The organism is Streptomyces sp. NPDC058796, from assembly GCF_042745235.1.
Classification (GTDB): domain Bacteria; phylum Actinomycetota; class Actinomycetes; order Streptomycetales; family Streptomycetaceae; genus Streptomyces.
Map to the genome: position 1 here is coordinate 307,689 of NZ_JBHYOP010000009.1, position 57,671 is coordinate 365,359.

General features: G+C 71.5%; 42 protein-coding genes and 2 pseudogenes (1 of these 44 only partly in view). 18 read left to right on the forward strand and 26 right to left on the reverse strand.

Going from position 1 to position 57,671, the window contains the following annotated elements; translation table 11 throughout:
- On the forward strand, window positions 1–103 hold the 3' portion of the coding sequence (locus ACFW47_RS24025) for a MarR family winged helix-turn-helix transcriptional regulator (RefSeq protein ID WP_386277804.1). It extends 371 nt beyond the left edge of the window; the window shows 103 of its 474 coding nt (coding positions 372–474); the start codon falls outside the window, past its left edge; the stop codon is at window positions 101–103.
- 8 nt (window positions 104–111) lie between these two features.
- Here ACFW47_RS24025 and ACFW47_RS24030 read toward each other — a convergent pair whose 3' ends face one another.
- A complete protein-coding gene (locus ACFW47_RS24030) occupies window positions 112–1,266 on the reverse strand; it encodes a CapA family protein (protein ID WP_386306986.1) in 1,155 nt (384 codons plus the stop codon).
- Between the two features lie 232 nt (window positions 1,267–1,498).
- On the opposite strand from ACFW47_RS24030, the gene ACFW47_RS24035 reads away from it, so the two are divergent.
- The 3 genes from ACFW47_RS24035 to ACFW47_RS24045 all read left to right on the forward strand — a co-directional run bounded on the left by ACFW47_RS24035 (window position 1,499) and on the right by ACFW47_RS24045 (window position 3,533).
- Window positions 1,499–2,053 (forward strand): sigma-70 family RNA polymerase sigma factor, encoded by a 555-nt coding sequence (locus ACFW47_RS24035; RefSeq protein WP_073729034.1) that lies wholly within the window; start codon window positions 1,499–1,501, stop codon window positions 2,051–2,053.
- Window positions 2,054–2,194: 141 nt separating this feature from the next.
- Complete coding sequence (locus ACFW47_RS24040) at window positions 2,195–2,707, forward strand: hypothetical protein (protein ID WP_386306988.1); 513 nt, start codon at window positions 2,195–2,197, stop codon at window positions 2,705–2,707.
- A gap of 172 nt (window positions 2,708–2,879) precedes the next feature.
- Complete coding sequence (locus ACFW47_RS24045; protein ID WP_386306990.1) at window positions 2,880–3,533, forward strand: anti-sigma factor family protein; 654 nt, start codon at window positions 2,880–2,882, stop codon at window positions 3,531–3,533.
- An 18-nt stretch (window positions 3,534–3,551) separates the two neighbouring features.
- Here ACFW47_RS24045 and ACFW47_RS24050 read toward each other — a convergent pair whose 3' ends face one another.
- The gene (locus tag ACFW47_RS24050) at window positions 3,552–4,415 is read right to left on the reverse strand and encodes an Fpg/Nei family DNA glycosylase (RefSeq protein ID WP_386277813.1); all 864 of its coding nucleotides are present in this window, start codon (window positions 4,413–4,415) and stop codon (window positions 3,552–3,554) included.
- 53 nt (window positions 4,416–4,468) lie between these two features.
- Window positions 4,469–6,559: a SpoIIE family protein phosphatase gene (locus ACFW47_RS24055; RefSeq protein WP_386277815.1), complete on the reverse strand. Its 2,091-nt coding sequence runs from the start codon at window positions 6,557–6,559 to the stop codon at window positions 4,469–4,471.
- 123 nt (window positions 6,560–6,682) lie between these two features.
- On the opposite strand from ACFW47_RS24055, the gene ACFW47_RS24060 reads away from it, so the two are divergent.
- Window positions 6,683–8,104 (forward strand): lipase maturation factor family protein, encoded by a 1,422-nt coding sequence (locus tag ACFW47_RS24060; RefSeq protein WP_386306992.1) that lies wholly within the window; start codon window positions 6,683–6,685, stop codon window positions 8,102–8,104.
- A gap of 49 nt (window positions 8,105–8,153) precedes the next feature.
- On the opposite strand, the gene ACFW47_RS24065 is transcribed toward ACFW47_RS24060, so the two are convergent.
- The 6 genes from ACFW47_RS24065 to ACFW47_RS24090 are packed head-to-tail and all read right to left on the reverse strand — an operon-like array spanning window position 8,154 to window position 15,749.
- Window positions 8,154–11,177 (reverse strand): alpha-mannosidase, encoded by a 3,024-nt coding sequence (locus tag ACFW47_RS24065; RefSeq protein ID WP_386306994.1) that lies wholly within the window; start codon window positions 11,175–11,177, stop codon window positions 8,154–8,156.
- Window positions 11,170–11,307, reverse strand: a complete 138-nt coding sequence (locus tag ACFW47_RS24070; RefSeq protein WP_386306996.1) for a hypothetical protein — start codon at window positions 11,305–11,307, stop codon at window positions 11,170–11,172. The genes ACFW47_RS24065 and ACFW47_RS24070 overlap by 8 nt, the downstream gene beginning before the upstream one ends.
- Window positions 11,304–12,590 (reverse strand): glycosyl hydrolase, encoded by a 1,287-nt coding sequence (locus ACFW47_RS24075; RefSeq protein WP_386306998.1) that lies wholly within the window; start codon window positions 12,588–12,590, stop codon window positions 11,304–11,306. The genes ACFW47_RS24070 and ACFW47_RS24075 overlap by 4 nt, the downstream gene beginning before the upstream one ends.
- A 41-nt stretch (window positions 12,591–12,631) precedes the next feature.
- Window positions 12,632–13,552 carry a carbohydrate ABC transporter permease gene (locus ACFW47_RS24080; protein WP_386277825.1) on the reverse strand — a complete coding sequence of 307 codons (921 nt, stop codon included), beginning with the start codon at window positions 13,550–13,552 and terminating at the stop codon, window positions 12,632–12,634.
- Complete coding sequence (locus ACFW47_RS24085; protein ID WP_386277827.1) at window positions 13,549–14,454, reverse strand: carbohydrate ABC transporter permease; 906 nt, start codon at window positions 14,452–14,454, stop codon at window positions 13,549–13,551. The genes ACFW47_RS24080 and ACFW47_RS24085 overlap by 4 nt, the downstream gene beginning before the upstream one ends.
- Before the next feature lie 5 nt (window positions 14,455–14,459).
- Window positions 14,460–15,749 (reverse strand): ABC transporter substrate-binding protein, encoded by a 1,290-nt coding sequence (locus ACFW47_RS24090; RefSeq protein ID WP_386277829.1) that lies wholly within the window; start codon window positions 15,747–15,749, stop codon window positions 14,460–14,462.
- Between the two features lie 217 nt (window positions 15,750–15,966).
- Between ACFW47_RS24090 and ACFW47_RS24095 the strand changes: the two genes are divergently transcribed.
- On the forward strand, window positions 15,967–17,013 hold the full coding sequence (locus ACFW47_RS24095; protein WP_386277831.1) for a LacI family DNA-binding transcriptional regulator: 1,047 nt from the start codon (window positions 15,967–15,969) through the stop codon (window positions 17,011–17,013).
- Window positions 17,014–17,137: 124 nt separating this feature from the next.
- Window positions 17,138–18,271 (forward strand): annotated as a pseudogene (locus ACFW47_RS24100) (amidase family protein); the annotation flags it as partial.
- A gap of 11 nt (window positions 18,272–18,282) precedes the next feature.
- Here the strand turns inward: ACFW47_RS24100 and ACFW47_RS24105 are convergent.
- Window positions 18,283–18,765, reverse strand: coding sequence for a GNAT family N-acetyltransferase (locus ACFW47_RS24105; RefSeq protein ID WP_386277833.1), 483 nt, complete (start codon window positions 18,763–18,765; stop codon window positions 18,283–18,285).
- A gap of 41 nt (window positions 18,766–18,806) precedes the next feature.
- Window positions 18,807–18,983, reverse strand: a complete 177-nt coding sequence (locus ACFW47_RS24110; RefSeq protein WP_386277835.1) for a hypothetical protein — start codon at window positions 18,981–18,983, stop codon at window positions 18,807–18,809.
- Between the two features lie 488 nt (window positions 18,984–19,471).
- On the opposite strand from ACFW47_RS24110, the gene ACFW47_RS24115 reads away from it, so the two are divergent.
- Window positions 19,472–19,915 (forward strand): hypothetical protein, encoded by a 444-nt coding sequence (locus ACFW47_RS24115; protein WP_386277837.1) that lies wholly within the window; start codon window positions 19,472–19,474, stop codon window positions 19,913–19,915.
- Window positions 19,916–20,121: 206 nt separating this feature from the next.
- Here the strand turns inward: ACFW47_RS24115 and ACFW47_RS24120 are convergent, their stop codons facing one another.
- The 6 genes from ACFW47_RS24120 to ACFW47_RS24145 form a co-directional block, all read right to left on the reverse strand.
- Window positions 20,122–21,624, reverse strand: a complete 1,503-nt coding sequence (locus ACFW47_RS24120; RefSeq protein WP_386277839.1) for an SDR family NAD(P)-dependent oxidoreductase — start codon at window positions 21,622–21,624, stop codon at window positions 20,122–20,124.
- A 103-nt stretch (window positions 21,625–21,727) separates the two neighbouring features.
- Window positions 21,728–23,068 (reverse strand): wax ester/triacylglycerol synthase family O-acyltransferase, encoded by a 1,341-nt coding sequence (locus tag ACFW47_RS24125; RefSeq protein ID WP_386307000.1) that lies wholly within the window; start codon window positions 23,066–23,068, stop codon window positions 21,728–21,730.
- Window positions 23,069–23,327: 259 nt separating this feature from the next.
- Complete coding sequence (locus ACFW47_RS24130) at window positions 23,328–25,946, reverse strand: PA14 domain-containing protein (RefSeq protein ID WP_386307002.1); 2,619 nt, start codon at window positions 25,944–25,946, stop codon at window positions 23,328–23,330.
- Between the two features lie 179 nt (window positions 25,947–26,125).
- The gene (gene glgC / locus ACFW47_RS24135) at window positions 26,126–27,346 is read right to left on the reverse strand and encodes a glucose-1-phosphate adenylyltransferase (RefSeq protein WP_386307004.1); all 1,221 of its coding nucleotides are present in this window, start codon (window positions 27,344–27,346) and stop codon (window positions 26,126–26,128) included.
- Between the two features lie 53 nt (window positions 27,347–27,399).
- Window positions 27,400–28,575: a glycogen synthase gene (glgA, locus tag ACFW47_RS24140; RefSeq protein ID WP_386307081.1), complete on the reverse strand. Its 1,176-nt coding sequence runs from the start codon at window positions 28,573–28,575 to the stop codon at window positions 27,400–27,402.
- Window positions 28,576–28,613: 38 nt separating this feature from the next.
- Window positions 28,614–29,435 (reverse strand): (2Fe-2S)-binding protein, encoded by an 822-nt coding sequence (locus tag ACFW47_RS24145; RefSeq protein ID WP_386307083.1) that lies wholly within the window; start codon window positions 29,433–29,435, stop codon window positions 28,614–28,616.
- A gap of 210 nt (window positions 29,436–29,645) precedes the next feature.
- On the opposite strand from ACFW47_RS24145, the gene ACFW47_RS24150 reads away from it, so the two are divergent.
- Window positions 29,646–30,779, forward strand: a complete 1,134-nt coding sequence (locus ACFW47_RS24150) for a DMT family transporter (RefSeq protein WP_386307006.1) — start codon at window positions 29,646–29,648, stop codon at window positions 30,777–30,779.
- Here ACFW47_RS24150 and ACFW47_RS24155 read toward each other — a convergent pair.
- A complete protein-coding gene (locus ACFW47_RS24155; RefSeq protein ID WP_386307008.1) occupies window positions 30,769–32,031 on the reverse strand; it encodes a transglycosylase family protein in 1,263 nt (420 codons plus the stop codon). The two genes, ACFW47_RS24150 and ACFW47_RS24155, sit on opposite strands and share 11 nt — an antisense overlap.
- A 278-nt stretch (window positions 32,032–32,309) precedes the next feature.
- On the opposite strand from ACFW47_RS24155, the gene ACFW47_RS24160 reads away from it, so the two are divergent.
- Window positions 32,310–34,430 (forward strand): PQQ-dependent sugar dehydrogenase, encoded by a 2,121-nt coding sequence (locus ACFW47_RS24160; RefSeq protein ID WP_386307010.1) that lies wholly within the window; start codon window positions 32,310–32,312, stop codon window positions 34,428–34,430.
- 184 nt (window positions 34,431–34,614) lie between these two features.
- Window positions 34,615–36,069: an NADP-dependent phosphogluconate dehydrogenase gene (gndA, locus tag ACFW47_RS24165; protein WP_386307012.1), complete on the forward strand. Its 1,455-nt coding sequence runs from the start codon at window positions 34,615–34,617 to the stop codon at window positions 36,067–36,069.
- 440 nt (window positions 36,070–36,509) lie between these two features.
- Here gndA and ACFW47_RS24170 read toward each other — a convergent pair whose 3' ends face one another.
- The 4 genes from ACFW47_RS24170 to ACFW47_RS24185 all read right to left on the reverse strand — a co-directional run bounded on the left by ACFW47_RS24170 (window position 36,510) and on the right by ACFW47_RS24185 (window position 38,969).
- Complete coding sequence (locus tag ACFW47_RS24170; protein WP_386277857.1) at window positions 36,510–37,214, reverse strand: aspartate/glutamate racemase family protein; 705 nt, start codon at window positions 37,212–37,214, stop codon at window positions 36,510–36,512.
- 46 nt (window positions 37,215–37,260) lie between these two features.
- Window positions 37,261–37,605, reverse strand: coding sequence for a GNAT family N-acetyltransferase (locus ACFW47_RS24175; protein ID WP_386277859.1), 345 nt, complete (start codon window positions 37,603–37,605; stop codon window positions 37,261–37,263).
- Between the two features lie 33 nt (window positions 37,606–37,638).
- Complete coding sequence (gene panD, locus ACFW47_RS24180) at window positions 37,639–38,058, reverse strand: aspartate 1-decarboxylase (protein WP_386307014.1); 420 nt, start codon at window positions 38,056–38,058, stop codon at window positions 37,639–37,641.
- A gap of 548 nt (window positions 38,059–38,606) precedes the next feature.
- Complete coding sequence (locus ACFW47_RS24185) at window positions 38,607–38,969, reverse strand: hypothetical protein (protein ID WP_386307016.1); 363 nt, start codon at window positions 38,967–38,969, stop codon at window positions 38,607–38,609.
- Window positions 38,970–39,526: 557 nt separating this feature from the next.
- On the opposite strand from ACFW47_RS24185, the gene ACFW47_RS24190 reads away from it, so the two are divergent.
- From ACFW47_RS24190 to ACFW47_RS24205, 4 genes are all read left to right on the forward strand, one after another.
- Entirely contained in the window at window positions 39,527–45,946 is a 6,420-nt protein-coding gene (locus tag ACFW47_RS24190; protein ID WP_386307018.1) for a protein kinase, read from the forward strand.
- 58 nt (window positions 45,947–46,004) lie between these two features.
- Window positions 46,005–48,950 (forward strand): DEAD/DEAH box helicase, encoded by a 2,946-nt coding sequence (locus ACFW47_RS24195; protein WP_386307021.1) that lies wholly within the window; start codon window positions 46,005–46,007, stop codon window positions 48,948–48,950.
- A complete protein-coding gene (locus ACFW47_RS24200; protein ID WP_386307023.1) occupies window positions 48,950–53,068 on the forward strand; it encodes an Eco57I restriction-modification methylase domain-containing protein in 4,119 nt (1,372 codons plus the stop codon). The genes ACFW47_RS24195 and ACFW47_RS24200 overlap by 1 nt, the downstream gene beginning before the upstream one ends.
- 219 nt (window positions 53,069–53,287) lie before the next feature.
- Window positions 53,288–53,653, forward strand: coding sequence for a hypothetical protein (locus tag ACFW47_RS24205; RefSeq protein ID WP_386307025.1), 366 nt, complete (start codon window positions 53,288–53,290; stop codon window positions 53,651–53,653).
- A gap of 46 nt (window positions 53,654–53,699) precedes the next feature.
- On the opposite strand, the gene ACFW47_RS24210 is transcribed toward ACFW47_RS24205, so the two are convergent.
- Both ACFW47_RS24210 and ACFW47_RS24215 read right to left on the reverse strand, forming a co-directional pair.
- The gene (locus ACFW47_RS24210; RefSeq protein ID WP_386307027.1) at window positions 53,700–53,891 is read right to left on the reverse strand and encodes a DUF397 domain-containing protein; all 192 of its coding nucleotides are present in this window, start codon (window positions 53,889–53,891) and stop codon (window positions 53,700–53,702) included.
- Window positions 53,888–54,765, reverse strand: a pseudogene (locus ACFW47_RS24215) (Scr1 family TA system antitoxin-like transcriptional regulator). The gene ACFW47_RS24210 and the pseudogene ACFW47_RS24215 overlap by 4 nt, the downstream one beginning before the upstream one ends.
- Before the next feature lie 321 nt (window positions 54,766–55,086).
- Between ACFW47_RS24215 and ACFW47_RS24220 the strand changes: the two are divergent.
- From ACFW47_RS24220 to ACFW47_RS24230, 3 genes are all read left to right on the forward strand, one after another.
- Window positions 55,087–55,311, forward strand: a complete 225-nt coding sequence (locus ACFW47_RS24220) for a DUF397 domain-containing protein (RefSeq protein ID WP_386307029.1) — start codon at window positions 55,087–55,089, stop codon at window positions 55,309–55,311.
- 82 nt (window positions 55,312–55,393) lie between these two features.
- Window positions 55,394–55,861, forward strand: coding sequence for a hypothetical protein (locus ACFW47_RS24225; RefSeq protein ID WP_386307031.1), 468 nt, complete (start codon window positions 55,394–55,396; stop codon window positions 55,859–55,861).
- Between the two features lie 88 nt (window positions 55,862–55,949).
- Entirely contained in the window at window positions 55,950–56,390 is a 441-nt protein-coding gene (locus tag ACFW47_RS24230) for an ATP-binding protein (RefSeq protein ID WP_386307033.1), read from the forward strand.
- Between the two features lie 83 nt (window positions 56,391–56,473).
- On the opposite strand, the gene ACFW47_RS24235 is transcribed toward ACFW47_RS24230, so the two are convergent.
- Together ACFW47_RS24235 and ACFW47_RS24240 are read right to left on the reverse strand one after the other, a co-directional pair.
- Window positions 56,474–56,701 (reverse strand): hypothetical protein, encoded by a 228-nt coding sequence (locus ACFW47_RS24235; RefSeq protein ID WP_386307035.1) that lies wholly within the window; start codon window positions 56,699–56,701, stop codon window positions 56,474–56,476.
- On the reverse strand, window positions 56,698–57,570 hold the full coding sequence (locus tag ACFW47_RS24240; RefSeq protein WP_386307037.1) for a hypothetical protein: 873 nt from the start codon (window positions 57,568–57,570) through the stop codon (window positions 56,698–56,700). Before ACFW47_RS24240 ends, ACFW47_RS24235 begins: the two co-directional genes overlap by 4 nt.
- Window positions 57,571–57,671 lie beyond the last annotated feature (101 nt).

Genomic DNA, 57,671 nt, shown 5'->3' on the forward strand with positions numbered 1-57,671 from the left:
GTTGCGCGACGTCGGCGGCGGGCTCACCGACACCGACGTCATCGCCTGCCTGCGGGTACTCGGGGCGATGCTGACGGCCCTCGACCAGGTGGACGACGCCTGACCTCCGCGCTACTCCCCCATCACCAGCCCGTCCTCGGCCGCGCCCCGGCTGAGCACGACGTCGCGAATGCGGTCGCGCACGGCCTTCACCTCGGCGCCCTTGTCCAGCGCGCGGTTGAGGTTCACCACCCGGCCGGCGTCGACGTCGAACAACTGCGGGACGAACTCGGCCTTCGTCACCCTCCAGCGCTCGCCGGGCCGGGCGGGCGGGGCGAAGGTGAAGCGGCCGATGGACGACTGGTTGCCGCGCGGGTCGCGTTCGCCGTCACCGTTGATCATCTCGCCCGCGATCTGGTCGCCCATTCCGTAGACCACCCAGGTGCCGTTGACCTTCTCGTACGCCTGGGGCACATGGGCGTGGGTGCCGAGGATCAGGTCGATGGCGGGACGGTCGCCGGTACGGGCGGCGGTCAGGCTCCGGGCCAGCGCCAGCTGGTCCCGGTCGGGCTCGTCCTGCCATTCGGTCCCCCAGTGCAGGGACACGACGACGACGTCCGCGCCGGCCTCCCGGGCGGCCCGGGAGTCCGCGACGATCTGCTCCTCGTCGATCATGTCCACCGCCCAGGGCTGCCCGTCGGGCAGCGGGTGGCCGTTGGTGTGGAGGGTGTAGGCGAGGTGGGCGACCTCGGCCCGGCCCGCGCGCAGGACCGTCGTAGTGCGCGCCTCGGCCTCGGAGCGCGCCGTGCCGGCGTGCCGCACGCCGGCACGGTCGAGGGCGTCCAGGGTGCGGCGGATGCCGTCGGCGCCGTCGTCGACGCTGTGGTTGGAGGCGGTGGAGCAGCCGTCGTAGCCGGTGGCGGCCAGCGCCTTGGCCACCTCCGGCGGGGACTTGAACAGGGGATAACCGCTGTAGTCGCCGTTCGCGCCGTACACGGTCTCCATGTGGCACATGGCCAGGTCGGCGCCGGAGACCACGGGGCGGGCCCCGGCCAGCATGGGGCGGAAGTCGTAGCCCGTGCCGCCCGCGTCGAAGCGCGCTCGGTCGATGATCGAGTCGTGCGGCAGCACGTCGCCGGAGGCGACCAGGGTGAAGGCTCCGTTGTCCGCGGCGGACGGGGCCGGGGCCGGTGGCTTCGGCGGTTCGTGGTCGCGGGCCTGGCAGGCCGCGCCCGCGGTGAGGAGGGCGGTCAGGGCCAGGGCCACCTGCCGACTGCGTGTGATCATCCGTTCACTCCGCTGGGGTCGCACACACCGAGGAAAAGTCACATTTACCTACAAACAGGTAATGGGTCCTCTGTGGCCCCGGACGGCTCCGACACGCTCATTAGCCCGTCCGGCGTGCGCGAACGGGGTGCGCCGACCGTTCGTCGAACCGTTCGTCGACGCGATCGACCGTCCGTCGCACATCCGTGCGCGCGCCCTGTCCCCCGACGGTCCCCTGCGGTGGCATACGGCCATGACGGCCGGAATCACCCTGATGGACAGGACCAGCGAGACGACCGCCGAGCACGAGCTCGCCGCACTGCAGCGCGAGCACGGCCGGCCGCTCTTCGCGCTGCTGCTGCGGCTCAGCGACGGGGACCGGCAACGCGCCGAGGACCTCGTGCAGGAGACCCTGGTGCGCGCCTGGCAGCACCCCGAGGCGCTGCGCGCCGATGACTTCGACTCCGTGCGGCCCTGGCTGCTCACCGTGGCCAGGCGCCTGGCGATCGACGCGCGCCGGGCCCGGCAGGCGCGCCCCGCCGAGGTCGGCGACGCCGTGCTGGAGAACGCGCGGGTCTGCGCCGATCACGCCGAACGGGCCGCCGCCGCCCTGGACGTGCGCGAGGCTGTGAAGACTCTCACCCCAGAGCACCGCGAAGTCCTGGTGCTGGTGTACTTCCAGGGGGCGAGTGTGGCGGAAGCCGCGGCAGCCCTGGGCATCCCGCCCGGTACCGTGAAGTCCCGCGCGTACTACGCGCTGCGCGCCCTGCGCAGGGTGCTACCGGGATACGCCGCCGACCTGCGGTGAAACCGACCGTATGGTCAAACCTCCGTAAAGCGCCTTGCCGTGGGCCCCGGTTGAGTAATCGGCTGTCCTCATCCGTGTTCCGGACGGGGGCCAACGACCCGGGTCGGGCGACGCGCACGCACCGGAGGAAGGCAGGAAAGGATGCTGCACAGAGGTCAAGAGAGCACGGACGGCACCGGTGGGGGCGAACTGACCGTCCCCATGGCGTGGTTGTACGCCGAGTACATCGCCGACGAGCTGCTGCGGACCGGCGACCTGATGCCGCCGACGTCCTTCGAGTTCCGCGCCGGACGCGACGCGCTGGCGCTGACCGTCTTCCTGTCGGACACCGAGGACGAGCTGAGCGGCATCCGGGTCATCACCCGGCTGGAGACCTGGCTGTCGCTGACCGCCTACGACCAGCCGTGGCAGGAGTGGGTGCGCCTGCGCCTCGCCGAGGTCACGGCCGACGCCGTCGCCGCCAGCCGGCACTCGCCCGACCTTGACATGGCCCGGGCCGCCTGGCGCTGGCTCGAGGAGACCGAACTGCTCGCCCCGGACCTCAACGCGGTGCCCGGCGGGGCGGTGACCGGCGAGGACGAGGGGCCCAAGGTGTGGACGCCGGCCTGGCAATTGGGGCTGCCGCTCGGCCACCTCGCCATCCACCTGTTCTAGGACGGTACGGCGCCCCCGCGTCATTCTTCACGGAGCGACCAATCCGCCGGCTCCGCCGCTCCGAACCCCTTGGTTGCGATTCCGTACGTGGCTTGAGTGATTCGGCTGTCCGGTGCGTACGGGTGGGAGCACGGAGTAACCCCACCCGCACCCAACGGCACGAGGATTCGGCATGAGGTCCCTGGAAAGCCATCGTGACGTCGGCGCCTACGCGCTCGGCGTGCTGGACGAGGCGGACGCGTTCCGCTTCGAGGACCACCTCATGGAATGCCCTCGGTGCGCGACGCAGGTGACCGAATTCGGTCCCGCCACCCGCCAGTTGATGCTGTACCGGCAGGCGACGCCCCGCTCCGTCCACCCCGTGCCCCGGCCCGGCCCGCGCCTGCTGGACCGGCTGCTGGCCGAGGTCGCCGCGCTCCGCCGGTCGGGCCGCAGGCGCGTGCTGTACGCCGTGGCCGCCGCGGTCGTGTGCGCCGTGGCCGGTCCCGGCGCCGTCCTCCACGCGGGCCAGGCGGACGCACCCGCGGTGCGGCTCACCGCGACCGACGAGCGGTCCGGGGTGTGGGCGCGGGTCTCGGCCGAGGACCGGGCGTGGGGCACCGGAGTGGAACTCACGGTCAAGGACGCGGCGGGCCCGCGGCCCTGCAGGCTGGTCGCCGTCGGCCGCGACGGCACCGAGCAGACGGTCACCAGCTGGATGGTCCCCGGGCACGACGCCCGGCCGAACACCATGCGCGGCGGAGCCGCCCTGCACCCCGACCAGATCGCCCGCTACGAGGTGCGGACCGCGGACGGGGAGCGCCTGGTGACGCTGCCCGCCGAGTGACACCGCGCCGGGTGGCCGTCACTTCAGCAGCCGGGACAGCCTCCGGTCGGCCAGCGGCTTGCCGCCGGTCTGGCAGGTCGGGCAGTACTGCAACGAGGAGTCGCTGAAGGAGACCTCGCGGACGGTGTCGCCGCACACCGGGCAGGGCTCGCCGGTGCGGCCGTGGACGCGCAGCCCGCTCTTCTTCTCCGACTTCAGGCGGCCCGCCGCGACGCCCCGGGAGCGCTCGACGGCCTCGGTGAGCGTGCCGCGCAGGGCCGCGTACAGCCGTGCGGTCTCCTCGTCGGTGAGCGAGGCGGCCAGTTTGAACGGGGACATCCTCGCCACGTGCAGGATCTCGTCGCTGTACGCGTTGCCCACGCCGGCGATCAGGCTCTGGTCGCGCAGGGCGCCCTTGAGCTGCCGCCGCTCCCCCTGGAGCAGGGCAGCGAAGCGCGCCTCGTCGAAGCCGTCGGCGAGCGGGTCGGGGCCGAGCCGGGCCACGCCCGGCACCTCCCGCGGGTCGGCCACGACGTACACCGCGAGCCGCTTCTGCGTGCCCGCCTCCGTCAGGTCGAAGCCGGCCCCCGTCTCCAGGGCGACGCGCAGGGCGAGCGGGCCCTTGCCGGGGCGGGGCAGGCCGCTGGGCAGACTGTCCTTCCAGTGCAGCCAGCCCGCGCGGGCCAGGTGGGTCACCAGGTGCGGGCCGTCGGCGGTCTCGACGTCGAGGAACTTGCCGTGGCGGTGCACGGCGGCCACCTGGTGGCCCTCCAGGGCGGTGAGCGGCGGGTCGTACGTCTTCAGGACGCTGATCGCCACCGGCAGCACCCGGACGATCTCGCGGCCGGTCAGCTGTTCGGTCAGGAAGTCCCTGAGCGCCTCGACCTCGGGCAGTTCTGGCATACGTCCAGAGTGCCACCGGGGACCGACAGTGCCAGTGGGACGACGTCCGGGACTCAGCCCGTGCGGTGGGAGACCAGGAACTCGGACCACACGCACTTGCCGCCGCCGCGCGCCTCCACGCCCCACACGTCGGCCAGCGTCTCGACCAGGAGCAGCCCGCGTCCGGAGACGCCGTCGTCCCCGGCCTCACGGCGGCGCGGCAGCGCGCTGGAGGTGTCCTCGACCTCGACCCGCAACCTGCGGTCGGTGCCGGTGAGCAGCCGCAGGGTGACGATCGCCGAGCCCTCGGTGTGCATGAGGGCGTTGGTGACCAGCTCGTCGGCGACCAGTTCGATCTCGTCGCTCTGCCCCGTGGCGCCCCAGGCACGGACGGCGGCGCGGATCATGTGCCGGGCCTCCGTCAGCGCCTCCGGGTCGCCCGGCGGCACGTGCTGCTGGAGCCGGCCGAAGGTCCTCGGGGCGCCCGAGCCGTGGCGGCGCAGCAGGAGCAGCGCCACGTCGTCGTCACCGCGGCGCTCCTCGGCCACGTCGATGAGCCGGTCCGCCAGGTCCCGCACGTCCTGCGGGCCGGAGGCGACCAGCGCGGTCAGCACCTGGACGCCCTCGTCGAGGTCGGCGCCGGGCTGCTCTACCAGGCCGTCGGTGCACAGCAGCAGCGTGTTGCCCGGGTCCAGCTCCAGGGTGGAGACCGGGTAGGCGAGGCGACCGAACTCGGCGGACAGGCCGAGCGGCAGCCCGCCCTCGACCGGGACGCGGCGGCAGCTTCCGTCGCCGGACCGCAGCAGCGGGTCGATGTGCCCGGCGCGGACCACCTGCACCACTCCGGTGGCCAGGTCGGCCTCCGCGTACAGGCAGGTCGCGAAGCGGTCGGTGTCGAGTTCGTGGAGGAAGACGGAGGCCCTGGCCATCACCGTGGCCGGGGGGTGGCCCTCGGCGGCGTAGGCGCGCAGCACGATGCGGAGCTGGCCCATGACGGCGGCGGCGTGCGTGTCGTGCCCCTGGACGTCGCCGATGACGGCGCCGACGCGGCCGCCGGGCAGCGGGATCAGGTCGTACCAGTCGCCGCCGATGTCACGGCCGAGGGAGCCGCCGATGGAGGCCGCGCGGTAGCGGACGGCGACGTCGCAGCCGGGCACGCTGGGGATGGTGCGCGGCAGCATCGCCTGCTGCAGGCCCTCGGCCAGGTCCATCTCCTGCTCGTAGAGCATGGCCCGCTGGAGGCTCTGCGCGATGCCGCTGCCGAGCGCGACGAGGACGTTGCGGTCCTCCGGGGAGAAGCCGTGCCGGTCGCTGTAGAGCAGTCCGATGGCGCCGATCGGGCGGGCCTGGGCGATCAGGGGCAGGTAGGCGGCCGCCGTGATGTTCAGGTGGGTGATGTTCTGCCAGAGCAGGGGGTAGCGCTCGGCGAACTCCTGAGGCGACTCGATGAAGCGGGGGCTGAGCGTCCGTACCGCCTCGCTCATCGGGTAGGGCTCGTCGATCCGGGTGACGCGGGTGCCGGGGACGAAGCTGTTGTCGGGGCCGTCGGCGACCAGCCGGATGCGGCCGGCCTCGACCAGGCCCATGACGAGGCTGGTGGCGCCCAGCCGGGTGAGGCCGTGGGTGTCACGCAGGACCTCGATGACCTCGTCCACGGTGCGGGCGTGCGCGAGGGCGGCCGTGGCGAGCTGGACCACGTTGGTGAGCCTGCGGCGGGCCTCGTCCTGGGCGGCCTGCTCGCGGCGGGACTCGATGTCGGCGACCTCCTGGGTGGCGTCCCGGACGATGCCGATGATCCGGCGGGGACGGCCGGTCTCGTCCCGGCGGATGTATCCCTGGGTGCGGGTCCAGCGCAGGGTGCCGTCGCGGCGACGCAGGCGGAAGTAGGTGCCGTAGTTCTCGCTGCCGTCCTTCATGGCCCGGGCCACGATGGCGTCCAGGCGGCTGCCCTCGGCCGCGGGAACGCGCACCGACAGCGACTCGGGACGCCCGTCGTACTCCTCGGGGCGCAGGTCGAACACCTCGTGGGCCTGGGCGTCCATGTGGAACAGTCCCGTGTCCAGGTCCCAGTCGAAGCTGCCCATGCGGTTGAGCGCCAGGATCGGGTCCGGGTGGGCGGGCCAGTCCTCCGGGAGTGACGGGGCACTCGCTCCCCGATCAGCCATGGGCCCTACCTTGCCAGGATTCGCCCGATTCTTCGACTCCTGCTCCGCCGCCCGGGGCGTCGGGCGGGGGCCGACGGCCGACCGGGGGTACACAGGGCGTGACCGTACGAGAGGAGCGCGGCAGTGGAGTGGTTCACCGCACCCGACTACTGGACGGCGCGGCTGGTCTTCCAGCGGGGTCTGGCGGTCATGTACCTGGTCGCGTTCCTGACGGCGGCCCTGCAGTTCCGCCCACTGCTGGGCGAACGCGGTCTGACGCCGGTGCCGCGCTTCGTGGAGCGGGTGCCGTTCAAGCGGGCGCCGAGCCTGTTCCAGCTGCGCTACTCCGACGGTCTCTTCGCGGGTGTGGCGTGGACGGGCTGCGCGGTGTCGGCGGCGCTGCTGGCGGGGCTGGACTCGCTGCTGCCGCTGTGGGGCGCGATGCTGCTGTGGCTGGTGCCGTGGGTGCTGTACCTGTCCGTCGTCAACGTCGGGCAGACCTGGTACTCCTTCGGCTGGGAGTCGCTGCTGCTGGAGACCGGGTTCGTCGCCGTGTTCCTGGGCAACGACGAGGTCGCGCCGCCGGTCGTCGTACTGTTCCTGCTGCGCTGGCTGCTCTTCCGCGTGGAGTTCGGGGCGGGGCTGATCAAGATGCGGGGCGACGAGTGCTGGCGGAAGCTGACGTGTCTGGACCACCATCACGAGACCCAGCCGATGCCGGGCCCGCTGAGCTGGTTCTTCCACCACCTCCCCCGGCCTGTGCACCGCGTCGAGGTGGCCGCGAACCACGTCACGCAGCTCCTGGTGCCGTTCCTGCTGTTCACCCCGCAGCCCGTCGCCTCGGCCGCCGCGGCCCTGATGATCGTCACCCAGTTGTGGCTGGTGCTCTCGGGCAACTTCTCCTGGCTGAACTGGATCACGATCGTGCTGGCGCTGTCGGCGGTCCGGTTCCCGGCCGATCCGCCGTCCGTGGCCGCCGCTCCGCTCTGGTACGAGGTGGTGGTCCTGGCGGTGGCGGCGCTGCTGCTCTTCCTCAGCCACCGGCCGGTGCGCAACATGATCTCCCGGCGCCAGGTGATGAACCGCTCCTTCGACTCCCTGCACCTGGTCAACACCTACGGCGCCTTCGGGAGCGTCAGCCGGGTCCGGCACGAGGTGGTGGTCGAGGGCACCGCCGACGAGGTGGCCCGCGCGGACGGGGACTGGCGGGAGTACGAGTTCAAGGGCAAGCCCGGTGATCCGCGGCGCTGGCCGCGCCAGTTCGCGCCCTACCACCTGCGGCTGGACTGGCTGATGTGGTTCGCCGCGCTGTCGCCGGCGTACGCCGGTGCGTGGTTCGGCACCTTCGTGGAGCGGCTGCTGGAGAACGACCGCGCGACGCTGAAGCTGCTGCGCCGCTCGCCGTTCCCGCCCGACGCGCCGCCGCGCTTCGTGCGCGCCAGGCTGTACCGCTACCGGTACACGACGTGGCGCGAGCTGCGGGAGACGGGCGCGTGCTGGGAGCGGACGTACGTGCGGGAGTTCCTGCCGCCGACGCGGCTGACGGGAACCTCTCAGCGATCATGACGGGGCTCCGGCCCGGCGGACAGGGGCGGGCCGGGGCCTCGTCGGGTCGCTACGCGCGCTTGAGCCGCAGCGTCATCAGCTGGAACGGGCGCAGCCGCACGCCGATCCGGCCGCCGTCCGCCTCGACTGCCGGCTCCTCCCCGGCGAGCGGACGTTCCAGCAGGTCGGTGACGACCACCTCCGCGACCGGGAAGCCGGCCGTCAGCGTGGCCCGCACCCGGCCGCCGTGGGCCTCGTGGAAGCGGACCACGACGTCGCCGCTGCCGTCGTCGGCGAGCTTGACGGCGGTGACCACGACCGCGTCCCGGTCGGCCGAGACCAGCGGAGCGACCTCCCCGGCACCGGTGATCCGCCGCTCGGGCAGGTTGATCCGCCAGCCCTCGCGCACGGCGTCCCCGATACCCGCGCCCGGTACCAGCGCGTGCCGGAAGCGGTGCACTCCCTGGTCGGTCTCGGGGTCGGGAAAGCGCGGGGCGCGCAGGAGGGAGACACGCACGGTGGTGGTCGTACCGGCGTCGCCCTCGGTGCGGACGGTACGGGTGACGTCGTGCCCGTACGTCGAGTCGTTGACGACGGCCACGCCCCAGCCGGGCTCCTCCAGGTGCAGGAAGCGGTGGTTGCAGGCCTCGAACTTGGCCGCCTCCCAGCTGGTGTTGGTGTGCGTGGGCCGGTGGAAGTGCCCGAACTGCGTCTCGGACGCGTACCGCTCGGCGTGCACGTCGAGCGGGAAGGCGAGCTTGAGGAACTTCTCCGTCTCGTGCCAGTCGACCTCGGTGTCCACGTCCAGCCGCCGCTCCCCCGGCGCCAGCGTCAGCACCTGGGTGACGCGGGAGGAGCCGAAGGAGCGGGTGACCCGGACCGAGGCGCCGTCGTCGCCGGGGGTCACCTCGTCGGCGTCGGTGAGGTCGGTGACCGTGTTGCGGTAGAACGCGTCGACGTCCCAGGCGTCCCACATGTTCGGGAAGTCGGGGTGCAGCTGGAGCAGGTTGCCCGCCGTGCCCGGCGCGATGGTCTCCCGGTCGGCGGCGGGGTCGTACGCCGAGACGACCAGTCCGCGTCCGTCGATCTCGACGCGGAGCAGTCCGTTGTCGAGGACGTGTCCGCCGCCCGGGCGCGGGGTGAGTTCGGTGCGGCCGTCGGTGGCGGGAGCGGCGGCGGCGCCCGCCCGGACTCCGGCCCGGGCGTGCGGGGCGGAGTTGAAGACCAGCGGGGTGTCGCCCTCGCCGGCCAGGGTGCGCTGGGCCGCGTCGATGATCCCGTTCAGTTCGGCGGCGACCTTGTCGTAGGTGGCGCGGGCCTCGCGGTGCACCCAGGCGATGGAGGAGCCGGGCAGGATGTCGTGGAACTGGTGCAGCAGGACCGTCTTCCAGATGCGGTCCAGGTCCTCGTAAGGGTAGGGGAACCCGGCACGGACGGCCGCCGTCGCCGCCCACAGCTCGGCCTCGCGCAGCAGGTGCTCGCTGCGGCGGTTGCCCTGCTTGGTCTTGGCCTGGCTGGTGAGGGTGGCGCGGTGCAGTTCCAGGTAGAGCTCGCCCACCCAGACGGGGGGCTGCGGGTTCTCGGCCTCGGCCTTCTCGAAGAAGGCGTGCGGGGTCTCCCACTCGACCGTCGCCGAGCCTTCGAGGTCGCGCAGCCGGGCGGCCTTGGCGACCATCTCGCGGGTGGTGCCGCCGCCCCCGTCGCCCCAGCCGGTGGGGGCCAGGGAGTGCCGGGCGACGCCCTTGTCCTTGAAGTTCTTCGCCGCGTGGGCGATCTCGCTGCCCTTCATCGAGCAGTTGTAGGTGTCGACGGGCGGGAAGTGGGTGAAGATCCGGGTGCCGTCGATACCCTCCCAGCGGAAGGTGTGGTGCGGGAACTTGTTCGTCTGCGACCAGGAGATCTTCTGCGTCAGCAGGTACTTGGCGCCGGCCGCCTTGATGATCTGCGGGAGGCCCGCCGCGAAGCCGAAGGTGTCCGGCAGCCACGCCTCGTCGTTCTCGACGCCGAACTCGTCGAGGAAGAACCGCTTGCCGTGCACGAACTGCCGGGCCATCGCCTCCGAGCCGGGCATGTTGGTGTCCGACTCCACCCACATGCCGCCGGCCGGCACGAACCGCCCGTCGGCCACGGCCTTCTTGACCCGCGCCCACACCTCGGGCCGGTGGTCGCGCACCCACGCCCACTGCTGGGCCTGCGACATGGCGAAGACGAAGTCCGGCTCGTCCTCCAGGAGGGCGGTCATGTTGGAGGTGGTGCGGGCCACCTTGCGCACGGTCTCGCGCAGCGGCCACAGCCACGCCGAGTCGATGTGCGCGTGACCGACGGCGCTGATGCGGTGCGCGGAGGGGACGGCGGGGGCCGACAGTACCTCGGTGAGGCGGGAACGGGCGGCTTCCGCCGTGCCGTTCACGTCCTGGAGGTCGATGGCGTCCAGGGCCTTGTCGACCGCGCGGAGGATCTCCCAGCGGCGCGGCGACTCCACCGGCAGCTCGGCCATCAGCTCGCCGAGGACCTCCAGGTCCAGCACGAGGTTCCACACCGTCTCGTCGAGGACGGCGAGGTCCATGCGCGCGAGGGTGTACTGCGGTTCGCTGCCCGCGGTGTCCTTGTCGCCGAGTCGGGTGGGCACGAAGGGGTGGTAGTCGAGGATGACCGGGTTGGAGGCCGCCTCGACGTGCAGGCGCACCTCCTCGCCACCCTCGACGGGCGCGCCGATCCGCACCCACTGGTTGCGCGGGTTGAGGCCCTTCACCGGGGTGCCGTCGGGGCGGTAGACCAGGCCCTCGCACTGGAAGCCGGGCATGTTCTCGTCGAAGCCGAGGTCGAGGATCGCCTCGACGGTCCGGCCGGCCCACTCCTTCGGCACGGTGCCGGTGACGCGGAACCAGCTGGTGCCCCAGGGCGCGCCCCAGCGGGCGCCCACCTCGATGGGCTCGGGTTCGGCCGCGAGTCCCTCCTCGACCGGCACGGGCTCGCCGGGCGCGTTCCAGACCGCGACGTCCAGGGGTACGGACTCGGGGTACACGGCGGGGCGGACACGCTCGTCGAGGACGCGCTTGAGGCGGGCTTCGACCAGGTTGCGGTCGTCATGCATGCGGGTGCTCCTGGTTGACGGGGCGGGCGCGGGCGGTGTGGGGGGCGTACCAGGTGTGGGTCGCGGTGGCGGGCTGGGACGTGGTGTACAGCTCCCCCACCGCGCGTGGTTCGAACCGTGCGGAGGTCACGGGCGGGCGCCTGTCCGGCGGACGCGGAGTCCGTGCGGGGTGGGCGACACCTGGTCGGACGTGACGACCTCGGTGATGCCGCGGGCCGAAAGGTGTCCGGTGTCGGCGACGCGGGTGTCCAGGACGGTGGTGGGGCGGGCGCCGTCGGCGGCCAGGCGGAAGAAGGCTTCGAAGACCGGGCCGCCGGGGGCGCAGGCCGAGCGTGCCGCCGGGTCGGCGGGGACGGCGAGGGCGGTGGTGCGCGGGGCGGGGGCGGCGTGGGTTCCCTCGCGGGCCGCGCGGGCCGCCCCGGCCAGGACCCGGGCCGTGTCCTTCGGGCGGCGGTCGTTGGTCAGCAGCCCGAGCCCGTACTCCAGCTCGGGGAAGTCGGCCAGGGACCGGGACACGTCGTGGGAGCACCACCAGGTGACGCCCCACAGGCCGGGGCAGTCCAGCGCGTTGGTGATGGTCGCCTCGGTGAAGGCGGCGGCGTGCTCGGCGGGGACGAGGGGTGCGGGGGCGCCGACCTCCTGGAGCCAGACCGGGCGGTGCGGGTCGTCGGCCCAGGCCTTGCTCAGCTCGATCAGGTAGGCGGCGTGGTGCTCGCTGGGCACGGAGGCGCGGCCGTGGCGCTGGGCGGTGCCGTTGAAGACCCAGGAGTGCACCGCCGTCACGGCGCCCCGCCGGGCGGCCTGGGCCGGGGTGAAGGGCTGGTCGTCCTGGTACCAGGTCGCGTCGTACTCGGCGTGCAGGTGCATTCTCCCCGGGGCGCCCTCCTCGCAGGCGGCCAGCATCCGCTCCAGCCAGGCGTCGATCTGGTCGCCGGTGGCCCGGTCCGGGTCGGGGTGGGGCCCGGCGGAGAACTGGTTGACCTCGTTGCCGAGGGTCATGCCGAGGAAGTTGGACCGGCCGGCGAGGGCGGCGGCGAGGGTGCGCAGGTAGGCGGCCTGGCCGTCGATGACGTCGGGGTCGGTGAACAGGTTGCGGCGGTGCCAGGTGCGGGTCCAGGCCGGCAGGTAGTCGAAGCTGCTCAGATGGCCCTGGAGACCGTCCACGTTGACGTCGAGGCCGCGTTCGCCGGCCGCGTCGACCAGGGACACCAGGTGCTCGACCGCCCGCTCGCGGATCAGGGAGCGGTTGGGCTGGAAGTAGGGCCACAGCGGGAAGACGCGGATGTGGTCCACGTCCAGTGCGGCGATGGAGTCGAGGTCGGCGCGTACCGGGTCGAGGTCGAAGTCGAGCCAGTGGTGGAACCATCCGACGCTCGGGGTGTAGTTGACGCCGAAGCGCACGGGAGCAGGCATGCGGTGTCCTTCAGTGTCCTTGTGAGGGGGAAGCGGGCGGGTCAGCCCTTGACCGCGCCCTCGCCGACCCCGCGGAAGAAGTACCGCTGGAGGCAGGCGAAGAGGACGATCAGGGGCGCGACGGCGATGATCGTGCCCGCGGCGACGAGGCGTTCGTCGTTGGCGAAGGTGCCGTGCAGGTAGTTGAGGCCGATGGTGAGCGTGAAGTTCGACGGGTCGCTCAGCACGATCAGCGGCCACAGGAAGTCGTCCCAGGCGCCCATGAAGGCGAAGATCGCGACGACCGCGAGGGTGCCCTTCACGGCGGGCAGGGCGATGCGGAGGAACCGCTGCCAGACGTTGGCGCCGTCGACGAAGGCCGCCTCCTCGATCTCGTAGGGCAGGTTGAGGAACGCGTTGCGCATCAGCAGCACGTTGAGGGCGCTGACGCAGCCGGGCAGCACCACGCCGACCAGGGTGTTGTTGAGGCCGAGCTCCCGCATGGTGGTGAACTGGGCGATGATGATGCCCTCCACCGGGACGAGCATGGTCAGGATGAAGACCAGGGTGGCGACGCGGCGGCCGCGGTAGCGCAGCCGGGCCAGGGCGTAGCCCGCGAGCGCGGCGCCGACGCAGTTGGTCACGACGTTGGCGGCGGCGACCTTCAGCGAGTTCAGCGCGTAGTCCCAGACGGGGATGGTCTCGGCGACCCGCTCGTAGTTGTGCAGGGTGGGGTCGGAGGGCAGGAACTTCGGCGGGGAGCTGAAGATGTCCTCCGTCGGGCCCTTCAGTGAGGTCGACAGCTGCCACAGGAAGGGGCCGATGGTCAGGGCGAGCACGCCGAGCAGGAGCAGGTAGCGCAGGACGAGTTCCCAGACGCGTACCCGCCGGCCGTTCTCGTCGGTGATCCGGGGCTCCCGGGTGCGGGCCGGGGACGCGGCCGGCCGCTTCGCGGCGGGCCGGACCTTCTCCGTGACGCTCACGACTCCTCCTTCCGGTCGGCGCGCAGCACGAGCAGCATCAGGACGACGGTGACGGCGAAGACGACGACGGAGATGGCCGAGGCGTAGCCGACGCGGCCGGTCAGGCCGGTGCCGGTGCGCTGCACGAGCATGACGAGGGTGGTGTCCTCGCCCGCCGGGCCGCCGTCCGGGCCCGCCATCAGGTACACCTCGGAGAACACCTTGAAGGCGGCGACCGAGGCGAGGGCCGCGACCAGAACCATGGTGGAGCGCACGGCGGGCACGGTGACGGTGAGGAAGCGGCGGACCGGGCCCGCGCCGTCCACGGCGGCCGCCTCGTGCAGTTCGCGGGGCACGTTGGCCAGCGCCGCCAAGTAGATGATCATGTAGTAGCCGAGGCCCTTCCAGACCGTGACGGCCATGGCGCTGAGCAGGATCAGCCACTGGTCGCTGAGGAAGCCGATCCGGCCGACGCCGATGGTCTCCAGCACCGCGTTGACCAGGCCGCGTTCGTCCAGCATCCACACCCAGATCAGCCCGACGACGACGATCGAGGCGACCACCGGGGTGTAGAAGGCGGACCGGAAGAAGGTGATGCCGGGGATGCTCTTCCGCACCAGCAGCGCGAGCAGCAGCGGCAGCAGGACGAGCGCGGGCACGACCCCGAGGACGTACAGGGTGCTGTTGCGCAGGCCGATCCAGAACATGTCGTCGTGGAGCAGCTCTCGGAAGTTGGCCAGACCCACGAACTCGCCCGGGACCAGGGTTCGGCGGTCGGTGAAGGAGTTGACCAGCGTCGAGACGAACGGGTAGAGGATGAACGCGCCGGCGATCAGCAGGCCGGGTGCCGCGAACAGCCAGGGGCTGGTGGGCAGCTGGCGCCGCACCCGGCGCGTGCCGGAGGACACGGTGGAGCTCGCCATGACGCTCAGCCCTGCTGCCTCAGGAGCCGGTCACAGGCCTTGACAGCGTTGTCAAGAGCTTCTTCGGGGCTCTGCTTGCCCTGGAGCGCCTTGGCGACCTCGTTGCGCAGCTCGGTCTTCATCTGCTCGCTGAACAGCACGGGCGTGTAGTTGACGGCGGTCTTCAGCGACTTGGCGGCGGCCACCCGGACCCGGGTCTCGTCGGTCCCGTCCTCCTCGGTGAAGTACGGGTCGTCCAGCGAACCGGCGCTGCTGGGGAAGACGGCGACCTGCTTGGCGAACGACATCTGGTGGGCGGCGTCGGTGACGAAGCGGGCGAAGGCGACCGCGGCGGGCTTGCGGTCGCTCTGGGAGTTCACCAGCAGGCCCATGACGTACATGTTGACGTGGCCGGTGCTGGTGATCTGGTCGGTGATGCCGATGTTCTCGTACAGGCTCGGGGCCTGCTTCTTGAAGTTGGCGAGGTCGAGCGCGCTGCCGGGGTTCATGGCGACGGCACCGGTCAGGAACTTCTTGCCGGACGACTCGGGGGTGGCGGTGAGCGCCTGGGAGTCCAGGCCTCCGGCGTCGTACAGCTCCTTGTAGCGGGTGAGGAGTTCGACGCCCTTGGCGTCGTTGAAGGCGAAGGCCGTGCCCTCCTCGTTCATGAGCGGGACGCCGTAGCGGCCGAAGTCCTCGATGGTGGGCACGTTGGCGAGCGTGGCCACCTCGCCGTCGGTCTTCCGCGCGATCTCCAGGGCGGTGTCGAAGAGTTCGCCGTACGTCGTCGGCGGCTTCTCGGGGTCGAGACCGGCCTTTTCGAACAGGGACTTGTTGTAGAACAGCGGGCCGGTGTTGAGGTACCAGGGGAACGCGTAGGTCCCCTCCATGCCCGGCACCTGCTGACTGGCCCAGGCGGCCTCCAGGTAGTCCTTCCGGTACTGCCCGGCGGCCTCGTCCAGGTCGAGGGCGAGGCCGGCCTTGGCGAGCGGGGCGGCGAGGTCCGGGGAGACGTTGACGACGTCGGCCAGTGTGCCGCCGGCGGCGTCGGCGCTGATCTTGTCGGCGTAGCCCTCGGCGGGCTGGTCGACCCACTTGACGTCGGTGCCGGGATACTTCTTCTCGAAGTCGGCGATCAGGTCCTCGAAGTGGTCCTTGAAGTTGGCCCGCAGGTTCCAGGTCTGGAAGGTGATGTCGCCCTCGACCTTGCCGGAGGCGTCGGACGGACCGCCGTCCCCTCCCGACCCGCAGGCGCTGAGCGGCAGGACGAGGGCGGCTACGGCTGCGACAGCGAGGCTTCTGCGCGATGTGGGCACGGTGACACGTCTCCCTGGAGGACGTCGGAGGTGGGATGCCGATGACCATGCATGCCACGTTCGGAAAAAGTCAATGGATTCGCGGCAACTAATGCGTCCGGAAAGACATTAGTCCAGGTCAGAGCCCGCTCAGATGGCCTCTTGCCAGGTCCACTAATGCGCTTTAGGATCTTTCCACTCAAGCGCTTTAGCTCACGCTTTGGAGAAAGGAACGCGCATGCCGGCCAGACGGTCCGCCGCGCGCCGGCCGACGATGAAGGACATCGCGCGGCGGGCCGGGGTTTCCGAGAGCGCGGTCTCCTTCGCGCTGAACGACCGGCCGGGAGTCTCCGAGATCACCCGTGACCGGGTGCGCCGGGTCGCCGAACAGCTGGGCTGGCGGCCCAGTACGGCGGCCCGCGCGCTGTCCGGCGAGGGCGCGGCGACGGTCGGCTTCGTGCTGGCCCGCCCCGCGCACACGCTCGGCGTGGACTCGTTCTTCCTGCAACTGGTCTCCGGCATCCAGGAGGTGCTGGCGCGGCGCCATCTGGGGCTGCTGTTCCAGGTGGCCGAGGACGTCGACGAGGAGTGCGGGGTCTACCGGCGCTGGTGGGCCGAGCACCGGGTGGACGGCGTCCTGGTGGTCGACCCGCGCACGGACGACCCGCGTCCGGGCCTGCTCGACGAACTCGGGCTGCCGGCCGTGGTGATCGGCGGTGCGCCGGACCAGCGCCACCCCGGGCTGTCGACGGTGTGGGCGGACGACGCGGGCGCGATGGCCGCGCTGGTGGACGGGCTCTTCGCGCTCGGCCACCGGCGGATCGCGCACATCGCCGGACTGCCGGGCCTCGCCCACACCGAGCGCCGGATCCGGGCGCTGCGCGCCGAGGCGGAACTGCGGGGCCTCACCGAGGTGCAGTCGGTGACCACCGACTACTCCGACGCGGAGGGCGCAGCCGTCACCCGCCGCGTCCTGGAGACCCACGCTCCCCCGACCGCCCTCGTCTACGACAACGACGTGATGGCCGTCGCCGGGGTCGCCGCGGCGGCGGAACTCGGCTTCTCGGTGCCGGCGGACGTGTCGGTGGTGGCCTGGGAGGACTCGGCCCTGTGCCGGATGGTCAAGCCGTGGCTGTCCGCGCTGTCCCGGGACAGCGTGGAGTTCGGCCGCACGGCGGCGACGGAACTGACCGCCCTCCTGGACGGCGGCCCGGCCCGGACGGTCCGGGTTCCGGTGCCGCGGCTGATCGAGCGGGACAGTACGGGTCCGGCCCGGCCGGTCTGAGCCGCTCTGCGCCGGCCCTCGGCTCCCGCGCTCTCGACGCGGGGGTGTCCGGGCGAACAGAACGCCTCCTGCGTACTCGCCAGTAATCCCGCCCCACCGCACCCCGAGGAGCCCCCCCCCCCCCGTGACCGACTGGGCCGGCCGGGTCCACCGCCGAGATCGCCGCCGCCGTACGCGAGGAGCGGGCCGAGGCCGACGAGGCCGGCGCCCGGGGCGACTTGGGCGAACTTGCGCTGGCCGGCGTGCCGGTGGCGGTCAAGGACAACCCCGTGCGGGGCGAACCCCTCCGGGTCGGCTCGGCCGCGACGCCGGACACGCCGACCGGGGCCGACCACGTCACCGTGGCCCGGCGGCGGGCGCGGTGGTGATGGGGCTGACCAACGTGCCCGAACTGTGCCTCTTCGGCATCACCGAGGGCGTGCACGGCACCGCCCGCAAACCCGTGGGAACCCGGCCCGCTCGGCGGGCGGTTCCTCTGGCGGCAGCGCGGCGGCGGTGGCCGCCGGGCCGGTGCCGGTCGCGCTCGGCAACGACGGCATGGGCTCGCTGCGCATGCCGGCGGCCGACTGCGGCCTGGTCACCATCAAGCCGGGGCACGGTGTGGTACCGGCCGGGATCGGCGACGGCGACTGGTTCGGCATGTCCGGGAACGGGCCGCCGGCCACGACGGTCGAGGACGCGCGGGTGCTGCTCGCCGTCCTCGCGGGCACGCCCCTGCCGCCCCGTGAGGACTCCGGTGCCCTCCGCGTCGCCGCGTCCCCGCGCACCCCGCTCGCCGGGGTCACGGCCACCAGGTGCGGCGGGCGGACCCGCCCTGTCCGGCGTCGCTGGGCGTGACCGCCCCGACCCGCTGGACGGCCGGTACGTCCGTGGACGCGCGGAACCTGGGGCGTCCCTTCATGCGTACCGCCGCCTCCGGTGCCGCCCGGCGGGCACTACGCGCCCGCCTGGAGCCGTTCTTCGCCGAGTACGACGTCCTGCTCACCCCTGCGCTGGCCCGCCGCTCCCCCAAGGCCGCCCCCCTGGCACGGAGCGCGGCCGGCTGCGCAACATCGCGGCCGACACCGCGTACTCGCCCTTCACCCCGCCGTGGAACCTGACCGGCTGGCCCGCGATGACGGCGCCGGTCGGCGCCCTGCCCTCGGGCGCCCCCGCGGCCGTACAGCCGGTGCGGCGCCCGGGGCCGGAGGCGGCGCTGCTGGAGCCGGCGGAGCGGATCGAGGCGCTGCGTCCCCGGCGGCGGACGGCGCCCGTGGACCGACCGGCTCTCTACAGCGCCCGGTACATGATGTGCAGGCCCACCCGGCCGTGCCGGGGGTGCTCGAAGGCGTCCGGCACGGTGCCGAGGACCGTGAAGCCGAGGGACGTCCAGAGGCGGACGGCCGGGTTGGTCTCGACGACGGCGTTGAAGACCATGCCCCGGTATCCGTCGGCCTTGGCGGCCGCCAGGACGTGCTCGGCGAGGGCGCGTCCGGAGCCGCGGCCGGCCCGGTCGGGGTCGACCATGAAGCCGGCGTTGGCGATGCGGGCGGCGGGGCCGCCGTAGTTGGGGGTGACGTAGGCGGAGGCGATGACGGTTCCGGTGTCGTCCTCGGTGACGTAGACGCGTTTGGCGGGGTTCATCCACAGGGCCCGGGCATCCTCCTCGGAGGTGTCCGGGTCCCAGGCGTAGGTCTCACCGGCCGCGACGACGCGGTGCCAGATGGGCCAGATGTGCGGCCAGTCGCCGGCCGTCGCTTCCCTGATCAGCATGGGCGTGAGTCTCGCACGCCCATGCTCGCGGTCCTCGTCGGTCAGTCCACGCTGGGCAGGATGTGCGGCTCGGCGAGGTCCTCCTCGTAGCCCGCGAGGCGGATGGGGGCGGACCTCGCCCACACGTCGAGGATGCCGATCTCGCCGGGCCGGCGGCCCGCTCGCTCGGCGCGTTCCTTGGGGCGTTGCTCTGGACTCGTCGTCGTCTCCGGTGTCACCGCGCACTCCTTATGTGTCGGGTCACCCTCGGGGCCTGTCGGCCAGTCTGCCGTCCGGCACCTAGGCGTCCGCTCGGGTGTGGGTCGAATGCAGTTCGGACGCGGTGGCGCCGGTAACTCGTGCGAGAGCGGGCCGTTGTGAACGGGCTCGTCCCGTGACGGACCTTGGGTGTGGGCCTCGGGTGTGGGTAGGACCCTGTGCTGCCGCCCGTCCGCTCCAGACTAACCAAATGAGCGGGGGTGCGCTCTATGGGGCTCAAAACATGGGAGAACCATTGCCCTTCATTCTCGGGACAGTTGGCCCGACTCTGCCCCGTTTCGCTCCCTTGTGCACCGCACGTAACTCACCCATTCGGCGCACATCGGCGACCACACCTTCGAAAGCCGTCGGCGGGTGGGTCGCGCAGTTCAGTTGCCGTTGGCTGCGGCGCAAGCTCGCCATGCTCTGCTGCCGGTCGGCAACGGCTGTCTCGTGGGAGGACCGAGGCATGGAACTGCGCAGCGTCGAGGAGCTGATGGATCTGCTGTACGCCTGCCGGGGCGAACGGCCCGTCGCGGGGTGCGGCAGCGGCCCGGTGGACCCGTACGGGCACGCTCTGCGCACCGCCGCGCTGCTGCGCCGGCGCCGACCCGCCGACAAGGAGCTCCAGGTGGCCGGTCTGGTCTCCCCCGTGGGCCGGCTGCTGTGGCCGGGCGGCCCGGCCGGACGGACCGCCGAGGTGGTGCGTCCCCTGCTCGGCGCCCGCGTCGCCCGCCTGCTGCGCCGTCATGCCCGTCCGGAGGCGTGGGCCCACGACGACGACGTGGTCAGTCTGCGCCAGGCGGACGACGAGGCCCGCACGGCGGTGTTCGACGCCGGGGTCCTGGAGGACTGGCGGACGGTGCTGGAGCTGACGGCGGCGCGGAACTCGCGGCTGAGGGCGGTCGACTGAGAGCACACGGGGCCGGGCGCGCGGTGTGCCCGAGATCCAGGGCCGCGCGGTGCCCCCGACGGGCGCAGGCCTCCGGGTGGGCCTGTGAGGGATCGAACCACGAAGTACGCGTGACCGGCGCACCGGGCACACCGGCGCTCGCCCCACGGCAGCCGCGGCCGGGGCGGGCGAGCCGGGCAATTGACGCACCCGGCCCGGTCGCCGCGCTACCACTTGCCGGGCGCGTAGTCCTTCAGGAAGACGCCGTACAGGTCCTCGCCCGCCTCGCCGCGCACGACCGGGTCGTAGACGCGGGCGGCGCCGTCGACCAGGTCGAGCGGTGCGTGGAAGCCGGCCTCGGCCAGGCGCAGCTTGTCGTAGTGGGGGCGCTCGTCGGTGATCCACCCGGTGTCGACCGAGGTCATCAGGATGCGGTCGGTGTCGAACATCTCCTGGGCGCTGGTCCGCGTCACCATGTTCATCGCGGCCTTGGCGGCGTTGGTGTTCGGGTGGCCGGCGCCCTTGTAGCCGCGGGCGAACACGCCCTCCATCGCCGAGACGTTGACGACGTAGGCGCGTCCCGAGGCGGCCCGGCGCGCGGCCTCGGCCATCGCCGGGCGCAGCTTGCTGATGAGGATGAAGGGCGAGGTGTAGTTGCACAGCTGGGTCTCGAGCAGCTCGACCGGGGAGATCTGCTCGATGGTCTGCACCCAGGTGTTGGTGTCGACGACGTCGGGGACGAGGCCGCCCGCGTCGATGGCGGTGCCCTCGCGGTGCCGGACCACGCTGGCGTTGCCGGCGACCAGGGCGAGGTCGGCCACCTTCTGCGCGTCCAGGCCCGAGGTGCCGACGGGCAGCGCGGCCAGGCCGTCCACCGCGCCGGAGTTGAAGGCGCCGATGACGTGGTGGGCGGGCAGTTCCCCGGCCGGCAGCGGGGCGCTCTCGCCCTCGACGAGCGCGGCGTAGGCGGAGGGCAGGCGACGCACGGTCTGGGTGGCGTTGTTGATCAGGATGTCCAGCGGGCCCTGCTCGGTCACCTGGTCGGCCAGGGCCACGGCCTGGGCCGGGTCGCGCAGGTCGATACCGACGACCTCCAGGCGGTGGATCCACTCCGCGGAGTCGTCCATGGCCTTGAACCGGCGGATGGCGTCCTTGGGGAAGCGCGTCGTGATGGTGGTGTGCGCGCCGTCGCGCAGCAGCCGCAGCGCGATGTACATGCCGATCTTGGCCCGGCCGCCGGTGAGCAGCGCGCGCTTGCCGGTGAGGTCGGCGCGGGCGTCGCGGCGGGAGCGGTTCTCGGCGGCGCAGTCCCGGCAGAGCTGGTGGTAGAAGTAGTCCACCTCGACGTAGCGCTGCTTGCAGACGTAGCAGGAGCGGGGGCGCTGGAGTATCCCCGCGATCGTGCCCTCCTCCGTGCGGGAGGAGGGCAGGATGCCCTCGGTCTCGTCGTCGATGCGCTGGGCGGAGCCGGTGGCGGTGGCCTCGGTGACCGCCTTGTCGTTGGCGGTCTTGGCGGCCCGGCGCTCCTGGCGGCGGCGCTGCTTGACCATGCGGTAGATGTGCGAGGTGGCCCGGCGGACCGTGATCGCGTCCGGGTGGTCGACGTCCAGCCCGTCGAGTTCCTTCAGTACCTCGAGGCAGACCGCGAGCCGTTCGGGGTCGATGCCGGGGCCGTACCCGGACGCCGCCACCTCGTCCGTGGTCGCCGAACCGTCCTGTGTCACCGTCATCGCCGTCGCCGTTCCCTGATCACCGTCGCGGCGCTCCGGGAGGCGACCGCTGTCGAACAGCGGATTTTATTCAGCGCCGGGCCCGGATCCAAACCCGTCGGGGTCAGGGGCGGCAGGCCGTGAGCAACGTCTCCACCTCCTCGGTCAGCGCCCGGGCGAACCGGTCGAGGTCCGGCACGGCCTTCGCGTCGGCGACCAGGCCGTAGTGGACCTGTCCCCGGTACGTCGAGACGGCCACGGCGAGGGCGTGGCCGCGGGCCAGCGGCGCCAGCGGGTAGACCTCGGTGAGCGGGTGGCCGCCCAGGCGCAGGCCGAGGCTGGGCAGGGGCACGCTGGTGACCAGGATGTCGAACCAGAGCCGCGCGGCCCCCGAGACCAGCGGCCCGCCGAGCCGGTGGCCGAGCGCCGGGACGTGGTCGGCGAGCAGGGCGACGGCGCCGGCGCCCCGGCCGGGTCCGGCGTCCTTGTTGCGGTCCATGGCCGCGCGGACCGTGCCGAGGCGGGAGAGGGGGTCGGGGTCGCCGACCGGAAGCCGTGTCAGGTAACCGGAGAGCCGGTTGCCCTGTGGGTGGGCGGTGTGCGGGCGGCGTTTGGAGACGGGGATCAGGGCTCGGGGCGCGACGCCCTCGCTGCCGTCGCCGCGCTCGTCCAGCCAGCGGCGCAGCGCCCCGGCGACGACCGCGATCAGTACGTCGTTGACGGTGCCGCCGGTGGTCTTGCGGACGTGGTGCACATCGTCGAGGTCCACGGCGACGCCCGCGGTGCGGCGGGTGCCGGACGACGCGGCGGTGAGCGCGGGCGAGGAGCGCACGTCGAGGGTGGACAGGGCCGCGGCGGCGCCGATGTCGAGGGCGCGGCCCGCGTCGGACAGGGCGCCGCGCAGCCGCTCGGGCAGGGCGCGCACGTCGGGCAGGAGTCCGCGCGGCGGCTGCTCGGGGCGGGGCCGGGGAGCGGGGAGGTCCATGGGGTCGAGGACGCCGGCGGCGAGGGTGAGGGCGCGCAGGCCGTCGGCCAGGGCGTGGTGGAACTTGAACAGCACGGCGAAGCGGTCCGCGTCCGCGCCGGGCAGCACGTGCGCCTCCCACGGCGGCCGGCCGCGTTCCAGCGGGCGTTCCATGAGGCGGCCCGCGCGGGCGTGGAAGTCCGTCGTCGGGGCGTGCAGCCGGACGTGGTCGAGCGGGTCGAAGTGGGGGTCTGGCTCGCGGGTGGCGCCGCCGAAGGCGAACGGACGGCGCAGCGCGAGCGGCGGCTGCCAGGTGTCCCGGATCCGCATCCGCAGGCCGGGCACCGCGGGGGCGCGGGCCGCGAGCAGGTCCGCGGCGTGCGCGCCCGCGGTGGGCGAGTGCGCCGTGAAGACACCGAGCGCGCCGAGGTGCATGGGGTGCTCGGCGGACTCGATGTTCCAGAACGCCAGGTCGAGGGGGGCGAGCGGATCGGAAGTCAAGGGCGTGCCTCGCAAGGACGTCGGGTGGACAAGCAGTCAATCGCCCTTCGCCGATTACGGTCAAGTACGATCAAGCTACGCACAGTTAACAGCAGATTAAAGTCCCGCCCGGTGTGAGGGGCGGGACTGCGGTGACACATGGGGCGGCTGCGCTCATTTCAGCGCGCAAGGTGCCGCCCGCCGCGGGGTTCCCCACCCGGACGGCTGCGGGCCGACCGTGGACCGAGCGCGCCGGTCCACGGCCGCTTGCTTCCGCCGCTCAGGCGGTCGGGCAGCCCGCGGGGGCGGGCTGGGACGCGTCGTGGATCAGGGCCTCGTGGGCGGCCCTCACCCGCTCGACGTCCGGCTTGAGGACCTTGCGGTCATAGGTGGTCAGGCCGTTCAGCTCTCCCTCGACGTCGGAGATCTGGGTGTACACGGCGCCGTTGCTGCCCCGGCAGACCAGCGCCCGGACCTCGTCGAGCTTGGTGAGGTAGTCGTCCGTGTACGTCTCGGGGTCGACGTCGACGTACGACTGCTGCACCGACCAGGCGTGTCCGGGCACCGCGAGGCCCAGACCGCCGTACTCGCCGGTGACCAGGGCGCGTTCGCCGTCCGGGGAGGGCGGCAGGGCGGGACTCGGGTAGCCGTGCTCGTCCATGATGTCGCCGGCGCCGCCGTCGGCCCCGAGGTTCAGGCCGGACTGGTTGTTGACCAGGCGGGTCGGGTCCCAGGCCTTGGCCTGCTCGGCGACGCGCTTGATGTCGTACTGGCCCCAGCCCTCGTTGAAGGTGACCCACATGATGATCGACGGATGACTGACGTGCTCGTCGATCATCTCCTTCATCTCACGCTCGAACTCGGCCCGTGAGGCGGCGTCCGGATTCACCCCCGGGGTCATGGAGGGCATGTCCTGCCACACGAGCAGACCCAGCTTGTCGGCCCAGTAGAACCAGCGGTCCGGCTCGACCTTGATGTGTTTGCGCACGGAGTTGAAGCCGAGCTGCTTGTGCAGCTTCAGGTCGTGTGCGAGGGCCTCGTCGGTGGGCGCGGTGTGCAGGCCGTCCGGCCAGAAACCCTGGTCGAGGGTGGCCATCAGGAAGACCGGTTCGCCGTTGAGGACCGTGCGCGGGACGCCGTTCACCTTCTCGACGGCGATGGAACGCATCCCGAAGTAGCTCTCGACGCGGTCGCGGCCGACGGAGACCTTCAGGTCGTACAGGAAGGGGTCGTCGGGCGACCACAGGCGCGGGTCGTGGATCCTCAGGGTCAGCGGCTCGCCGGTGCGTCCGCTCGCCGTGGCGACCTTGCGGTGTCCGGCGTACGCCGTCGCCCTGACCCGCACGCCGTCGCGCACGCCCTTCGGCTCGACGGTCAGGGTGCCCGCCGCCCCGTCGATGTGCGGGGTCAGCTTCAGCGAGTCGACGTGGTCCCGGGCGACCGGCTCCATCCACACCGTCTGCCAGATGCCGGAGCTGGGCGTGTACCAGATGCCGCTCGGGTCCAGGCTCTGCTTGCCGACCGGCGGGTTCTCGGCGCCCCGCGCGTCGGTCGGGTCGTAGGCGCCGACGATCAGCTCCTGGGTGCGGCCCGGCTTCAGCGCGTCGGTGACGTCGGCGCTGAACTTGTCGTAACCGCCCTTGTGGTCGGCGACCTTGACGCCGTTGACGTACACCTCGGACTGCCAGTCGACGGCGCCGAAGTTGAGCCTCAGGCGCTGGCCGCGGCCGATGTGCCAGTCGCGGGGCACGGTGAAGGTGCGGCGGTACCACATGCGGTCCTCGTGCCGCTGGATGCCGGAGAGCTGGGACTCCACCGGGTAGGGGACAAGGATGCGCTCCTCCAGGTCCTTGCCGAACGGGGGCTGCTCGCCGGCCTCGGCGGCGGCGAACTGCCAGCGGCCGTTGAGGTTGTGCCAGTCGTCACGCTTCAGCTGCGGACGCGGGTACTCCGGGAGGGCGTTGTCCGGGCCCACATCCTCGGCCCACGAGGTGCTGAGCTCGTAGGTGGACTTGTTTCCGCCGCTGCTCCAGAAGGCGCTGACAACGTTGCCCTCGGCGTCGGAGAGGCCACCCTCGCCGTCGTAGCGGACGTCGGCCGTGCCGGGTGCGTCACCGTCCTTGTTGCCGACGACCGGCTGGTCGAGAGCGACGAGGAGGGCGGTCGGGTCGGCGGGGTCGACCTTCGCCTCGCCGAGCGGCCACCGGGCGCCGCCGATCACCGCTTCGAGGTGGTCGGTGAGGCCGGCGGGCGCTGCCCCGAGCGGGCGCGGGAAGTCGAGCTTGAGGGTGCGGCCGGTGCCGAGGACCGTGGTCGCGGTGGCGCCGTCGTAGTCGAAGCCGTCGGGCAGGCGGAACGCGGACTGCGGGACGGGCTGCTTGCTGCCGCCGGGTTCGGTCCACCGCAGGTGGAGGTTGGAGCCGCCGTAGTGCTCGAAGTACTCCAGCTTGATGTCGTAGGACCGGCCCGCCGTCAGCTCGAGCGGCTCGGCGAACTGTTCGCGGTCCCAGTCGTCGACCCAGTGGTCGATGGCGAGTCGCCCGTCGATCCAGAGGCGGAAGCCGTTGTCGCCGATGATCGAGAAGGTGTGGGGGCCGGTCTTCTCCGGCACCAGCTTGCCGGTCCAGCGGACGCTGACGTCGTCCGACTGCCCGGTGGCGAAGCTAAGGCGCGGCTCCAGCGTGCGGAAGTCGAGCTGCGGGTCGAAGCCGGTTGCCTTGAGCTCGTGGAAGTCGAAGGCGCCCGGGGCGGACTGGGTGTAGTACTCGCCCTTCAGGCCGTGGATCTCGGCGGCGTCGTCGGCGGCCGCGCTCGCGTCGGGCACGGCGGCGAGAGTGCCGACGCCGAGTGCGGCGGCGAGCAGTAACGCCAGTCGGTCTCTGAGTCGTTTGGTGCGCACTGACCCTCTCCTCGAGAACGGGTGGTGGCTCTGATGGCTCAGGACATCGATGTCATACATCGATGTAACACAGGGGTGCAGAGGCATGACAACACGGATTCCCTCCAGTCGTCCAGGGACATGACAACGGCCTCGTACTCAACGCGCGTCACACGGGGTCCGGAGCCACCGTCCGTCCGTCACGGCACCCGCTGCCCCTTCCCCAGCGCGATCACGCCGCCCTTGGAGACGGTGTACAGCTCGGCGTCCCGCTCCGGGTTGACGCCGATCGTCGCGCCCGGCGGCACGTCCACGTTCTTGTCCAGCACCGCCCCGCGCACCACCGCACCCCGGCCGATGTGCACGTTGTCGTGCAGCACCGACCCCTGCACGACGGCTCCGGGGTCGACCACCACGCCCGGCGACAGCACGGACCGGGTGACCTGCCCCCGCACCAGGCAGCCCGCGCTGATGATCGACTCACTGGCGATGCCCCCGGCGTTGAAACGGGCCGGGGAGAGCTGGGCGGAGTGCGTGTAGAGGGGCCAGTCGCGGTTGTAGAGGTTGAAGGCGGGCCGCTCGGCGATCAGGTCCATGTGGGCGTCGTAGTAGGCGTCGAGGGTGCCGACGTCGCGCCAGTAGCCCTGGTCCCTGGCGGTCTCCCCCGGCACGTGGTTGGCGCTGAAGTCGTACAGCGCGGCCTCTCCCCGGTCGGTGAGCCGCGGCAGGATCGAGCCGCCCATGTCGTGCACGGAGTGCTCGTCCTCGGCATCGCGGTGCAGGGCCTCGACGAGGGCCTTGGTGGTGAAGACGTAATTGCCCATCGAGGCGAAGACGCATTCGGGGTCGTCGGCCAGCCCGGGAGGGTCGGCGGGCTTCTCCAGGAAGCCGGCGACGGCCCGGCCGTCGGAGCCCGGGGTGATCACGCCGAAGGACGAGGACTCGCCGCGCGGGACCCGTATCCCGGCGACGGTCACGCCCGCGCCGGACTCGATGTGCTGGGCGAGCATCTGGCGCGGGTCCATCCGGTACACGTGGTCGGCGCCGAAGACCGCGACGTACTCGGGCTGTTCGTCGTGGACCAGGTTCAGGGACTGCAGGATCGCGTCGGCGCTGCCCAGGTACCAGCGCGGGCCCAGGCGCTGCTGGGCGGGGACCGGGGTGACGTAGTTGCCGAGCAGGCTGGACATCCGCCAGGTGGTGGTGATGTGCCGGTCCAGGGAGTGCGACTTGTACTGGGTGAGGACGCAGATCCGCAGGATGTCGCCGTTGACCAGGTTGGACAGCACGAAGTCGACCAGCCGGTACGTGCCGCCGAAGGTGACCGCGGGTTTGGCGCGGTCCGCGGTCAGGGGCATCAGGCGCTTGCCCTCCCCGCCCGCCAGCACGATCCCGAGCACCGAAGGACCTCCACGACGCACGCATGGCCGCTCCCCTCACCCTCGTTCACCCCGGCCGCCCCGGGCGGGGCGGCCTAAGCCTGCTTGAGGATCTCCTCGTAGATCCGGACCGTACGGCGGGCCACCGCGTCCCAGCCGAACTCCTCCACCGCCCGCGCCCGGCCCGCCTCGCCCATCCGCCGGGCGGCCTCCGGGGCGCCGAGGACCGAGTCCAGGGCACGGGCGAGGCCTGCCTCGAAGTCGCGGTCCCCGTCCCCCGTGTCGTCCTTGTCCCTGGGGACGAGCACTCCCGTCTCACCATCCGCCACGACCTCGGGGATGCCGCCGACCCGGGAGGCCACGACGGGCGTGCCGCAGGCCATCGCCTCCAGGTTCACGATGCCGAGCGGCTCGTACCGGGACGGGCAGACGAAGACGGCGGCGTGCGTCAGCAGCTGGATGACGTCGGGGCGCGGCAGCATGCGCGGGATCCAGTGCACGCCCTCGCGGGCCCGGCTCAGCGCGGCGAACAGATCGCGGAACTCCTGGTCGATCTCGGGGGTGTCCGGGGCGCCGGCGCACAGCACGACCTGCGCGGCCGGGTCGATGGCGCGGGCGGCGCGCAGCAGGTGGGGCACGCCCTTCTGGCGGGTGATGCGGCCGACGAACAGGACGTACGGGCGGGAGCGGTCGAGGCCGATCCGGTCGAGGGCGTCGGTGGCGGGATCGGGCCGGTAGAGACCGGTGTCGATGCCGTTGTGCACGACGTGGACCCGGTCCGCGGTGATCGACGGGTAGCAGGCGAGGACGTCCTCGCGCATGGCGCCGGAGACGGCGATGACGGCGTCGGCCGCCTCGACCGCGGTCCGCTCGGCCCAGCTCGACAGCGCGTAACCGCCGCCCAGCTGCTCGGCCTTCCAGGGGCGCAGCGGCTCCAGCGAGTGCGCGGTCACCACGTGCGGCACGCCGTACAGGAGCTTGGCGAGGTGGCCGCTGAGGTTGGCGTACCAGGTGTGGGAGTGGACCAGCTCGCGGCCCTGGAGGGCGGCGGTCATGGCGAGGTCCACGGAGAAGGTGCGCAGCGCGTCGTTGGCGCCGTCCAGCGCGGGCCAGGAACGGTGGCGCAGCACGTCCTCGGTGCGGCCCTCTCCCCAGCAGTGCACGTCCAGGTCGACCAGGCGGCCGAGTTCGCGGGCGAGGAACTCCACGTGGACGCCCGCGCCGCCGTAGACGTCCGGCGGGTAATCGCGGGTCAGCAGTCCCACACGCACCCGGAACCTCCCGTGCTCGGCGGCTGGTTCCCTCATGGTCACCCGGACGGGGCGTCTGGGGAAGGGGGCGGGGGCGGCGAGGACCGGGGAGGCTCGGGCGGCCGGGAGAAGCAGCAGTCGCCGCAGACACCCGAACCCGGCACGCGGTAGTACAGGCAGCAGCTGCGGCGCCGGAAGGCGGTGCCGGTGAGGGTGCCGGCTCCGGCGAGCAGCGGGTGCGCGAGCAGCTCGGCGGTCAGGGCGCGGGCGCGGTCGGCGGAGTCCGTACGGCCGTTGCGGCGGGCCCAGCGGACCAGTTCCCGTCCCGCACCCGCGAGCGCGGAGGCGGCGTTGCCCCACAGCAGCCCGGTGGCGACGCGGTACCGGGCGTGCACGGCCGTCGTCAGCGGGGCGAGGTGGGCGCGGAGCACGGTGTCGGCGACCGTGCCGGCGTCACCCGGCAGGGGGTGCACCTCGGGGAGCCACAGGTCGTCGGGGGCGGCGGCGTCGGGGTCGTAGTGGAGCAGCCGCGGGGCGAGGTCCGGGACACGGCCGTGGAGCACGGCGCACCCCAGCGTCACCGACCACAGTCGGGCGGCGAGGCCCTGCTGGGTGACGGAGGCGGCGACCCGGGTCTCCGGGACACGGAGGGCGGCGGCGACCTTCCGGACACGGAAGTCGAGCGGGTCCGTCGCGAACCGTGGGCGGGGGCTCGGACCCGGGGCTCCGTCAGCGGGGGCGTAGGCGTCCGCGAGGGTGGGAAGCGGCCGGGACGGCACCGGTCGCGACGCGTGGAGGAGGAAGAAGCCGCCGAGCGGGCGGAGGGCGGTCAGGCCGGGGTCGAGGTCTGGGGTCGGGGCCACAGCGAGCAGTAATATCAGGGCCCTTAGGGGGTCGGGTCGGGGGCCGGGGTCCTTCGGTCGCCCACCCAGGGGAGGACGCCGCCGCCTCCGTACTCCATCGGCAGTATGACCCAATGAGTGCTCAGGGACGACGACGGGAAGCTCCCGGCACGGCATCGTGTTGTTCATGGAAGACGACCGTTCGCCGCGCCGGGCCCAGCGCCCCCGCCTCACGCAGAGGAGCAGCCGATGAGCGCCCTCGCGTTGTCCGTGCTGCTGTCGCTCGTCTCCGCCGTGGCGTACGCGGGCGGAGCGATCGTGCAGGAGCAGGTGGCGGCGTCCTCCCCGGGTGCTCAGTACGCGCCGCTGCGCCGGCCCGGCTGGTGGGCGGCGGTCGCGCTCAACGGCCTCGGCGGCCTGCTGCACGTCGTGGCCCTCGCCCTCGGTCCGCTGAGCCTGGTGCAGCCGCTGGGCGCGCTCACCATCGTGTTCGCGCTGCCCATGGCCGCGCTGTTCGTGGGCCGCAAGGCGGGCAGGACGGCCTGGCGGGGCGCGCTCATGGCGACGGTCGGTCTCGCGGGTCTGCTGTCGTTGGTCGGCGCGTCCGACACCCAGTCGCTGGACACGGCACAGCGGGTCTTCACGGCCTCCGTCACCGGCGGGGTGATCGTCGCGCTGATGATCGCCGGCCGGGCCGCGCACCGGCACCCGGCGGTGCGCAGCATCCTGCTGGCCACCGCGTCCGGCATCGCCTTCGGCATGTCCTCGGTCTTCACCAAGACCGTCGCGGTCGACTGGGCGGGCGGGGTGTCGGTCGCCGACCTGCCGTCGCTGGCCGTGATCGGCGTGCTCGCCACGGCCGGCATGCTGCTGTCGCAGGCCTCCTACCGGGGCGCGGGTCTCGCCGCCCCACTGGCCACGCTGACGGTCGTGAACCCGGTGGTGGCGGCGGTGGTCGGCATCACGATGTTCGGCGAGACGTTCCGGTACGGCACGACCGGCACCGTGCTCGCCCTGAGCTGCGGTGTGGTGGCCGCGGGCGGGCTGATCCTGCTGACGACGGAGCGGATCGCGCGGGAGGCCGCGGAGACTGGGGCCGCGCCGATCGGGACGGAGGCGGCGCCGCTCCCGGCAGCGGACGGTCTCGCTGTGGACGGGGCCGGGCCCCGCGTCGCTCCGCTGCCCGAGACGGTGTTCCTGCCCGCCCCGGCGGCGGCGCAGGTCCCGGAGACGGCCCCCGCCGAGGAGCCGTACGACCTGCCGGGACCAACCCGGAGCATCCTGCCCGGACTCGTCCCGCAACTCTCGTACGGCCCCGTCCACGGTGGCGCGTTCGTCCCGCCGCCCGTGCTCGACCGGCACCGGGTGCGGATCAGATCCTGACCCCGCCGGCCCGCAGATACGCCACCGGGTCGACGTCCGAGCCGAAGCCGGGCCCCGTCCGCACCTCGAAGTGCAGATGCGGGCCCGTGCTGTTGCCGGTGGAGCCCGAGCGGCCGATCCGCTGACCGGCGCCCACGGACTGGCCGTCCTTCACGGAGATCGCCGAGAGGTGGGCGTACTGCGAGAAGCGGCCGTCCTCGTGCCGGACGACCACCTGGTAGCCGTAGGAACCGCCCCACCCCGCGCTGACCACCCGGCCCGCCGCGACCGACTTGACCGAGGTGCCGGTGGGCACGGGGAAGTCGACGCCGGTGTGGTAGCCCTTCGACCAGGAGGATCCCGCCTGCCGGTAGGGCGTGCCGGTGGAGGCGTCGACGGGGGCGACGACGGCTTGGCGGGTGGTGCTCCTGGCGGCCTTGGCGGGCTTCTCGGTGCCGCTGCCGGGGGACGACTTCTCCGGTTGCCGCTGCCGCTCCTGCTTCTGCTTCCGCTCTTGCTTCTGCTCTTGCTTCTGCTCTTGCTTCGGCTGCTGCTTCCGCTTCTGCTCCGGTTCGGGGCGGGGCGCCGTGGTGGTCCGTTCGCCGCGCAGCGCGAGGCGCTGGCCGGGCATGATCAGGTCGGGGTCCGCTCCGATCTCGGCGCGGTTGGCCTCGTACAGTCCGTGCCAGCCACCGCGCACCCGCTGGGCGTCGGCGATGCCGGAAAGGGTGTCGCCGGTGACCACCGTGTACATCCGGCCCTTGCCCGCCCGGGACTGTGGCGTGGTCTGGGGCCTGACGTCCTTCACCGGGTCGGACTTGGCGGGCCCGGACTTCGCGGTCCCGGGATCCGCGGTGGACGGGGCGGAGGACGGACGGATGTCGGGCGCGGCACCGTCCCGGGTCAGTCCGGCCCGCTGGGAGCACACCGGCCAGGCGCCCGGGCCCTGCCCGTCCAGCACCTTCTCGGCGACGGCGATCTGCTGGTCCTTGGTGGCCAGGTCGGCGCGCGGGGCGTACTCGGTGCCGCCGAACGCCTCCCAGGTGGACTGGGTGAACTGCAGCCCGCCGTAGTAGCCGTTGCCGGTGTTGATGTCCCAGTCGTTGGTGGACTCGCAGGCGGCGACCTTGTCCCAGGTCTGCACGTCGGCCGCGTGTGCCGTGCCGGTGCCGACGAGCGGGAGCGCCAGGCCCGCGCCGCCCGCGGTAACGGTCAGGGAGGCGCGGTTGATCCTGTTCGGCTGATACCGGCGGTGCCGGCCGCGTACGGCCATGGAGGTCCCCCTCGACATTGCGTCAGGAGGGGCAAAAGTAAGCGCCGGTAACAGGCCATGACAAGACGGCAATCAGCCGGTTGGCCACATCGCGTGGCGCGGAACGCGCGGTCATGGAGGCGCCCGAGGCACCCGAGGCACCGTACTTACACGAGAAACTTTCCTCAAAGAAGTTGAAACTTTGTCCTTGACGGGTCGAAAGTACACGCCTTAGCGTCCAACCGACTTGCTCCGCACGGGCTTTCACCTGGTTTCATCCCAGACCGAAGGAGTTCTCGGTGCGTATCAGACGGTTCGTCACCTTCGTGGGGGCGGCAACGCTGGCAGGGGCCGTAGGGCTCCTGCCACTGTCCCCCGCCCAAGCCGCGAAATCAGACCCCGCGCCGCCGGACCCGGCGGCCTTCCAGAAGGTCACCCTCAACGACCGTCCGGGCGAGCCCATGGCCCTCGCCGTCCTGCCCGACTCGCGGGTGCTGCACACCGCACGCACGGGAGAGGTCCGGATCCACGATCCGAAGAGCGGCGTGAACTTCCTCGCCGCCGACATGAAGAAGAGCCCCGCGGGTCTCTACCAGCACGACGAGGAGGGCGTCCAGGGGATCGCCGTCGACCCCGGCTTCCGCAAGAACCACTGGGTCTACCTCTACTACTCGCCCCGCCTCGACACCCCCATGGACGACCCGGACACCCCCGGCGTCAACGAGGGCGACGCGCCGGAGTACGGCACGGCCGCGGACTTCGCCAAGTACAAGGGTGTCACCCGGCTGTCGCGGTTCAAGCTCGAGGGCAACAAGCTCGCCTTCGACACCGAGCAGAAGATCCTCGACGTACCGGCCGACCGCGGCATCTGCTGCCACGTCGGCGGCAAGATCGACTTCGACCGCAAGGGCAACCTGTTCCTCTCCACGGGAGACGACTCCAACCCGTTCGCCTCGGACGGCTACGCCCCGCTCGACGACCGCGCCGACCGCAACCCCGCCTTCGACTCGCGGCGCACCTCGGGCAACACCAACGACCTGCGCGGCAAGGTCCTGCGCATCAAGGTCGAGCGGGACGGCGGCTACACGGTGCCCCGCGGAAACCTCTTCGCGCCGGGCACCCCGAAGACCCGTCCCGAGATCTACGCCATGGGACTGCGCAACCCCTTCCGCTTCGGGGTGGACGACAAGACGGGTGACGTCTACGTCGGCGACTACTCGCCCGACGCCAACGAGGCGAACCCCGACCGCGGCCCGGCCGGCCACGGCCGCTGGATGGTCATCGACCGACCCGCCAACTACGGCTGGCCGTTCTGCGTGACCCGTGACATGCCGTACCAGGACTACGACTTCGCCACCGAGAAGTCCAACGGCGCCTTCGACTGCGCCAAGCCGGTCAACGACTCGCGCCACAACACAGGTCTGGGCAAGCTGCCACCGGTCACCGACGCGGAGATCGTCTACGGCTACGGCGCCTCCGAGGAGTTCCCGGAGCTCGGCACGGGCGGTATCGGCCCCATGGGCGGCCCCGTGTACGACTACGAGAAGCGGAACAAGGCCCAGAACCGCTGGCCCGAGTACTTCGACGGCAAGCCGCTCTTCTACGAGTGGACCCGCGACCAGATGAAGGCCATCACCCTCGGCAAGAGGAACGAGGTCGAGAAGATCGAGGACGCGATCCCCTCGATCAAGACGGACGGCCCGATCGACGCCGAGTTCGGACCGGACGGCGCGCTGTACGTCCTGGAGTACGGCACCGGGTACTTCGCGGAGCTGCCCGAGGCCCAGCTGTCCCGCATCGACTACACGCGCGGCAACCGCACCCCGGAGCCCAAGGTCGCCGCGGACGTCGTCAACGGCACCAGCCCGCTGACGGTCCAGTTCTCCAGCGCCGGGACGACGGACGCCGACGGTGACGCCCTCAGCTACGCCTGGGACTTCGACGCCGACGGCAAGGTGGACTCCAGGGAGGCGAACCCGGAGCACACGTTCACCGAGAACGCCGTCTTCGACGCCACGCTGAAGGTCACCGACAGCACCGGCCGCTCGGCCTCCGCCTCCGTTCCGGTCGTCGTCGGCAACAAGGCGCCGGTCGTCTCGCTCACGACCGACCCGTCCCCGCACGGCGGGACCGAGTTCCACTGGGGCGACACGGTGACCTGGGAGGTCACCGTCACCGACGACCAGCCGGTGGACTGCTCGAAGGTCAGTGTCTCGTTCATCCTCGGCCACGACTCGCACGGACACCCGCTGTCCACGAGCACCGGCTGCTCCGGATCGTTCAAGACGTTCGTGGACGGCGGTCACGCCGGTGCGGACAACCTGCGGGCGGTCTTCAACGCCAGCTACACGGACACTCCCCCGGACGGCCTGCCGGCCCTCTCGGGCAGCGACGAGGTCGCACTGGTCCCGGCCGGCTGACCGGCTGGACGCACAGCCCGCCGACCGGCGCGGCAGACACGGCGACGGGGCGCCACCCGCGAGGTGGCGCCCCGTCGTCTTCGCGGGGACGAATCACGACACCCCGGCATTCCCCGTCCCGGCCCGCGTCCGCCGACTAGTCTCAACAGCCACGGTGCCCGACAACCGATCGAAAGAGGTCCGGATGAAGACCAGCCAAGCCGCCAACATCGGTGTCGTGGGGCTGGCGGTGATGGGATCGAACCTGGCTCGCAACCTCGCCTCCCGCGAGGGCAACGTCGTCGCCGTCCACAACCGCACCTACGCCCGCACCGAGAGCCTCCTCGCCGAGCACCCGGAGGCGGGCTTCATCGCCGGCAAGTCGATCGACGACTTCGTCGCCTCGCTGGCCAAGCCCCGCACCGCCGTCATCATGGTGCAGGCGGGCGCGGGCACGGACGCCGTCATCGACCAGCTCGCCGAGCGGTTCGAGCCGGGCGACATCATCGTCGACGGCGGCAACGCCAACTTCCAGGACACCATCGCCCGGGAGAAGCGGATCGCCCCAACCGGCATCCACTTCGTCGGTGCCGGGATCTCCGGCGGCGAGGAGGGCGCCCTCAAGGGCCCGTCGATCATGCCGGGCGGCTCGGAGGAGGCCTACCGGACCCTCGGGCCCGTCCTCGCCTCGATCGCCGCGGTCGTCTCGGGCGAGCCCTGCGTCACGCATGTGGGCGCCGACGGCGCCGGTCACTTCGTCAAGATGATCCACAACGGCATCGAGTACGCCGACATGCAGCTGATCGGGGAGGCCTACGATCTGCTGCGCACGGTGGGAGGTCTCCGGCCCGACGCCATCGCCGACATCTTCGCCGAATGGAACCGGGGCCCGCTCGAGTCCTACCTCGTCGAGATCACCGCCGAGATCCTGCGCCATGTCGACGGGGCGACGGGTCAGCCGTTCGTGGACGTCGTGCTGGACCAGGCAGGTTCCAAGGGCACCGGCGTGTGGACCGTGCAGAACGCCCTCGACCTGGGCGTCCCGGTGGGCGGGATCGCGGAGGCCGTCTTCGCGCGGGCGGTTTCCGGGAAGGCCGAGCAGCGTGCCGCGGTGCGCCGGCTGACCGCCGCCTCCCGGCCCGAGGTGCAGGAGGCCTCCCCCTCGTTCGCCCAGGACGTGGCCGCGGCTCTCTACGCCTCGAAGATCGTCGCGTACGCCCAGGGCTTCGACGCCATCACCGCGGGCGCGGACAAGTACGGCTGGGACATCCACAAGGACCGGATCGCCAAGATCTGGCGCGGCGGGTGCATCATCCGGGCGCGGTTCCTCGACCGCATCGCCCAGGCGTACACCGAGCACCCGGACATCACCACGCTGCTCGAAGCCCCGTACTTCGCGCAGGCCGTCGCCGACGGCGAGGCCGCCTGGCGGCGGGTGGTCTCCACCGCCGCGCTTTCCGGAGTGCCGGTGCCGGGCTTCGGTTCCGCACTCAGCTACTACGACTCGCTCGCCGCCGAGCGCCTCCCGGCCGCGCTCGTCCAGGGGCAGCGGGACTTCTTCGGCGCGCACACCTACCGGCGCACCGACAGAAGCGGCGTCTTCCACACGCTGTGGTCCCGCGACCGGACCGAGACCGAGACCGGCGGGGACGGTCACTAGTCTCCCGTGCGGCCTCCGGTGCGGTCTCCCACGCGACCTCCGCGCGGTTCTCCCGTGTGACGGCCACGGCTGTTCGCCGGTGGCCGTCATACGCGGTTCAGGTGAGCGGTGGTCCCGGTTCCGGGTTGGGCACCGGCTCCGGCCCCGGCGGGATCGGTGACGGGGAGGGCTCGGGCGGGCCCGGGTGCGGGGGCGGCGGGGTCGGCTGCGGACCGGGGCCCGGGGGCTGGGGCGCTGGTTCCGGGCCGGGGCCCGGCGGCGGGGGCGGCGGGGTCGGCTCCGGGTTCGGTGCCGGAGGCCGGGCCGGGTCCGGGGGCGGCTGCGGGGGCTCCGGGTCGGGGCCCGGGGTGGGCCCGGGCGGGACGGGATCCGGATACGGGTTCGTCATGGCACTGTCCTCCGGCCAGTCGGTCGACGTCGGCTCTGGACTTGTCCCCCGCCTACCCGGGGGCCGCCTCCCCAGTCACTCCCCCGCGTGAAGGGACGGGCCCAGGTGGCCCGAGGGGACTACGCGGTACCGCTGCCGCCGCCCCGGCCGCCAGTCCCGGCGCGGGGCTGGCCAGCACCTGGAGCGCGGTCCGCGTCGACTCCCGGGCCGGCGCCATGGAGGCCTGGGCCAGGACGATCACATCGGCGCCGGTGACGGCGTCGGCCGCCTCGGCCACCAGCCGCAGATAGCCCACGGTGTCACCGGCCTCGAACCGCGGCCAGGCGCCATCGACGAGGTGGACCCGTACCTCGACGGAACGTCCGGCGCGGCGGGCCTCCTCCTCGATCAACGCGGTCGTCGGCGCGGAGGTGCTCTCCAGGGCCGCGAGCACGACGACACGGGGACCGGCGGCCACCGCGGCGGCGGCCATCGGCCGGTCGACCCGCAGCACCCTCACCCCGACCTCGGCCGCGACCGCCTCGGCGACGCCGCCGATGGTCGAGCAGGTGCACACGACGGCCCGCGCGCCCTCCGCGACGGCCTGCCGCAGCACGGCCCGGACGGCGCCGGCGACCGCCTCCGGCCCCTCCTGCCGCGCCCGGCCCAGCAACCCGGCATCGACGTGATGCCTCAGCTCCAGACCCGGGTGCGCCGTGTCCCGCAGGGAGTCGAAGACGGGGACGTGCACGGGCGAGGTGTGCAGCAGCGCCAGCACGCGTGCTCCCCTCCCGTCCTCTTCGCCCACTCCGTACCCGTCCGCGTCAGAACCGCCCCGGATGCGCCACCAGCCACTCCTTCGCCGCGCGCAGCAGCTCGGGGTCGGCAGCGGGCGCCTCGTCCGGGTGGCGCTCGGCCCATTTCACGACGTACGGGCACAGCGGGGCCACGACGCTGCCCTCGCGCCGGGCGGTGGCGTACAGCTCGCGTGCCAGCGAACCCGCGATGCCCTGCCCTTCGTGGGCCGGCTCGACGACGGTGTGCACGGGGACGAGGGCGCGCTCGGGGGCGTCCAGGACGAAGTACTCGACGCGGCCGACGACCTCGCCCCCGCCGGTCGCCTCCAGGCGGCCCGCCGCCCGGTCGTCCCGGATCTCGATCTCGCTCACGGCCACGCTCCTCGTCCGTGCGGGTCGGGTACGTCAGGCCGACACGGCCTGGGGGCTGCGCTCCTGGTCCGACCCCGGTACCGGCTCGGACGCGTCGGCGCCCAGGGCGACGATACGGTTGTCCCCGTCCACGTGCACCACCCGCTGCCGCAAGGACCGCGCCTCGGCGTCGGTGACCTGGGCGTAGCTGATGAGGATCACCAGGTCGCCGGGGTGAACGAGGTGGGCCGCGGCCCCGTTGATCCCGATCACCCCGGACCCCCGCTCGCCCTCGATGACGTAGGTCTCGAGCCGGGCCCCGTTGGTGATGTCGACGATGTGTACGAGCTCACCGGGCAGCAGGTCGGCGGCGTCCAGCAGATCGGCGTCGATGGTCACGGAGCCGACGTAGTGCAGGTCGGCCTGGGTGACGGTGGCGCGGTGGATCTTGGACTTGAACATGGTGCGCAGCATGTCGGACTCCTGGAAGACGGCTCCCTGCCTGCTTTATGCAGGTCAAGGGCGGTCTCGACTGTACACCGGGACACGCCGGTCGGAGATTGGGAAGAACATCGCTCCGCTCGGGCGAGACAGCTTCACGCCTGGGCTTTCGCGCCGCACCGGCGCCTGTTCAGGCAATTCGCCGGGAAGCCCGGCGACTCATGCTGACCGGATGCTGACTTTCCTGATGAGGCATCGGATGCGGGAGACCACGCTGCACACGGACAACGTGCCTCCACGCACCGCTCCAGGGAGGCACGATGACCGTCCACGTACAGCCGAAGAACTACGTCTCAACGGCGACCGAGCCGAGGCGCTCTCGGCGTGGACGAGTACGCCTTCGGCTCCTCGCCAGGGGGCGACATCGAGAAGTACCGCGCTCTCGCTCCACACAAGCCGCGGCGTCCGCCCCCGCGTCACCTTTCCGTGCGCCACGGCGTATCTGCCGCATGGGACCAGCGGGTAGGGGAAGCCGACGTCAAGAATGTCGGCGAGGAGACGCTTGTGGCGCGGAGTGAGCTTCATGTGGCGGTCGTGTCGGCCGGAGCGGTGCGGAGCAGCTCCGGGAAGGCGTCCTCCCAGACCTCGCGGATGTAGGGACTGATCAAGCGCCGCAGCACGGGCCACTGCTCGGTGAGCAGCCGGTGGTGCAGGAGGGCCACCAGGTCCTCGCGCAGTCCTTCGGCGAGGACGGTCCGGTAAAGCGTCATGCGGGACTTTGGACGGTCCAGGCTGTAGCTCGTCCGCCCGGACCAGACGATGTGGAGCGGCAGGTCCACGCTGCCCTCGACAGGGCCGTCCAGCTGCCACAAGCACTCGGGCAGTCGGCCGCGGTGGCGGTCTCGCAGCACCTCGGTGCGCGGGGCGGTGATCGTCGTGTCCACGCATCCAGTGTCGCTGCTGGGAGACGGCGGCCTGGCGGATACGGGGCTCTGCCGTAGGTACGGGTCGGGCGTCGCCCACCCTCCTGTCGGACATCTCACCCAGTAAGCGCACAGCGCATCGTGGCCTACTCGCGCAGTCTCCAGGCGGCAGGCAACCGCCCCGGGAACAGCCCCGCTCGCGAGTGCGGGTGATCGTGACGTAGCAGGTCACGCCGAGGCCGCCGCGGTGAAATCGGCTGCGGCTTCGGCCTCGGTGCCAGGAATGACGACGGCACCGAAGCCGAGACCCATAGCGCTGGCACAAGGTCTTCCACAGGGCGAACCGAGAACTCTGACCGCGAAGGGGCGATGTCGCTGCCCCTGCTGTGCGACGACTCACCGATGTGGCCCGCCCGTCTGACGCCTCTCGGGCAGCCGCCAGGCCGGCCGCGGCAAATCAACCCCGCAACACGTTGACAACGTCAACACAGATGTACGATCCTCTTCAACCGGGACGGTATACCCTCCCATGCGGGATACACCCACCGCGTACGCAACGGGTGAAATGGGGAGGGGCAGTGGGCCTGGAGACGGTCGGCGGACGTTTCCGCATCACGGGCATCGTCGGGCGCGGGAACATGGGCGAGGTGCACCGGGCCGAAGACCTCGAGGCGGCCCCGGATTCCCCGCACCGGCAGGTCGCCGTCAAGACCCTGCTGCGCAGCCGGACGGGAGGCGCGATCGACACCTCGGGGTCCGGTAAGGAGACCGCCCGCTTCCGCCGCGAGGTGCGCATCATGCGCATGCTCTCCCAGGGGCACCCGAATCTGACCCTTCTGATCGACGGCGGTGTGGACGACACTGCGGACGGCGGCGGGTTGCCGTACCTGGCGATGGAGCTCCTGGACGGCGGTCCGCTCGCGGACCTCATCGACGAGGAGCCGCAACTGCCGGTCTCCTGGGTCGCCGCCATCGGTGCGCAGATCGCGTCCGGGCTCACCGCCGCGCACACCGCCGGGGTCGTCCACCGCGACCTGAAGCCGGCCAACGTGATGCTCACCGGTGACGGCACCGTCAAGGTCCTCGACTTCGGAATGGGCTCGATCGTCGACGACCCCGATCAGACGCGCCTGACCAGCACCGGCGTCAGCCTCGGCACGGCCCGCTACATGGCACCCGAGCAGTTCCGCGCCGAGCAGGTCTCCGCCTCGGCCGACCTCTACGCGCTCGGCTGCATCCTGTACGAACTGCTCATCGGGCGGCCGCCGTTCTCCGGGCGGACCCACTACGAGATCTCCGAGCAGCATCTGCGTGAACTGCCGCCCCAGTTGACGCTGGTGCGTCCGGATCTGCCCGCCGGTCTGGTCCGGCTGGTGGAGCGTCTGCTGGAGAAGGACGCCGAACACCGCCCGGAGAACGCCGCGTCGGTCCGTGAGGCGCTGGTCCCGCTCGCGCTCGCTCAGGACCCCACTGCCACCCTGCTCGCTCCGCACTGGCAGCAGATGGACCCGGTGGCGCGGCTGCGCGCCCTGCTCCCCGAGCGGGCCCCCGCCGTGCCCGCGCCCGCACCGCGCAGGCAGCCGCGTCTGCCGGAGACGATGGACGTCTTCGGCATCCACGCCGACCTGATCACCGAGTACGAGAGCTTCACCAAGAGCGGCACGGTGATCCGGGACGCGCGCATCGAGGGCTTCGTCGCCGACGATCTGAGGGCGAAGTCGCAGTGGCCCGACCCGTGGCTGTCGCTGAACCCGTTCTTCGCCGACGGCGGCCAGGTCACCGACCTGGTGCGGGACGGCGTCCTGCACCCGAAGTGCGCGGAGATCTTCCAGGCGGGCAAGAAGGAGACCTCGTCGCGTCCGGACGGACGGCCGCTGACCTTCCATCTCCACCAGCGCCAGGCGATCGAGGCCGCGCAGGCGGGCGACTCCTACGTGCTGACCACCGGCACCGGTTCCGGCAAGTCGCTGTCGTACATCGTGCCGATCGTGGACCGTGTCCTGAAGGAGCGTGAGGCGGCGGGACCCGGCGCCGAGCGGCGGGTGCGGGCGATCGTCGTCTACCCGATGAACGCGCTGGCCAACTCTCAGCTCGGGGAGCTGGAGAAGTACCTGCGCCACGGTTTCGGGAAGGGCCGCGAGCCGGTCACCTTCGCCCGTTACACCGGTCAGGAGTCCAGCGAGGAGCGCCGTGAGCTGCGCAAGAACCCGCCGGACATCCTGCTGACCAACTACGTGATGCTGGAGCTGATGCTGACCCGGCCGGACGACCGGTCCAGCCTGATCCGCATGGCGGAGGGACTCCAGTTCCTCGTCTTCGACGAACTGCACACCTACCGGGGCCGGCAGGGCGCCGACGTGGCGTTTCTGATCCGCCGGGTCCGCGAGGCCTGCCGGGCGTCGGAGTCCCTCCAGTGCATCGGCACGTCGGCGACCATGTCGACCGAGGGCACCTGGGACGACCAGCGGCGCGAGGTGGCCAAGGTCGCCAAGCGGCTGTTCGGCACGACGGTGCTGCCGGAGCGGGTCATCGGGGAGACCCTGGTCCGGGCCACCGACGAGGCGCCGGAGTCCGTGCCCACCGAGCGGCTGCGCGTGCCATCGGCGCCCCGATCGTACGAGGCGCTGACGAGGGACCCCTTGGCGCGCTGGGTGGAGTCGCGGTTCGGACTGGAGCGGGAGGAGGGCGCGGGCCGGCTGCGCCGCCGTGCCCCGGCGACCGTCGAGGAGGCCGCGGCGGAGCTGTCCGCCGCGTCCGGTGTCGCCGAGGAGACCGTGCGCGAGGCGATCCGGACGACGCTGGAGGCGGGCGCGCAGGCCAAGCACCCGGTGACGGAGCGGCCGCTGTTCGCGTTCCGGCTGCACCAGTTCCTGTCCAAGGGCGACACTGTCTACACGACGCTGGAGGACCCGCTCACCCGGCCGCTGACCCGCACCTACCAGCTGGAGCAGCCGGACAGCGGCGGCAAGCCGCTGTTCCCCCTGGCGTTCTGCCGTGAATGCGGTCAGGAGTACCTGACCGTCTGGCGCACCGAGGACGGCGGCGCCTTCCGGTACGAGCCGCGCCGGGACACCTCCGCCTCCGGGGGCCGCGAGGGCGAGGGCTATCTGTATCTGGGCATGCCCGGCCAGGACTACGAGTGGCCGGCCGACCCGCAGAAGGCCGTGGACGACCGCCGCCTGCCGGAATCGTGGCTGGAGCCGGACGCGAACGGCGGGATGACCGTCAAGAAGTCCTACCGTCCGCGCGTGCCCAAGCGCGTGGTCGTGGACCCCCACGGCAACGAGGCGGGCGAGGGCCTGGTGGCGGCGTTCGTGCCGGCGCCGTTCCTCTTCTGCGTGCACTGCCAGGTCAGTTACGAGCAGACGCGCGGCCGGGACTTCGCCAAGCTGGCCACCTTGGACCAGGAGGGGCGTTCGTCGGCGACCTCGCTGATCTCCGCGTCGATCGTGAAGTCCCTGCGGGCGGTGCCCGAGGACAGCCTGGGCAAGGAGGCCCGCAAGCTCCTCACCTTCGTCGACAACCGGCAGGACGCGTCGCTGCAGGCAGGGCACTTCAACGACTTCGCCCAGGTGACGCAGTTGCGCGGCGCGCTGTACCAGGCGGCGGTGCAGGCGGGTGAGGACGGGCTGCGCCATGACGACCTCGCCGAGGCCGTCACCGAGGTGATGGGCCTGACGCCCCGTGACTACGCGGCGGGCACGAACCTGCCTCCGTCCATGGAGAAGCGGGCGGCGAAGGTGTTCCGGGATGTCGTCGGGTACCGCCTGTACCGCGACCTGGAGCGCGGCTGGCGCATCACGATGCCGAACCTGGAGCAGACCGGTCTGCTGCGGATCGACTACGAGGACCTGGACTGGGTCGCCGCCCAGCCGGACCGCTGGCAGTCGTCACACGCGGTGCTGCGCGACGCCGACTCCGCGCTCCGCGAGGAGATCGGCCGCACGCTGCTCGACTACATGCGCCGTGAACTCGCCATCGACGTCCAGTACTTCCGCGACGACTTCGACACCTTGCAGCGGGCGAGCGAGGAACGCCTGACCGGGCCGTGGGTACTGAGCGACTCCGACCAGCCGACCGTCGGCACCGCCTACCCGTACGGTTCACGGCCGGGCATGGAGCGCTCCGCGCTGTTCCTGTCGGCGCGCGGCAAGTTCGGCAAGTACCTGCGGCGGAACCTGCCCGCGCTCCGTGAGGCGTCCGCCTCCCTGGAGGACGTGCAGTGCGTCATCGAGGACCTGTTGAAGGTGCTGCGGGACGCCGAACTCGTGCGCGAGGTGGAGGCGGTTCCCGAGCGCTCGGGGCCGGCCTTCCGCCGCCGCGCGTCGGAGAAGCGCACCGGATACCGGGTGGCGGCCGCCGCGCTGATCTGGCGGGCCGGCGACGGCGAGCGGGGCGCGGTCGACCCACTGGCGCGCACATACAGCAGCGGCGAGGGACCCCGCGTCAACCCGTTCTTCCGCGACCTCTACCGCACGGCGGCGGCCGAGCTGGCCGGCCTGTTCGCGCGGGAGCACACCGCGCAGGTCACGCCGGAGGACCGGCTGGAGCGCGAACGGCAGTTCCGCGACGCCGAGCTGCCCCTGCTGTACTGCTCGCCGACGATGGAGTTGGGCGTGGACATCTCCTCGCTCAACGCGGTGATGATGCGCAACGTGCCGCCGACCCCGGCGAACTACGCGCAACGCTCGGGCCGTGCGGGCCGCTCCGGCCAGCCCGCGCTGGTGACCACGTACTGCGCGACGGGCAACAGCCACGACCAGTACTACTTCCGCCGTTCCCAGGACATGGTGTCGGGGCAGGTAGCCCCGCCGCGCCTGGACCTCGCCAACGAGGACCTGGTCCGCTCGCACCTCCAGGGCATCTGGCTGGCGGAGACCGGGATGAAGCTCGGCGCCGCGATCCCGGACGTCGTCGACGTCGCCTACGACCCGGACGGCGGCGACCGCCCCGACCCGCAGATGCCGCTGCCGCTGCTCGACGGCATCCGGGACCTGTCCCTGGACGAGGGCGCCCGCCGCCGTGCGGTCGCCGCCGCCCGCTCGGTCCTCGCCCCGCTGATCGCGGACTTCGAGGCGACGACCTGGTGGTACGACGAGTGGATCGAGGACCGGATCGAGCGCGCCCCGGCGAAGTTCGACGCGGCCTTCGACCGGTGGCGGGACCTGTTCCGGGCGGCCGTCATCGACCAGTACGAGCAGAACAAGCGGGTCGTCGACCACACCCTCTCCCCCGGTGAGCAGGCGCGGGCGCGCACCCGCCGCCGGGAGGCGGAGACGCAGACGAACCTGCTGCTGAACCGCTCCACCGACAGCAAGTCGGTGATGAGCGACTTCAACCCGTACCGCTACCTGGCGTCCGAGGGGTTCCTGCCCGGCTACAGCTTCCCGCGGCTGCCGCTGGCCGCGTACATCCCGCGTTCCGGCAACCGCCGCAACGCCGACGGCGACTACCTGCAGCGTCCCCGGTTCCTCGCGATCCGCGAGTTCGGCCCCGGCGCGCTCATCTACCACGAGGGCGCCCGCTACCAGGTGACCCGGGTGCAGCTGCCGCCGGACGCCTCGGGCGACCTGGCGACGGCTGAGGCCCGCCGCTGCGACGGCTGCGGCTACCACCACGACGTCAGGGCCGGTTCCGACCTGTGCGCGATGTGCGGCGAGCCGCTGCGCGGCAAGCGCACGGGCCTGCTCCAGCTGCACACCGTGTACACCACGCCGCGCGAGCGGATCTCCTCCGACGAGGAGGAGCGCCGCAGGGCCGGTTTCCGCTTGGAGACGTCGTACGCATTCCAGGACCACGGCGCCCGCAAGGGCCGTCTCACCTCGCACGTCGGCGACGCGGAGGGCGCGCCCGTCCTGGACCTGGACTACGGCGACTCGGCGACGGTCCGCATCACGAACCTGGGCCGGGTCCGTGACAAGGAGGGCGAGCCGGACGGCTACTGGCTGGATTTGGGCGACGGCCGCTGGCTGAACGACCGGGCCGCCGCGGACGCCATCGAGGGCACGGGCATGCCGGTGGTCGACGAGGACGGCAACGAGAAGCGTCGCAAGAAGCGGGTCCTGCCGTACGTGGAGGACCGCCGGAACATCCTGGTGGTGACGCTGGACGAGCCGCAGCCGGAGCCGGTGGCGCTGTCGTTCCTGTACGCCCTGGAGCGTGGCATCGAGGCGGCGTTCGAGCTGGAGGACTCCGAGCTGACGGCGGAGCTGCTGCCCCCGGACGACGGGCCGCGCCGCCGCATGCTGTTCACGGAGGCCGCGGAGGGCGGCGCGGGCGTGCTGCGCCGCATCCAGCACGAGAAGGACGCCCTCGCGAAGGCCGCCCGGACCGCGCTGGAGATCTGCCACTTCGACCCGGGCACGGGCAAGGACCTGGGCGGCCCTTCGAAGGACGAGAAGTCCGTCCGAGCACAGCGCGAGAAGTGCGCCCGCGGCTGCTACACCTGCCTGCTGACGTACGCCAACCAAGGGCACCACCGCCAGCTCAGCCGGCACACCGCCCGCCCGCTGCTGCTGCGCCTGGCCGGTGCCCGCACCGAGCGGGAGGACCGGGGCGAGTCGCGCAGTGAGGCGTTCCGCAGGCTGGTCCCGGCGGTGACGGCCGCCGGCCCGGGCGGCACCACGGCGGCCGCGGAGACTCCCGCCGCTGCCGAGGACTCCCCCGTGTCCGTGCCCACGCCGCTGGAGACGGACCTGGCGGCGCTCGTCGCGCAGGGCGATCTGGTCGGCTGGCTGAAGGCGAAGGGCTACCGGCTGCCGGACGAGGTCGACGTGTTCGTCGACGGGGCGGCGGCCCGGCCCGACCTGGTGTTCCGCCTGGACGGCGTCCACCTCGCCGTGTTCGTCGACACCCCGGACCGGCCGGCCGACTCCTCCCGCGACATGGAGGCCGGCTACCGCCTGGAGGAGGCGGGCTGGGACGTGCTGCGCTTCCCGGCGGACGCGGACTGGGACGCCGTCGTCGAGCACCACGCCGCCTACTTCCACCTGCGCTGACCGTCCCGCGCCCTCTTTCGACCTCCCGACGTATCGACCCGAGGAACTGAGACATCCCATGAGCCTCACGTACACAGCCGGCTCGCTGGTCGCGGCCCGTGGCCGGGAATGGGTGGTGCTGCCCGAGAGCGCCACCGACATGCTGGTGCTGCGCCCGCTGGGCGGGAGCGAGGACGACATCGCGGCCGTCTTCCCCTCGTTCGAGGAGGTGCGCCCCGCCGAGTTCGCCGCGCCGAGCCCGGACGACCTGGGCGACCAGCGCGCCGCCGGTCTGCTGCGCACGGCGCTGCGCATCGGGTTCCGGTCGGGCGCGGGCCCGTTCCGCTCGCTGGCGTCGATCGCCGTGGAGCCGCGCGCCTATCAGTTGGTCCCGCTGCTGATGGCGCTGCGGCAGCGCACGGTACGACTGCTGATCTCGGACGACGTCGGCATCGGCAAGACGGTCGAGGCGGGGCTGATCGCCAAGGAGCTGCTGGCGCAGGGCGAGGCGAACCGACTGGCGGTTCTGTGCTCTCCCGCGCTGGCCGAGCAGTGGCAGGGCGAGCTGCGGGAGAAGTTCGGCATCGACGCGGAGCTGGTGCTGGCGTCCACGGTGTCGCGTCTGGAGCGCAACCTGGAGCTGGGCCAGTCGCTGTTCGACCGTCACCCGTTCACGATCATCTCGACGGACTTCATCAAGTCGACCCGTCACCGTGAGGACTTCGTCAAGCACTGCCCCGATCTGGTGATCGTCGACGAGGCGCACACCTGTGTGGCCGCCGACGACCCCGCGCAGGGCGGCGCGTCCTCCGCGACGAACCAGCTCCGCTACGAGCTGCTGCGGAAGGTGTCCGCCGACGCCGACCGCCATCTGCTGCTGCTGACGGCGACCCCGCACTCCGGCAAGGAGTCCGCGTTCCGCAACCTGCTCGGCCTGGTGCGGCCCGAGTTGGCGACGCTGGACCTGGAGAACCCGGCGGGTCGGGCCAAGCTCGCCGAGCACTTCGTGGCCCGCAAGCGCGCCGACGTGCGCGACTACCTCACCAAGGAGGACGGCCTCACCGACGACTCCCTGGCGGAGCGGACCGCGTTCCCCTCCGACCGCTGGACCAAGGACGAGCCGTACAAGCTAACGCCCGCCTACCGGGCACTGCTGGACGACGCGATCGCCTACGCCGCGGACCGCGTCCACGCAGCCGGCGAGCAGGGCAAGCGGGAGGCCCGCATCGCCTGGTGGTCGGTGATCGCGCTGCTGCGTTCCATGGTGTCGTCCCCGGCCGCCGCCGCGCAGACCCTCAAGACGCGCTCCGAGTCCGCGACCGCCCGCACCGCGCACGAGGCGGACGTGCTGGGCGCCCCGGTGGCCGCCGACTCCGCCGAGAACGACCGGCACGAGGGCATGGACGTCGCGCCCGGCGCCGCCGAGTCGGAGGACGCGGGCGCCCGCCTGCTGGAACTCGCCGGGCGCGCCGAGGAGTTGATGGGCCCGGCGGGAGACGCGAAGCTGAAGGCGCTGACCAAGCACCTGAAGGACCTGATCGCCGAGGGCTACAACCCGATCGTCTTCTGCCGTTACATCCCCACGGCCGACTACCTCGCCGCGCAGCTGGACGGCAAGCTCGGCAAGAAGACGAGGATCGCCGCCGTGACCGGCACGCTCTCCCCGCAGCAGCGCCTGGAGCGGATCGAGCAGCTCGCCGCCGAGGAGGGCGGCGACCCGTCCGTGCGGCGCGTGCTGATCGCCACCGACTGCCTCTCCGAGGGCGTCAACCTCCAGCACCACTTCGACGCCGTCGTCCACTACGACCTGGCGTGGAACCCGACCCGCCACGACCAGCGCGAGGGCCGCGTCGACCGGTACGGCCAGAAGCGCGACCAGGTCCGCGTCGTCACCATGTACGGCGAGGACAACGGCATCGACGGCAAGGTCCTGGAGGTGCTGTTCAAGAAGCACCGGCAGATCAAGAAGGACCTCGGCATCTCCGTCTCCGTGCCCGACGAGACCGCGAGCGGCGTCACGGACGCCGTGGTGGAGTGGCTGCTGCTGCACGGCCGGCAGGGCAGCCAGGAGAGCCTGTTCGAGATGGACGGCCACCAGGAGTCGTTCGACCGTATCGAGCGGGAGTGGACGTCGGCGGCCGAGCGGGAGAAGACCTCGCGTTCCAAGTACGCGCAGCGGGCCATCCACCCGGAGGAGGTGGCCCGCGAGGTCGCCGCCGTACGGGCCGCGCTCGGCGGTGCGGAGGAGGTGCGCGAGTTCACGCTGGAGGCGCTGCGCGACCTGGACGCGCTCGTGCGGGATCCTCGTGACGGCAGCGGCGACTTCACCGCGCAGGTCGGCGGCACCCCGGCGGGACTGCGGGACGCGCTCGCGGCCACGCTGGGCAACCGGCTGGTCGAGGAGGACCGCGAGATCCCGTTCCGCACCACGCCGGCGATCGGCCGCGGCGAGGCCGCCCTCGTCCGCACCGACCCGGCGATCGGGGCCGTCGCCTCATACGTCCTGGACTCGGCGCTGGACGCGAAGGCGCTGGGCCCGCGCCCGGCCCGCCGCTGCGGTGTGGTGACGACGGACGCGGTGAGCGTCCGCACCACGCTGCTGCTGGTCCGGTACCGCTTCCACCTCACCCTGCCGTCCCGTTCGGGTGAGCGGCAGGTGGTCGCCGAGGACGCGCGGCTGCTGGCCTACGAGGGTCTGCCGCAGCGCGCCCGCTGGCTGGACGACGACGCGGCCGCCGCGCTGCTCGGCGCCCGCGCCACCGCCAACACCCACGAGCTGGCCGCCCGCAAGTCCATCAGCCGCGCACTGGAGGGCCTGCCCGGCCTCTCCGACCACCTCACCGAGTACGGCACCCGCCTGGCCGCCGAACTCGACGCCTCGCACCGCCGCGTACGCAAGGCCAACGAAGAGATCGTCCGCGGCCTGAAGGTGATCCCGCAGGAACCCGCCGACGTCCTCGGCGTGTACGTCTACGTGCCGCCTGCCGCCCCCGCCGCCTCTACCGTGTCCGGAGCCGAAGCCTGATGTCCGCCGCCGCCACCCGCACCGCCCTGGCCTTCACCGCCGTCACCACGGTCGGCGGTCTGCTCCCCGCCGACATGCTGCTGCGCATCGCCGAGGCGCGGAACCTGCCGGGCACCAAGCCCGCCGACTACGGCCTGCCCGCGTCGGTCCCTGTGCGCGACGAGGCCGAGCGCGCCTGGGAGTACCTCAAGCCGCTGTGGCGCGAGCTGCGCGCCGCGCTGCCCTCCGACCCGGTCACGGGCGCGCCGTCCGCCGACCCGACGGGCCGCGCCGGCTCCGACTGGCTCGCCCAGCTCTTCCGCAAGCTGGACTTCGGTGCGCTGACGGAGGTCGGGGTGGCGGGCATCCCGGCCGACTCGGACCCGGAGAAGCGGTTCCCGGTGTCGCACCGGCACGGCCCGGCGCTGGTCCATCTGGTGCCGTGGAACCAGGAGCTAGACAAGCGTCCGGCGGCCGGTCAGGTCCCGGCGCAGTCGATGCTCCAGGACTGCCTGAACCGCACGGAGGCCCACCTGTGGGCAGTGCTCACTAACGGGCGCCGGCTGCGGCTGCTGCGGGACTCGTCGTCCTTCGCGACGGCGGCGTACGTCGAGTTCGACCTTGAGGCGATCTTCGACGGGGAGCTGTTCAGCGAGTTCGTGCTGCTGTATTGCGTGCTGCACGCGTCGCGGTTCGCTGTGGCGGAGGGAGCGGCGCCGGCTGGGTGCTGGCTGGAGAGGTGGCGGGCGGAGGCCGTCACGTCGGGTGCGCGTGCGCTGGACCAGCTGCGGCTGGGCGTGCAGAACGCGCTGACCGTGCTGGGGACCGGGTTCCTGCGGCACCCGGAGAACGTCCGGTTGCGGGAGGACGTGGACCCGAAGGCGCTGCGGGATGCGTTGCTGCGGCTGGTGTATCGGCTGTTGTTCGTGTTTGTGGCTGAGGACCGGGACGCCCTGCTCGACCCGAACGCGGGTGAGCGGCAGCGGGAGGCGTACGAGCGGTACTTCTCGTCGGCGCGACTGCGGGAGCGGGCCCGGCGGCGACAGGGAACGGCGCACGGTGACCAGTACGAGGCGCTGCGAATCATCCTGGATGCGCTGGGGAAGGAAGAGGGCCGTCCTGAGCTGGGCCTGCCCGGCCTCGGTGGTTTGTTCACGCACACGGAGGCCGACGCGCCGCTGGACGGGCTGAAGCTGTCCAACGAGTCGCTGCTGGCTGCCGTGCGGCACCTTGCGCAGGTGCGGGACCCGGGTGCGCGGCGGTGGCGGTCCGTGGACTACAGGCACCTGGACGCGGAGGAGCTGGGCTCGGTCTACGAGTCGCTGCTGGAGCTGGAGCCGAAGCACTCGGCGACGGACCGCACCTTCGAGCTGATCGAGGTCGCGGGCAACAGCCGGAAGACGACGGGTAGTTACTACACGCCGTCGTCGCTGATCGAGTGCCTGCTGGACACGACGCTGGATCCGGTCATAGATGACGCGGTGAAGCGGGGCGAGCAGCGGGCCACGGAGGCCGGCCGTCCCGACCCGGCCGACGACATCGTCGACGAGCTGCTGTCCCTGACGGTCTGCGACCCGGCTTGTGGGTCTGGGCACTTCCTTGTTGCTTCGGCTCGGCGTATCGCCAAGCGGGTGGCTTCGGTGCGTGAGCGTAACCCGGAGCCGACGGTCGACGCGGTGCGGCATGCGCTGCACGAGGTTGTCGCGCGCTGTATCTATGGCGTGGACCTCAACCCGATGGCCGTGGAGCTGGCGAAGGTCTCGCTGTGGCTGGAGGCGCTGGAGCCGGGTAAGCCGCTCGGGTTCCTGGACGCCCACGTCAAGCACGGCAACGGGCTGATCGGGACGACGCCGAAGCTGCTGGCGGAGGGGGTTCCGGACGACGCGTTCAAGCCGATCGAGGGGGACGACAAGAAGTACGCGGCTGCGCTGGTCAAGCGGAACAGGGCCCAGCGCGCGGGGCAGGACGAGCTGACCTTCGACACGGACGTCATGCCGGGCAACGACCAGTACGCCGCTGAGCTGGCTCGGATCACCGCCGCCCCGGCCGACTCCCTGGAGCAGGTGCGGGCGCAGGAGTCCGCCTACCGCGCCTACGTCGAATCCACGACGTACGTGCAGGACCTGCACGCCGCTGACGCCTGGTGCGCCGCGTTCGTCTGGCCCAAGCGGGAGGGGGCACCGGAGGCACCGACCGACCAGGTATTCCGTGCGCTGCGCAATCGCGACCAGTCGGCGGTGCCGGATGCCACGCATGCCGAGATCCTGAGCCTGCGGGACCAGTACCGGTTCTTCCACTGGCACTTGGAGTTTCCGGAGGTTTTCGCAGTCCCGGAGTCGGGGACACGCGTGCAGCAGGCAACGGGGTGGGTCGGCGGATTCGACGCGGTAGTGGGAAACCCTCCGTGGGACAGCGTGAGCCTTCCCGAAACGGAATTCTTCGCGGTACGAGCACCAGAAATTGCGGCGACGAATAATACGGCTGCTCGCAGGAAGAAGATTCTGGCGCTCAAGGATTCCCCCGACACCATCCACCTATACAACGAGTACGAGGCCGCCAAGTGTAAGATTTACGGCGAGAGTCACTTTTGGCGCACCTCTGGCCGCTTCCCACTGACCGGTCAGGGGAATTTGAACCTTTACGCCCTGTTCTCCGAAAATGACCGCATCCTCACCGCTGACCACGGACGTACGGGCCTCATCGTGCCAACGGGAATCGCGACAGATGCCCGGACGCAGTATTTCTTCAAGGATCTAGTCACCAAGGGGCACCTGGTTGCTCTGTATGGATTCGAGAACGAGGACAGGATCTTCCCTGGCGTAGATCACCGCGTTAATTTCGCGCTGCTCTGCATGACTGGCACCGGTTCGCTCGACTCACCTATCTCGATCGCTTTCCGGGTGCGTCAAGTCCAACAGATCAGTGAACGCTCCTACACTTTGACCGGCCGCGACATCCAAACCCTTAACCCAAACACCGGCACATGCCCAGTTTTCCGGAACCCCCGAGATGCCGAGATTACACTCGGTATCTACCGTCACATTCCGGTCCTGGTCGACATGACGACAGGCGCTGGCAGCAACCCTTGGGGGCTCTCCTTCATGCAGGGGTTGTACAACATGTCGCACGACTCTCACCTACTACGCCCTGACGCTCAGAACGGTGAAACCTTCGACGACCTGCTCCAGGCAGGCTGGACCCTCGACGGCAACGTCCTAGTTCGCGGTGGAGAACGCCTACTTCCGCTGTACGAGGCAAAAATGCTTCACCACTATGACCACCGCCTCGGCACCTTCGAGGGACAGACCGAGGCCCAAGCCAACGTAGGCACGCTCCCCCGAACAACGCCAGAACAGCACGACGACCCGAACTTCGCACCACTCCCGCGCTACTGGGTCCCCGAGCAAGACACTCCTACTGGCAAGTTCGACAAGAACGGTCAGGAAATCAAGATCCCCGGCGTACGAAGCCGCCTGGCGGCTAAGGGCTGGGACCGGGGATGGTGTCTAGGATGGCGCGATATCACCAATGCGACCAATGAGCGCGCCATGATCTGCTCAGCGGCACCAGCGCACGGATTTGTGCACAAGTTCCTGCTTGCGTTCTCTCCGAAAGCTTCGCTATTGGCGGCAGTTTGGTCTTCCTTCGTGTTCGACTACACCGCCCGACAGTCCATCGGCGGAACGTCCATGAGCTTCTTCATCGTCCGGCAGCTTCCCGTACCCACTCCTGATTCCTTGGAGGCTCACGCCTCATTCATCGTTCCCCGCCTCCTTGAACTCGTTTATAACGCCCACGACATGGCTTCCTTCGCCCACGACTTGGGTGATACTGGCGCGCCCTTCCGCTGGAACGCCGACCGTCGTGCCACCATCCGGGCCGAGCTGGACGCGTACTTCTTCCACGTCTACGGCATCAACCGCGATGACACCGCCTACATCCTGGACACCTTCAGCATTACACGCGACAACGACGTGAAGGCGCACGGCGAGTACCGAACCAAGAACCTGATCCTCGCCGAGTACGACCGCATGGCCGCCGCTGGCCTGACCTTGGAGAACCCGCTTAACGAGGGCGAGTCCGGTACCTACCGTTCCACCCTCACCCCGCCTCCCGGCCAGGGGCCTCGCCACGACTGACCTGACCCTGGGATGGCCCCGCCTGGTGGCCGCCCCAGGGCCTGCCCACCGCTCATCCAAGGAACAACGCACGTGGTACGCGTAAACCAGAGCAGCAATCCTCGGTCGGTCGTCGTCCTGAGCTCAGGTACGGATTGGCGTACCCGAGCCGCCGGGCAGAAGCGCAGCAGCGGGGCCGAGTCCGAGATACCTCGGAAGCAGCCCGCGAAGATCAGAGCCTTGCAGCAGGCCATCAGCCTTGCGAACATGGCCATCAACAAAAAGAACTGGAGTGCAGCGCGCTACGCGCTCAGCCGGGCTCGCGTTCTCGCCGACGCCCTTCCCGCCAACGTAGCCGTTGCAGAACGCGAAAGGCTCTCAGCGGCCCGCAAGAGGTTCGCCGCGCGCAACACGCCGGCCGCGAAGAAGGCCAAGCAGGCGAAGGCGACAGCGACCAAGCGTGCGGGCGGCAAGAAGCCAGCCCCGAAGAAGTCCACGGCGAAGAGCACTGCCAAGCAATCGAAGCCCGCGCCCGTGCGCGACCTCGGTGACCGTTTCATCAACCGCGCGGCCTTCGGGTACGGCCCCACGAACGAGACGCGGTGAGGGCGTGCCGCCCGCTACTCCCGCGGACGGCACGCCCCCAAGTCGTTCATCGCTCCGACGCGAACCGTACGAACCGCCCCCAGCCTTCGCGGCCGACGGCGAAGGACGGGCGGGTCACGTCCTTGGAGTCCCGTACGTAAACGGCCTGTTCGGCGATCGCGACCTCCACACAGTCGTCTCCCTGGGTGCCGCTGTAGCTGGACTTGAACCAGGCGAGTTCCGACGTACCGCTGCTCATAGCTCTCCTCGCAGTCGCTCCAGCAGGTCCCGGGATTCCTTGGGGTTCAGGGCCTGCGAGCGCAGTGTGTCATAGCGTCGGCAGAGCAGACTCATCTCTTTCGCGTCGGAGATCAGCCGTCCGTTCTGCTGTCCTTCGGAGTTTCCAGGATTCGCATAGGCCCGTCCAGGCACCCGTGGAACTCCAGCTCTACCGGCACCACTTGCAGCGTCACGTTGCGCGGCGCAGTCAGCTCCAGCACGTGGTCCAGCATGTTTGCCTGGACCTCGGGCCCACCCAGCCCACGCCGGAACACCGACTCCTCCACGATGAAGCCGAACGGCACGGTCGGACGCTCCCGCATCATCGCCTGCCGTTCCATTCGGGCCGTGACCTGTGCCTCCGTCTGCTCGTCGGTCAGCAACGGGATGCTGTTGTCGAACACCGCCCGCGCATACGCCTCCGACTGCAACAACCCCGGAACCAACCGACACTCATACGTACACAGACTCACCGCCTCCCGCTCCAGCCGCGCCCACCGCCGGAACCACGCCGCCAGCCCCGCCTCCCCCCGCGTCAAATGCCGCGCGGCCTTCCGCAGCGCACCCGTGTTACCGAGCGCCTCCTCCGCGCGCTCCACGAACGCCTCGTCCGGCATCCGGCGCCCCAACTCCACCGACTCGACCGTGTGTTTTGAGTACTGCACCCTCGCACCGAGGTCCGCCCGACTCAGCCCCGCGTGCTCACGCAGCGCCTGCACGACCGCCCCGAACGTCCGCAGGCTGTCCGACGGATGTGGCTCCCGCTCCCACTCCCCCACCGGCCCCGCCGGAACCGCCCGCACACCGCCGGCGCTCCCAGCCACCGCCTCCCCCTCGACCCCGACTACGTCCATTCGCCGCCCCTTTCCTCGCCTCCGCACCGCGCCGCGCCGGCCGTCTCTCACGCCGCCCGCGTCCACCCCCCAGCCTGACGGATCATCAGACGTACCGTCCACTCTTCGTGTCCGTACGCTGACTCAGCGTACGGGGTGCCACACTCGTCCCCGCCCCCGTCCGACCGCCACTCTGAGGTCACGGAGATCCGGGACGAGCCGTCCGTGTCCACCGCTCACCTGCGGAAACACCCGGACGGCACGTCCCCTCCGTGCACTCCCGCCCGCCACGGGCGGCGGCGGCCGGACCCGGCCGCGTCAGACGAGCTGGAAGGTGCAGTCATGCAGAACGGAACCAACCTCTACGCGCTCGACATCAGCGCGGCCTCGTTCACGAAGGCGTGCGGCGGCCCCTGCACGGAGGGATGCGTGACCCTCGCCCGGATCGGTGAGGACGCCTGGGCGCTGGGCGACAGCAAGCGGCCGGACGCAGAGCCTCTGCGGTTCACCACGGAGGAGTTGAACGCCGCCGGCATTGACCCGGCCCGCTTCGGCCTCGGCGCCTGACCCTCCTCCCTCCCCCCTGTCGCCGGCCGGGACCGGGTCCCTCCCCGCGTCCGGCCGGCGCTCCGCACTCCGGGAGCAGCCCGTGCACCACCACGCCTACCTCTGGACCGGCCCGAAGGCGCGCTTCGACGACGAGGCCCTGCGACGGCCCCCGCACCCCGACCCGCCGCCGGCCGGAAGCAGGCCGGAACTGATCGAGCGCTACCGCCAGGTCGCCGCGGAGTTCCGCACGTCGGACCTCCCGCCCCTGGAGACGGCGTACTGGCTGATCAAGCCCCGCTCGCTGGTGCGGGGCACCTGGGGCGAGGCGAAAGAGGCGGCGGCCTGGCTGGGTGAGCGCCTGGCCGAGTACGCCCCGCGGTTCGCCGCGGAGCACGACCGGGACACCGCGCGCCTGGCCCGGCTGGTGGACGCCGCCGCCGAACGGCTGCACGCGGGCGGCGACATGTCGTACGGCCACTACCTCGAACGCCCCTCGTACCTCGCCCTCACCGTGGTGACGTGCTCCCCGAACCGCGCGACCCTCGAACTGCCGTGCCCATGCGCGTAGAAGATCGCTCGCTCCGGCTCCGTACGCTCACTCAGTGTACGGGGCTCGGGTCTCGCCTCCGCCCGTCAACTCCCGCCACGCTGACGCCATGAACCAGGCAACACCTCACGTCGGCGCCCCCGTCGGCACCTTCACCCAGCTGCTCTCGTCCACACGGCGCGGCGCCCGTCTCGCGCGGCTCCTCGCGGTGACCGAACTTCGTTCCTGGGACGTCTCGCAGGACCTTACGGAGCGTGCCGAACTCGTCGTGGCGGAGCTCACCGCCAACGCCGTCCTGCACGGACGCGTGCCGGGCCGCTGCTTCCGGCTCACGCTCACCCTCGACCCGGCGGCCGGCCGCCTCCGTATCGAGGTCAGCGACGCCCGCGGAGACCTCCGCCCACTCTCCCGCCCCACGGACACCGACCCACTCGGCACCACCGGACGCGGCCTGACCCTCGTCACCGCCCTCGCCGACCACTGGGACTGCATCCCCTACCCACCCAGTGGCAAGACGGTCCGCGCCGACCTGCTCGACACCATCCCCTGATCACTTCGCCGACCGACCGCGCCGGCTTTCCCACCCGGCCTCGGCAGACGACCTCGATCACACCAAGCCGACCACCCTCGGGATCAGTACAGGAGGTCCAAGTCGCTGAACGGTGTTCTGGGCCTTCCGCTGACCTCACGGAACTCGTCCGGGTCGTAGTGGAGCCGGAAGGTGTGGGTGTGTCCGCCCTCGACCCAGTAGACAGTGATGGCGGAGAGCAGGTCACGCGCCGTCCGACGGGTGCGGGACCTGATCCCCTCTTCCTGGTCGAGAATCCAGTCCTCGACATACTCCGGGAGGCTGAAGGTCAACGTGTAGGCACGTCCTTCACGGGGTTCGAGGAACCAGAGAGGATGCCCTGCGCTCCGCTGGCTCCTGCGCACGCGCACTGCGTGAGTGGGATGTGCCCGCGCGTATCTGAAGAAGTGCTCGAGGTCGTCGGAGACGAGCCCGAGGACGAACGGAGCTGCGGGAAAGGCGAGTACGAGCCCAGCGGCAGACGCTGCAGGTCGGCCACCAGCGTGTCGAGCGGACGAGTCACCGCGGCGGAGCTGGGCACGGGGTCCTCGTACATGTCCAGCAGGTGACGGCGTACGTAGCTGCGGATACTGTACACGGCGGGCCGCTGACTCGGAGGCATCGACTTGGTCATGTCGTAAACCGCCTCGGCAGCGTCCTTCACCAGCTTGCACAGGCGGTTTAAGTGAGGCAGCGACAGATCGATAAGCGAAATCTGATGGGCCAGCGCGAACTCCTGCGCGTCCCGCGTGAACCCTGACGTCGAGAAGATCGCGTAACTGTAGTGGTAGCGCGTCCTCGGGCGCCGAGGACCCGCACCACTGCTCAGCGTGGTGACCTCGCCTGCGTTCAGGTCGTGCACTACACCGTGGCCGTTGCGTACGACACTGAGTCCGACCGGGGAGCCGGTGAACTTGGCCTCGGCGAACAGACGGATCGGGAGCGAAAACGGAGGGACGTACGGGAACTCGCCCAAAGCGTCCGCCTGGTGCCAGGCCCCCCGTCCCCGGACCACCAGCCCGTGTTTGCGCTTCTCCAGCACCTTCCACGGGGGCCTGGCCGTGTCGTCCGCCTCCGTCAGCAGACGGTATCCACTCGATCTCAGCAGCCATGCGAGCACCTCTTCGAGCAGGTATCCCTTCAGCGTCCTTAACTCCACCATGCGGTGACCTTAAGCACCATGCGCCTGATTGCTCCTCAGAACGCCGAAATTTCCTAGCAGCATGCGTTCGGGCGAGAGGGCGACGCACGTCGGGCAGGCTC

Coding starts and splice junctions, on each gene's coding strand:
- ACFW47_RS24030 (WP_386306986.1), bottom strand. CDS start 1,266: ATGATCACACGCAGTCGGCAGGTGGCCCTGGCCCTGACCGCCCTCCTC.
- ACFW47_RS24035 (WP_073729034.1), top strand. CDS start 1,499: ATGACGGCCGGAATCACCCTGATGGACAGGACCAGCGAGACGACCGCC.
- ACFW47_RS24040 (WP_386306988.1), top strand. CDS start 2,195: ATGCTGCACAGAGGTCAAGAGAGCACGGACGGCACCGGTGGGGGCGAA.
- ACFW47_RS24045 (WP_386306990.1), top strand. CDS start 2,880: ATGAGGTCCCTGGAAAGCCATCGTGACGTCGGCGCCTACGCGCTCGGC.
- ACFW47_RS24050 (WP_386277813.1), bottom strand. CDS start 4,415: ATGCCAGAACTGCCCGAGGTCGAGGCGCTCAGGGACTTCCTGACCGAA.
- ACFW47_RS24055 (WP_386277815.1), bottom strand. CDS start 6,559: ATGGCTGATCGGGGAGCGAGTGCCCCGTCACTCCCGGAGGACTGGCCC.
- ACFW47_RS24065 (WP_386306994.1), bottom strand. CDS start 11,177: ATGCATGACGACCGCAACCTGGTCGAAGCCCGCCTCAAGCGCGTCCTC.
- ACFW47_RS24075 (WP_386306998.1), bottom strand. CDS start 12,590: ATGCCTGCTCCCGTGCGCTTCGGCGTCAACTACACCCCGAGCGTCGGA.
- ACFW47_RS24085 (WP_386277827.1), bottom strand. CDS start 14,454: ATGGCGAGCTCCACCGTGTCCTCCGGCACGCGCCGGGTGCGGCGCCAG.
- ACFW47_RS24095 (WP_386277831.1), top strand. CDS start 15,967: ATGCCGGCCAGACGGTCCGCCGCGCGCCGGCCGACGATGAAGGACATC.
- ACFW47_RS24105 (WP_386277833.1), bottom strand. CDS start 18,765: ATGCTGATCAGGGAAGCGACGGCCGGCGACTGGCCGCACATCTGGCCC.
- ACFW47_RS24115 (WP_386277837.1), top strand. CDS start 19,472: ATGGAACTGCGCAGCGTCGAGGAGCTGATGGATCTGCTGTACGCCTGC.
- ACFW47_RS24120 (WP_386277839.1), bottom strand. CDS start 21,624: ATGACGGTGACACAGGACGGTTCGGCGACCACGGACGAGGTGGCGGCG.
- ACFW47_RS24150 (WP_386307006.1), top strand. CDS start 29,646: ATGAGCGCCCTCGCGTTGTCCGTGCTGCTGTCGCTCGTCTCCGCCGTG.
- ACFW47_RS24155 (WP_386307008.1), bottom strand. CDS start 32,031: ATGGCCGTACGCGGCCGGCACCGCCGGTATCAGCCGAACAGGATCAAC.
- gndA (WP_386307012.1), top strand. CDS start 34,615: ATGAAGACCAGCCAAGCCGCCAACATCGGTGTCGTGGGGCTGGCGGTG.
- panD (WP_386307014.1), bottom strand. CDS start 38,058: ATGCTGCGCACCATGTTCAAGTCCAAGATCCACCGCGCCACCGTCACC.
- ACFW47_RS24195 (WP_386307021.1), top strand. CDS start 46,005: ATGAGCCTCACGTACACAGCCGGCTCGCTGGTCGCGGCCCGTGGCCGG.
- ACFW47_RS24200 (WP_386307023.1), top strand. CDS start 48,950: ATGTCCGCCGCCGCCACCCGCACCGCCCTGGCCTTCACCGCCGTCACC.
- ACFW47_RS24210 (WP_386307027.1), bottom strand. CDS start 53,891: ATGAGCAGCGGTACGTCGGAACTCGCCTGGTTCAAGTCCAGCTACAGC.
- ACFW47_RS24220 (WP_386307029.1), top strand. CDS start 55,087: ATGCAGAACGGAACCAACCTCTACGCGCTCGACATCAGCGCGGCCTCG.
- ACFW47_RS24230 (WP_386307033.1), top strand. CDS start 55,950: ATGAACCAGGCAACACCTCACGTCGGCGCCCCCGTCGGCACCTTCACC.
- ACFW47_RS24240 (WP_386307037.1), bottom strand. CDS start 57,570: ATGGTGGAGTTAAGGACGCTGAAGGGATACCTGCTCGAAGAGGTGCTC.